At 35.1% G+C, this 54,341-nt stretch carries 73 protein-coding genes and 1 rRNA gene (1 of these 74 running past the window's edge); 36 read left to right on the top strand and 38 right to left on the bottom strand.

Going from position 1 to position 54,341, the window contains the following annotated elements:
* Both carB and Q0941_RS05560 read left to right on the top strand, forming a co-directional pair.
* Positions 1-1,974: the 3' portion of a carbamoyl-phosphate synthase (glutamine-hydrolyzing) large subunit gene (carB, locus tag Q0941_RS05565; RefSeq protein ID WP_299292110.1), read on the top strand. 1,269 nt of this gene lie to the left of the window's left edge; only the last 1,974 of its 3,243 coding nucleotides appear in the window; its start codon lies beyond the left edge, outside the window; its stop codon occupies positions 1,972-1,974.
* A gap of 39 nt (positions 1,975-2,013) precedes the next feature.
* A complete protein-coding gene (locus tag Q0941_RS05560) occupies positions 2,014-2,463 on the top strand; it encodes a hypothetical protein (protein WP_299292109.1) in 450 nt (149 codons plus the stop codon).
* A gap of 16 nt (positions 2,464-2,479) precedes the next feature.
* Here Q0941_RS05560 and Q0941_RS05555 read toward each other — a convergent pair whose 3' ends face one another.
* A complete protein-coding gene (locus Q0941_RS05555) occupies positions 2,480-3,229 on the bottom strand; it encodes a metallophosphoesterase (RefSeq protein WP_299292108.1) in 750 nt (249 codons plus the stop codon).
* 34 nt (positions 3,230-3,263) lie between these two features.
* On the opposite strand from Q0941_RS05555, the gene Q0941_RS05550 reads away from it, so the two are divergent.
* Positions 3,264-3,566, top strand: coding sequence for a hypothetical protein (locus Q0941_RS05550; protein WP_299292107.1), 303 nt, complete (start codon positions 3,264-3,266; stop codon positions 3,564-3,566).
* Positions 3,567-3,605: 39 nt separating this feature from the next.
* Entirely contained in the window at positions 3,606-3,857 is a 252-nt protein-coding gene (locus tag Q0941_RS05545) for a hypothetical protein (protein ID WP_299292106.1), read from the top strand.
* 2 nt (positions 3,858-3,859) lie between these two features.
* Here Q0941_RS05545 and Q0941_RS05540 read toward each other — a convergent pair whose 3' ends face one another.
* Positions 3,860-4,159, bottom strand: a complete 300-nt coding sequence (locus Q0941_RS05540; RefSeq protein WP_299292105.1) for a hypothetical protein — start codon at positions 4,157-4,159, stop codon at positions 3,860-3,862.
* Positions 4,160-4,246: 87 nt separating this feature from the next.
* Between Q0941_RS05540 and Q0941_RS05535 the strand changes: the two genes are divergently transcribed.
* The 3 genes from Q0941_RS05535 to lsrF are packed head-to-tail and all read left to right on the top strand — an operon-like array spanning position 4,247 to position 6,719.
* Positions 4,247-4,540 (top strand): V-type ATP synthase subunit F, encoded by a 294-nt coding sequence (locus Q0941_RS05535; RefSeq protein WP_299292104.1) that lies wholly within the window; start codon positions 4,247-4,249, stop codon positions 4,538-4,540.
* A gap of 38 nt (positions 4,541-4,578) precedes the next feature.
* Positions 4,579-5,607: a zinc-dependent dehydrogenase gene (locus tag Q0941_RS05530; protein WP_299292103.1), complete on the top strand. Its 1,029-nt coding sequence runs from the start codon at positions 4,579-4,581 to the stop codon at positions 5,605-5,607.
* A 44-nt stretch (positions 5,608-5,651) separates the two neighbouring features.
* Positions 5,652-6,719 (top strand): 3-hydroxy-5-phosphonooxypentane-2,4-dione thiolase, encoded by a 1,068-nt coding sequence (gene lsrF / locus Q0941_RS05525; protein ID WP_299292102.1) that lies wholly within the window; start codon positions 5,652-5,654, stop codon positions 6,717-6,719.
* Here lsrF and Q0941_RS05520 read toward each other — a convergent pair whose 3' ends face one another.
* Positions 6,720-7,124, bottom strand: a complete 405-nt coding sequence (locus Q0941_RS05520) for a nuclear transport factor 2 family protein (protein WP_299292101.1) — start codon at positions 7,122-7,124, stop codon at positions 6,720-6,722.
* Between the two features lie 229 nt (positions 7,125-7,353).
* Between Q0941_RS05520 and ilvB the strand changes: the two genes are divergently transcribed.
* Genes ilvB through Q0941_RS05495 form a run of 5 tightly spaced genes read left to right on the top strand, consistent with a single transcriptional unit; the run spans position 7,354 to position 12,983 of the window.
* Complete coding sequence (gene ilvB, locus Q0941_RS05515; RefSeq protein ID WP_299292100.1) at positions 7,354-9,063, top strand: biosynthetic-type acetolactate synthase large subunit; 1,710 nt, start codon at positions 7,354-7,356, stop codon at positions 9,061-9,063.
* Between the two features lie 10 nt (positions 9,064-9,073).
* The gene (gene ilvN / locus Q0941_RS05510) at positions 9,074-9,556 is read left to right on the top strand and encodes an acetolactate synthase small subunit (RefSeq protein WP_299292099.1); all 483 of its coding nucleotides are present in this window, start codon (positions 9,074-9,076) and stop codon (positions 9,554-9,556) included.
* On the top strand, positions 9,557-11,074 hold the full coding sequence (locus tag Q0941_RS05505) for a 2-isopropylmalate synthase (RefSeq protein WP_299292098.1): 1,518 nt from the start codon (positions 9,557-9,559) through the stop codon (positions 11,072-11,074).
* Between the two features lie 13 nt (positions 11,075-11,087).
* The gene (locus Q0941_RS05500; protein WP_299292097.1) at positions 11,088-11,924 is read left to right on the top strand and encodes a hypothetical protein; all 837 of its coding nucleotides are present in this window, start codon (positions 11,088-11,090) and stop codon (positions 11,922-11,924) included.
* A gap of 45 nt (positions 11,925-11,969) precedes the next feature.
* Positions 11,970-12,983: an isocitrate/isopropylmalate dehydrogenase family protein gene (locus Q0941_RS05495; protein ID WP_299292096.1), complete on the top strand. Its 1,014-nt coding sequence runs from the start codon at positions 11,970-11,972 to the stop codon at positions 12,981-12,983.
* A 252-nt stretch (positions 12,984-13,235) separates the two neighbouring features.
* Here the strand turns inward: Q0941_RS05495 and Q0941_RS05490 are convergent, their stop codons facing one another.
* Genes Q0941_RS05490 through Q0941_RS05475 form a run of 4 tightly spaced genes read right to left on the bottom strand, consistent with a single transcriptional unit; the run spans position 13,236 to position 15,470 of the window.
* Positions 13,236-14,237 (bottom strand): hypothetical protein, encoded by a 1,002-nt coding sequence (locus tag Q0941_RS05490; protein WP_299292095.1) that lies wholly within the window; start codon positions 14,235-14,237, stop codon positions 13,236-13,238.
* Entirely contained in the window at positions 14,234-14,635 is a 402-nt protein-coding gene (locus Q0941_RS05485; protein ID WP_299292094.1) for a hypothetical protein, read from the bottom strand. Before Q0941_RS05485 ends, Q0941_RS05490 begins: the two co-directional genes overlap by 4 nt.
* Positions 14,635-15,075, bottom strand: coding sequence for a CBS domain-containing protein (locus Q0941_RS05480; protein ID WP_299292093.1), 441 nt, complete (start codon positions 15,073-15,075; stop codon positions 14,635-14,637). The genes Q0941_RS05485 and Q0941_RS05480 overlap by 1 nt, the downstream gene beginning before the upstream one ends.
* Positions 15,072-15,470, bottom strand: a complete 399-nt coding sequence (locus Q0941_RS05475) for a hypothetical protein (protein ID WP_299292092.1) — start codon at positions 15,468-15,470, stop codon at positions 15,072-15,074. Before Q0941_RS05475 ends, Q0941_RS05480 begins: the two co-directional genes overlap by 4 nt.
* A 91-nt stretch (positions 15,471-15,561) precedes the next feature.
* Here Q0941_RS05475 and Q0941_RS05470 point away from each other — a divergent pair, with 91 nt between their 5' ends.
* On the top strand, positions 15,562-16,587 hold the full coding sequence (locus Q0941_RS05470) for a hypothetical protein (protein ID WP_299292091.1): 1,026 nt from the start codon (positions 15,562-15,564) through the stop codon (positions 16,585-16,587).
* Between the two features lie 61 nt (positions 16,588-16,648).
* On the opposite strand, the gene Q0941_RS05465 is transcribed toward Q0941_RS05470, so the two are convergent.
* The 6 genes from Q0941_RS05465 to Q0941_RS05440 form a co-directional block, all read right to left on the bottom strand.
* Positions 16,649-17,047 carry an HTH domain-containing protein gene (locus Q0941_RS05465; protein WP_299292156.1) on the bottom strand — a complete coding sequence of 133 codons (399 nt, stop codon included), beginning with the start codon at positions 17,045-17,047 and terminating at the stop codon, positions 16,649-16,651.
* Between the two features lie 139 nt (positions 17,048-17,186).
* Positions 17,187-17,327, bottom strand: a complete 141-nt coding sequence (locus Q0941_RS05460; protein WP_299292090.1) for a hypothetical protein — start codon at positions 17,325-17,327, stop codon at positions 17,187-17,189.
* A gap of 149 nt (positions 17,328-17,476) precedes the next feature.
* Positions 17,477-17,833: a hypothetical protein gene (locus Q0941_RS05455; protein ID WP_299292089.1), complete on the bottom strand. Its 357-nt coding sequence runs from the start codon at positions 17,831-17,833 to the stop codon at positions 17,477-17,479.
* Positions 17,834-18,047: 214 nt separating this feature from the next.
* Positions 18,048-18,296 (bottom strand): hypothetical protein, encoded by a 249-nt coding sequence (locus Q0941_RS05450; RefSeq protein ID WP_299292088.1) that lies wholly within the window; start codon positions 18,294-18,296, stop codon positions 18,048-18,050.
* Positions 18,297-18,350: 54 nt separating this feature from the next.
* Positions 18,351-19,637 (bottom strand): aspartate--tRNA(Asn) ligase, encoded by a 1,287-nt coding sequence (aspS, locus tag Q0941_RS05445; RefSeq protein ID WP_299292087.1) that lies wholly within the window; start codon positions 19,635-19,637, stop codon positions 18,351-18,353.
* Between the two features lie 9 nt (positions 19,638-19,646).
* Positions 19,647-20,159: a transcription elongation factor NusA gene (locus Q0941_RS05440; RefSeq protein ID WP_367277474.1), complete on the bottom strand. Its 513-nt coding sequence runs from the start codon at positions 20,157-20,159 to the stop codon at positions 19,647-19,649.
* Positions 20,160-20,238: 79 nt separating this feature from the next.
* On the opposite strand from Q0941_RS05440, the gene Q0941_RS05435 reads away from it, so the two are divergent.
* Entirely contained in the window at positions 20,239-21,168 is a 930-nt protein-coding gene (locus Q0941_RS05435) for an ABC transporter ATP-binding protein (RefSeq protein WP_299292085.1), read from the top strand.
* Here the strand turns inward: Q0941_RS05435 and Q0941_RS05430 are convergent, their stop codons facing one another.
* Both Q0941_RS05430 and Q0941_RS05425 read right to left on the bottom strand, forming a co-directional pair.
* Entirely contained in the window at positions 21,169-21,456 is a 288-nt protein-coding gene (locus tag Q0941_RS05430; protein ID WP_299292084.1) for a hypothetical protein, read from the bottom strand.
* 130 nt (positions 21,457-21,586) lie between these two features.
* Positions 21,587-21,964 (bottom strand): hypothetical protein, encoded by a 378-nt coding sequence (locus Q0941_RS05425; protein ID WP_299292083.1) that lies wholly within the window; start codon positions 21,962-21,964, stop codon positions 21,587-21,589.
* A 142-nt stretch (positions 21,965-22,106) separates the two neighbouring features.
* Here Q0941_RS05425 and Q0941_RS05420 point away from each other — a divergent pair, with 142 nt between their 5' ends.
* On the top strand, positions 22,107-23,633 hold the full coding sequence (locus tag Q0941_RS05420; RefSeq protein ID WP_299292082.1) for a porin PorA family protein: 1,527 nt from the start codon (positions 22,107-22,109) through the stop codon (positions 23,631-23,633).
* A 65-nt stretch (positions 23,634-23,698) separates the two neighbouring features.
* Complete coding sequence (locus tag Q0941_RS05415) at positions 23,699-24,343, top strand: VTT domain-containing protein (RefSeq protein WP_299292081.1); 645 nt, start codon at positions 23,699-23,701, stop codon at positions 24,341-24,343.
* Here the strand turns inward: Q0941_RS05415 and Q0941_RS05410 are convergent.
* The 4 genes from Q0941_RS05410 to Q0941_RS05395 form a co-directional block, all read right to left on the bottom strand.
* Entirely contained in the window at positions 24,340-24,897 is a 558-nt protein-coding gene (locus Q0941_RS05410) for a DNA-3-methyladenine glycosylase (protein ID WP_299292080.1), read from the bottom strand. The two genes, Q0941_RS05415 and Q0941_RS05410, sit on opposite strands and share 4 nt — an antisense overlap.
* Positions 24,881-25,471 carry a uracil-DNA glycosylase gene (locus Q0941_RS05405; protein ID WP_299292079.1) on the bottom strand — a complete coding sequence of 197 codons (591 nt, stop codon included), beginning with the start codon at positions 25,469-25,471 and terminating at the stop codon, positions 24,881-24,883. The genes Q0941_RS05410 and Q0941_RS05405 overlap by 17 nt, the downstream gene beginning before the upstream one ends.
* Complete coding sequence (locus tag Q0941_RS05400; RefSeq protein ID WP_299292078.1) at positions 25,471-26,892, bottom strand: TldD/PmbA family protein; 1,422 nt, start codon at positions 26,890-26,892, stop codon at positions 25,471-25,473. The genes Q0941_RS05405 and Q0941_RS05400 overlap by 1 nt, the downstream gene beginning before the upstream one ends.
* Positions 26,893-27,131: 239 nt before the next feature.
* Positions 27,132-29,018 carry a cell wall metabolism sensor histidine kinase WalK gene (locus tag Q0941_RS05395; RefSeq protein ID WP_299292077.1) on the bottom strand — a complete coding sequence of 629 codons (1,887 nt, stop codon included), beginning with the start codon at positions 29,016-29,018 and terminating at the stop codon, positions 27,132-27,134.
* 58 nt (positions 29,019-29,076) lie between these two features.
* Between Q0941_RS05395 and Q0941_RS05390 the strand changes: the two genes are divergently transcribed.
* The 3 genes from Q0941_RS05390 to Q0941_RS05380 are packed head-to-tail and all read left to right on the top strand — an operon-like array spanning position 29,077 to position 31,686.
* Complete coding sequence (locus tag Q0941_RS05390) at positions 29,077-29,436, top strand: Hpt domain-containing protein (RefSeq protein WP_299292076.1); 360 nt, start codon at positions 29,077-29,079, stop codon at positions 29,434-29,436.
* A 36-nt stretch (positions 29,437-29,472) separates the two neighbouring features.
* A complete protein-coding gene (locus Q0941_RS05385) occupies positions 29,473-29,835 on the top strand; it encodes a response regulator (RefSeq protein ID WP_299292075.1) in 363 nt (120 codons plus the stop codon).
* A gap of 30 nt (positions 29,836-29,865) precedes the next feature.
* A complete protein-coding gene (locus Q0941_RS05380) occupies positions 29,866-31,686 on the top strand; it encodes a PINc/VapC family ATPase (RefSeq protein WP_299292074.1) in 1,821 nt (606 codons plus the stop codon).
* Here the strand turns inward: Q0941_RS05380 and Q0941_RS05375 are convergent.
* Complete coding sequence (locus Q0941_RS05375) at positions 31,673-32,137, bottom strand: metal-dependent transcriptional regulator (protein WP_299292073.1); 465 nt, start codon at positions 32,135-32,137, stop codon at positions 31,673-31,675. The two genes, Q0941_RS05380 and Q0941_RS05375, sit on opposite strands and share 14 nt — an antisense overlap.
* Positions 32,138-32,272: 135 nt before the next feature.
* Here Q0941_RS05375 and Q0941_RS05370 point away from each other — a divergent pair, with 135 nt between their 5' ends.
* From Q0941_RS05370 to Q0941_RS05355, 4 genes are read left to right on the top strand one after another with little or no spacing between them, the layout of a single operon-like run.
* Positions 32,273-32,623, top strand: coding sequence for a hypothetical protein (locus Q0941_RS05370; RefSeq protein WP_299292072.1), 351 nt, complete (start codon positions 32,273-32,275; stop codon positions 32,621-32,623).
* Between the two features lie 38 nt (positions 32,624-32,661).
* Positions 32,662-33,153, top strand: a complete 492-nt coding sequence (locus Q0941_RS05365) for a DUF192 domain-containing protein (protein WP_299292071.1) — start codon at positions 32,662-32,664, stop codon at positions 33,151-33,153.
* A gap of 38 nt (positions 33,154-33,191) precedes the next feature.
* Positions 33,192-33,824: a hypothetical protein gene (locus Q0941_RS05360; protein ID WP_299292070.1), complete on the top strand. Its 633-nt coding sequence runs from the start codon at positions 33,192-33,194 to the stop codon at positions 33,822-33,824.
* Positions 33,825-33,863: 39 nt separating this feature from the next.
* The gene (locus tag Q0941_RS05355; protein ID WP_299292069.1) at positions 33,864-34,631 is read left to right on the top strand and encodes a sulfite exporter TauE/SafE family protein; all 768 of its coding nucleotides are present in this window, start codon (positions 33,864-33,866) and stop codon (positions 34,629-34,631) included.
* Positions 34,632-34,852: 221 nt separating this feature from the next.
* On the opposite strand, the gene Q0941_RS05350 is transcribed toward Q0941_RS05355, so the two are convergent.
* Positions 34,853-35,302, bottom strand: coding sequence for a hypothetical protein (locus Q0941_RS05350; protein ID WP_299292068.1), 450 nt, complete (start codon positions 35,300-35,302; stop codon positions 34,853-34,855).
* 2 nt (positions 35,303-35,304) lie between these two features.
* A complete protein-coding gene (locus Q0941_RS05345; protein WP_367277475.1) occupies positions 35,305-37,071 on the bottom strand; it encodes an SDR family NAD(P)-dependent oxidoreductase in 1,767 nt (588 codons plus the stop codon).
* Positions 37,072-37,171: 100 nt separating this feature from the next.
* Here Q0941_RS05345 and Q0941_RS05340 point away from each other — a divergent pair, with 100 nt between their 5' ends.
* On the top strand, positions 37,172-37,408 hold the full coding sequence (locus Q0941_RS05340; protein ID WP_299292066.1) for a hypothetical protein: 237 nt from the start codon (positions 37,172-37,174) through the stop codon (positions 37,406-37,408).
* 3 nt (positions 37,409-37,411) lie between these two features.
* Positions 37,412-37,789, top strand: coding sequence for a hypothetical protein (locus tag Q0941_RS05335; RefSeq protein ID WP_299292065.1), 378 nt, complete (start codon positions 37,412-37,414; stop codon positions 37,787-37,789).
* On the opposite strand, the gene endA is transcribed toward Q0941_RS05335, so the two are convergent.
* The 5 genes from endA to fbp form a co-directional block, all read right to left on the bottom strand.
* Positions 37,786-38,322: a tRNA-intron lyase gene (gene endA, locus Q0941_RS05330; protein ID WP_299292064.1), complete on the bottom strand. Its 537-nt coding sequence runs from the start codon at positions 38,320-38,322 to the stop codon at positions 37,786-37,788. The genes Q0941_RS05335 and endA overlap by 4 nt on opposite strands.
* Before the next feature lie 74 nt (positions 38,323-38,396).
* Positions 38,397-39,050, bottom strand: a complete 654-nt coding sequence (locus Q0941_RS05325) for a DUF47 domain-containing protein (RefSeq protein ID WP_299292063.1) — start codon at positions 39,048-39,050, stop codon at positions 38,397-38,399.
* 66 nt (positions 39,051-39,116) lie between these two features.
* Entirely contained in the window at positions 39,117-40,883 is a 1,767-nt protein-coding gene (locus Q0941_RS05320; protein WP_299292062.1) for an ATP-dependent DNA ligase, read from the bottom strand.
* Positions 40,884-40,920: 37 nt separating this feature from the next.
* On the bottom strand, positions 40,921-41,328 hold the full coding sequence (locus Q0941_RS05315; protein ID WP_299292061.1) for a hypothetical protein: 408 nt from the start codon (positions 41,326-41,328) through the stop codon (positions 40,921-40,923).
* A 68-nt stretch (positions 41,329-41,396) separates the two neighbouring features.
* A complete protein-coding gene (fbp, locus tag Q0941_RS05310; protein WP_299292060.1) occupies positions 41,397-42,533 on the bottom strand; it encodes a fructose-1,6-bisphosphate aldolase/phosphatase in 1,137 nt (378 codons plus the stop codon).
* A gap of 130 nt (positions 42,534-42,663) precedes the next feature.
* Here fbp and tuf point away from each other — a divergent pair, with 130 nt between their 5' ends.
* The 3 genes from tuf to Q0941_RS05295 are packed head-to-tail and all read left to right on the top strand — an operon-like array spanning position 42,664 to position 44,514.
* Positions 42,664-43,962, top strand: coding sequence for a translation elongation factor EF-1 subunit alpha (tuf, locus tag Q0941_RS05305; protein WP_299292059.1), 1,299 nt, complete (start codon positions 42,664-42,666; stop codon positions 43,960-43,962).
* A 10-nt stretch (positions 43,963-43,972) separates the two neighbouring features.
* Positions 43,973-44,281, top strand: coding sequence for a 30S ribosomal protein S10 (gene rpsJ, locus Q0941_RS05300; protein ID WP_012215416.1), 309 nt, complete (start codon positions 43,973-43,975; stop codon positions 44,279-44,281).
* Positions 44,282-44,310: 29 nt separating this feature from the next.
* Positions 44,311-44,514: an RNA polymerase Rbp10 gene (locus tag Q0941_RS05295; protein ID WP_367277473.1), complete on the top strand. Its 204-nt coding sequence runs from the start codon at positions 44,311-44,313 to the stop codon at positions 44,512-44,514.
* On the opposite strand, the gene Q0941_RS05290 is transcribed toward Q0941_RS05295, so the two are convergent.
* The 3 genes from Q0941_RS05290 to Q0941_RS05280 form a co-directional block, all read right to left on the bottom strand.
* Positions 44,515-44,712 carry a C2H2-type zinc finger protein gene (locus Q0941_RS05290; protein WP_299292057.1) on the bottom strand — a complete coding sequence of 66 codons (198 nt, stop codon included), beginning with the start codon at positions 44,710-44,712 and terminating at the stop codon, positions 44,515-44,517. It lies immediately after the preceding gene.
* Position 44,713: 1 nt separating this feature from the next.
* Positions 44,714-45,124: a hypothetical protein gene (locus tag Q0941_RS05285; protein ID WP_299292056.1), complete on the bottom strand. Its 411-nt coding sequence runs from the start codon at positions 45,122-45,124 to the stop codon at positions 44,714-44,716.
* 69 nt (positions 45,125-45,193) lie between these two features.
* The gene (locus tag Q0941_RS05280) at positions 45,194-45,316 is read right to left on the bottom strand and encodes a hypothetical protein (protein WP_299292055.1); all 123 of its coding nucleotides are present in this window, start codon (positions 45,314-45,316) and stop codon (positions 45,194-45,196) included.
* A gap of 75 nt (positions 45,317-45,391) precedes the next feature.
* Between Q0941_RS05280 and Q0941_RS05275 the strand changes: the two genes are divergently transcribed.
* Positions 45,392-45,898 (top strand): TIGR00725 family protein, encoded by a 507-nt coding sequence (locus Q0941_RS05275; protein ID WP_299292053.1) that lies wholly within the window; start codon positions 45,392-45,394, stop codon positions 45,896-45,898.
* On the opposite strand, the gene Q0941_RS05270 is transcribed toward Q0941_RS05275, so the two are convergent.
* The gene (locus tag Q0941_RS05270) at positions 45,895-46,113 is read right to left on the bottom strand and encodes a hypothetical protein (RefSeq protein ID WP_299292051.1); all 219 of its coding nucleotides are present in this window, start codon (positions 46,111-46,113) and stop codon (positions 45,895-45,897) included. The two genes, Q0941_RS05275 and Q0941_RS05270, sit on opposite strands and share 4 nt — an antisense overlap.
* 11 nt (positions 46,114-46,124) lie before the next feature.
* Complete coding sequence (locus Q0941_RS05265) at positions 46,125-47,264, bottom strand: 3-hydroxyacyl-CoA dehydrogenase (RefSeq protein WP_299292049.1); 1,140 nt, start codon at positions 47,262-47,264, stop codon at positions 46,125-46,127.
* A gap of 53 nt (positions 47,265-47,317) precedes the next feature.
* Here Q0941_RS05265 and Q0941_RS05260 point away from each other — a divergent pair, with 53 nt between their 5' ends.
* From Q0941_RS05260 to Q0941_RS05250, 3 genes are read left to right on the top strand one after another with little or no spacing between them, the layout of a single operon-like run.
* Entirely contained in the window at positions 47,318-47,482 is a 165-nt protein-coding gene (locus Q0941_RS05260; protein ID WP_299292047.1) for a hypothetical protein, read from the top strand.
* 1 nt (position 47,483) lies between these two features.
* Positions 47,484-47,762, top strand: coding sequence for a hypothetical protein (locus Q0941_RS05255; protein ID WP_299292045.1), 279 nt, complete (start codon positions 47,484-47,486; stop codon positions 47,760-47,762).
* A 34-nt stretch (positions 47,763-47,796) separates the two neighbouring features.
* On the top strand, positions 47,797-48,201 hold the full coding sequence (locus tag Q0941_RS05250) for an HIT family protein (RefSeq protein WP_299292044.1): 405 nt from the start codon (positions 47,797-47,799) through the stop codon (positions 48,199-48,201).
* A gap of 2 nt (positions 48,202-48,203) precedes the next feature.
* Here Q0941_RS05250 and Q0941_RS05245 read toward each other — a convergent pair whose 3' ends face one another.
* The 4 genes from Q0941_RS05245 to Q0941_RS05230 are packed head-to-tail and all read right to left on the bottom strand — an operon-like array spanning position 48,204 to position 50,114.
* Positions 48,204-48,875, bottom strand: a complete 672-nt coding sequence (locus Q0941_RS05245) for a DnaJ domain-containing protein (protein WP_299292043.1) — start codon at positions 48,873-48,875, stop codon at positions 48,204-48,206.
* A gap of 52 nt (positions 48,876-48,927) precedes the next feature.
* Entirely contained in the window at positions 48,928-49,290 is a 363-nt protein-coding gene (locus tag Q0941_RS05240) for a cupin domain-containing protein (protein WP_299292042.1), read from the bottom strand.
* Positions 49,291-49,292: 2 nt separating this feature from the next.
* A complete protein-coding gene (locus tag Q0941_RS05235; protein ID WP_299292041.1) occupies positions 49,293-49,748 on the bottom strand; it encodes a cupin domain-containing protein in 456 nt (151 codons plus the stop codon).
* Positions 49,749-50,114, bottom strand: a complete 366-nt coding sequence (locus Q0941_RS05230) for an SHOCT domain-containing protein (RefSeq protein WP_299292040.1) — start codon at positions 50,112-50,114, stop codon at positions 49,749-49,751.
* A gap of 80 nt (positions 50,115-50,194) precedes the next feature.
* Between Q0941_RS05230 and Q0941_RS05225 the strand changes: the two genes are divergently transcribed.
* Positions 50,195-50,902, top strand: a complete 708-nt coding sequence (locus Q0941_RS05225; RefSeq protein WP_299292039.1) for a hypothetical protein — start codon at positions 50,195-50,197, stop codon at positions 50,900-50,902.
* A gap of 6 nt (positions 50,903-50,908) precedes the next feature.
* On the opposite strand, the gene Q0941_RS05220 is transcribed toward Q0941_RS05225, so the two are convergent.
* Positions 50,909-51,730 (bottom strand): tetratricopeptide repeat protein, encoded by an 822-nt coding sequence (locus tag Q0941_RS05220; RefSeq protein ID WP_299292038.1) that lies wholly within the window; start codon positions 51,728-51,730, stop codon positions 50,909-50,911.
* 270 nt (positions 51,731-52,000) lie between these two features.
* Here Q0941_RS05220 and Q0941_RS05215 point away from each other — a divergent pair, with 270 nt between their 5' ends.
* Together Q0941_RS05215 and Q0941_RS05210 are read left to right on the top strand one after the other, a co-directional pair.
* Positions 52,001-52,168 (top strand): hypothetical protein, encoded by a 168-nt coding sequence (locus tag Q0941_RS05215; protein ID WP_299292037.1) that lies wholly within the window; start codon positions 52,001-52,003, stop codon positions 52,166-52,168.
* Positions 52,169-52,212: 44 nt separating this feature from the next.
* A complete protein-coding gene (locus Q0941_RS05210; RefSeq protein ID WP_299292036.1) occupies positions 52,213-52,410 on the top strand; it encodes a hypothetical protein in 198 nt (65 codons plus the stop codon).
* A 166-nt stretch (positions 52,411-52,576) separates the two neighbouring features.
* On the opposite strand, the gene Q0941_RS05205 is transcribed toward Q0941_RS05210, so the two are convergent.
* On the bottom strand, positions 52,577-53,869 hold the full coding sequence (locus Q0941_RS05205; RefSeq protein ID WP_299292035.1) for an aminotransferase class III-fold pyridoxal phosphate-dependent enzyme: 1,293 nt from the start codon (positions 53,867-53,869) through the stop codon (positions 52,577-52,579).
* A gap of 377 nt (positions 53,870-54,246) precedes the next feature.
* On the opposite strand from Q0941_RS05205, the gene Q0941_RS05200 reads away from it, so the two are divergent.
* Positions 54,247-54,341, top strand: a 16S ribosomal RNA gene (locus tag Q0941_RS05200); the annotation flags it as partial.

Here is a 54,341-nt window from a genome sequence, read left to right as displayed (position 1 = left end):
TTCAAGCTATCTCATCATGATGATGAGATTTTGTACAATGTCTCAATTGCTTTGAAAATGGGAATTTCAGTTGAAAAAATCTACAAACTTTCTGCAATTGATCCTTGGTTTATCGAAAAGATACAAAATATTGTAAATGCTGAGACAAAACTCAAGGAATCAGAATTAGACAAATCTCTAATGTGGGATATCAAGAAACTAGGCTTTTCAGACAAGCAGATTGCCCGTTCAAAGGACAAATCCCCTGATGACGTGCGTAAAATACGCAAGGAATTAGGCGTGGTTCCTGCAGTAAAGCAGATTGATACACTAGCAGCAGAATGGCCTGCAGTTACCAACTATCTCTATTTGACATATGGTGGATATTCTCATGATATCGAAGTTCCAAAAGATGACCCTGGAATTGTAGTAGTTGGTGCCGGTCCTTACAGAATCGGCAGTAGTGTAGAATTTGACTGGGGAACTGTCAACATGGTTTGGGGCTTGCAAGAAAATGGAGAAAAGAATGTTTCAGTTGTTAATTGTAATCCTGAAACAGTTTCAACTGATTATGATATCTGTACTCGATTGTACTTTGAAGAACTTACACAAGAAAGATTACTTGACATTGCTGACTTTGAGAATCCAAAAGGTGTCATAACATGTGTTGGTGGACAAACTGCAAACAATCTGACTCCTGGACTAGCTGAGCGTGGCATCAATATTTTGGGAACATCAGCCAAAGATGTTGATAGAGCCGAAGACCGTTCAAAGTTTAGTGCAGAACTAGACAAGCTACACATAGGTCAACCAAGATGGCAAGCATTCTCAAATCTTAATGAAGCAAAATCATTTGCACAAGAAGTAGGATTCCCAGTTATTGTTAGACCATCTTATGTTTTGTCCGGAGCTGCAATGAAAGTTGTCTGGTCGCAAGATGAACTCAAAACATATGTCAAAGAAGCAACAGATGTATCACCAGACCATCCAGTTGTAATTTCAAAGTTCATGCTAAACTCGTTAGAAGTTGATGTTGATGGAATTAGTAACGGCAAGGAAGTCATCATTGGAGCAATAGTTGAACATATTGACAGTGCAGGTGTTCACTCTGGTGATGCAATGATGTGTATTCCTCCTTGGAGATTAAGTAACAAAATCATTGAGACAATTACTGATTACACAAAAAGAATTGCTCTGACATTTAATGTCAAAGGACCATTCAATTTACAATTCCTGGTAAATGATGATCATGTCTATGTAATAGAACTGAATATTCGTGCATCACGCTCTATGCCATTTGTCTCAAAACTAGTCAAAACAAACCTAATTTCACTTGCTTCCAAGGCTATTTTGGACAAACCACTGCCTAAAATCCCTGAAAACAAGTGGCAGAAAATCCACAATTACGGCATCAAGGTTCCACAGTTTTCATTCATGCAACTTGATGGTGCAGACATTGCACTGGGTGTAGAGATGCAGTCAACTGGTGAAGCTGCATGCTTTGGAAATAGTTTCTATGATGCACTATCAAAGGGATTGACTTCAGTTGGATACAAACTGCCTGAGACTGGAACTGCTGTTGTAACTGTAGGGGGAACAGAAAACAAGGAGAAATTATTGTCTTCAATTGCAAAACTAAAACAATTAGGATTCAAGATTATGGCAACTGAACACACTGCTGAATTCTTTGAAGAAAAAGTAGGTGGAATTGAAATTGTCCACAAGATTTCTGAACCTAACAGACAACCAAACATTTCAGATATGCTTTATGAAAGAAAGATTGACTTTATCATAAACATTCCAAGTACATCAACTATTGAAAAATACGTTGGAATGCTTGAAGACGAATACCAAATTAGACGAAAGGCAATAGAGCTTGGAATTCCTGTACTAACTACAATTGAGCTTGCTGATTCATTTGTCAAGACTCTGGAGTGGCGCAAAAACAACAAAGCCACAACTGATCCAATTGAAGCATACGACAAGATAGAATAATTCTAAAAAACATAAACAATAGCAGTCTTATTCAAAATAATGGCAAAAAAGTTCTCTGATGATGAACTAGATGAGGTTCTAAGTAGGATTGATAAATTTGGCGCAGATGGAATGCGTTATCTTCATCTCAAAGATGGAGTAAAGAAAAATTTTATCAAAATCAAGATTGCTGAATTCAAACTCAAAGATATTCTTGTGTTCTTAGATGAGAATGGCCTTGTTCAGAGAATCCCCTTTGATGACAAGACAGGATTTCATGATATGACTTTGTATAGAATTTCTGAGAAAGGGCAGGAACTATTGGAGAAATTCACGCGTACTCCAGATGATGATTGGAAGAAAAACAGCTATCCTGTGACTGTAGTTTGTCAGAACTGTGGCTATTCTTATTCAGTTAGAGTTCCATATTCAGAAACTGTAACGACCTGGGCAAAATCTCAAAGATGTCCTAACTGTGCACAAAAAGGCACCTTTGTAACTTTACTGTGATTGTTAAAATTTTATTTTACAGAACTTGATCAATAATTGATTCGTTTCCAATTATAGTTCCATCAAGTGTTATGATTCTTGCATTTGAAATGGAATCTATTCTGTCAATGATTGGTGAGATTGATTTTTTGTATCTTTTTCTGTGAGTTGCGTAAAAGTACTTGTTAAAAGAAGGAACTATAGTAATTTCCAATTCTCCAGACTTGTTTGGAAAAATCTTTTCTTTTTCAGTCTTTATGGAGACCCAAACACGCTGGCCATTAACTACAGAATCTTCTTGAAAAAATACTGGATGCAAATGTCCCATGATAATTTTATCTACATGTGAAAAGTTTTCTGAAGGCATTGTATGTCCATGTGTTAGCAAAACATTTTCTTCAACCATTCCAGTTGAGCTAATCATTGAGATATTATCTGGCACCAATCTCTGAATGTTTGCATCATGGTTTCCTGGAATTAAAACAACATCGCACTTTTTTCTAATTTCTTCAAAGAATTTTGGAACCTCATCCCACTCACTTTTTCCGATACTTTTTACGCTTGATTTTACATCTCCTAGTAAAATTACAGAATCTGGATTCTCTGAATCAATAATTTCAGAAATCTCTGATATTGTCTCATTGATTGTGGAATTTTTTCCAATAAAGATTTCATTTGATGCCATGGTACTCTCAAAACCAATGTGAATGTCAGTTATGATGAGATTTTTCTTTTCTCCCTCTAGAATGAGGGCAGGTTTTGAAGGAACTATTCTTGTTTGCAGCATCAAAGTTATACTCTGGATATGAGATTAAACCGTTATGAACAAGGATCCTGATAGACTAGAAACCATAGTTTCAGAAAAGCGTGTTAAACTGCATGTTTTTGAGCCTACCGGAAGAAAAATTTGGACAGTCGTTGGAAAAGGTGAAGAGTACTGGGTAGATCCTAAAGCTAATTTTTGTTCTTGTCCTGCATTTTATTTTGGTCAATCAAATGGAAAGACCTCTTGTTACCATTTGGATTCAGCCGCACTTGCAATCAAAGAAGACAAATTTGAAACAATTACTTTTTCAGACGAAGAGTTTACTGATTTTCTTTCAGGTTTGATCTCTGATTTGTAATTAGAACTGGTTAATAACTAGAAATTCTATAATTATTACATGGATGATGCACAAAGAAACTCTGAAATTGAAAAGATTGCAAACCTAATGGTTCATGATGACATTTCACCTGATGAACAAGATGAATCAAAACTTTCTTCATATCGTGATCAAATCAAAACTGATTGTGGAGTTGATGATGAAGAAGCAATGAAGATTGTCTATGAGACATTGTTGTTTAGAAAAATGAAAAATTCTGATTCTAATGATTTCTTAGAAAAAGGAAACGAGTTTGGTGCTGGATTCAGCTAAGTTTATTCTAATGGAATAGACTCGATATCGTCTTTTGCAACACCTTTCCAAAGACCAATCATTCCTTCTGGTTCAACTTCTTCGACTTTGGTGATTTGTTGAATCTTGATATGATCTGGGTTTGGTGGCATCCACATCATTGCCATGTAATCGCCAACATTTCCTACTTTGTTTGGTAATGCCATGGTAACTTTGTCTGCTGCAAAACCTTTTGCAGTAAGTGCATTCATTGCTTTTTCTTTAAGATCCATTCTTCCATGGAGGAACAAATAGACATCTTTGCTAGTATCAATTTCAGCCATGAAATCACTGATTTTTTAAACTAAATCAACCTTCTGATCCGAATTTGCCCAAAAAGGGTTAAATTAGAATATGCAAAGATTTGGATTGTGAAGATCTTCACTGTCGGTAGCAAATCCTTTGTAACAAGCTTTCAACTAGCCGGAGTTCCAGGCAAAATCACTGATACTCCACAAAAAGCACTAGAGGAAATCAAGACATTAACTGATGATGAAGAAGTTGGATTGGTTCTAGTTAGTGACGATATTACTGAAGAAATCAATGATCAGCTAACAGCACTAAGGGCTGAAAAATCAACTTTGGTCTTTGCATTGCCTGCAGCTGGCAGCGAAAAATCTGAGGTCGATTACAGAGTTATGCTCAAGAAGATTCTCGGTGTATAGTTCAATATACTTATAGTACAAATTTCTAAAATCGTAACATGAAAACTGCATCTGTAAAAGAACCATCTGTAATTACAGTTGATGAAACTAAAAAGCCAACCTTAGAGTCTGGTGATATTTTAGTTCAGATGCATGCATGTGGAATTTGTGGTTCTGATTTGGAAAAAGTCTTTGGACAATATGGACAACCATCAATGAGATTAGGACACGAACCAGCTGGAATAGTTGTTGAGGTTGGCTCAGATGTAACTGAATTTGCTAAAGGTGACAGAGTCTTTACACATCACCATGTTCCATGTTATGATTGTCATTTGTGTAGTCACGGAAATGAAACAATGTGCAAAAAATATTCTGAAACAAATCTTTCTCCATGTGGATTATCTGAAGAGTATGTAGTTCCTGCATGGAATGTTGCACACGGTGGTGTCTTGAAAATTTCTGATTCACTTTCATTTGAAGAAGCTGCAATGATTGAACCATTGGCATGCTGTGTTAGAGCTTGGAACAAGTATTCCTACCAAGATGGTGACTCTGTTGCAATTTATGGTGTTGGTCCAACTGGCATGATGCATGTAATGTTGGCACAAACAAAAAAATTCTCTAAAATATTTTGCTTTGATGTAAATGATTTCAGATTAGACTTTGCAAAAAAATTCAACATTACTGATGCAATTCATTCATCTGATGAAAACAGAAAGCAAAAGATTCTAGATGAGACAGAAAACAAAGGCGTTGATGTTGCAATCGTGGCTACATCCAGCCTCAAAGCACTAGAGGATGCAATTGATATGGTCCGAAAAGGTGGTGCTGTAATGATGTTTGGCGTCCCAACAAAAGGAGCAACAATGAATCTTGATATGAGCAAAATATACTCTAAGGAAATCACTTTGGTTACAAGCTATGCAGCTTCTGATGCAGATACCAAAGAAGCACTAGAATTAATTGAATCAGGAAAATTAGAAGTCAAGAAACTCATCACTCACACATATCCTATTGATGATACTCAAAAGGCATTTGAACACGCCAAATCCGGTGATAATGCCATGAAGATAATCATTACAAAATAAGAAAGGCTTAAGAATAGCCTGAAATTTTTGCAATTCGAAGACAAATGGATTGGGGATTAAAAAACAGACTAGCACAAATTATCAAACCTCAAAATAATCGTGCACTAATGTTGGCAGTTGATCACGGATACTTTCTTGGTCCAACTGAAAAATTAGAAAATCCAAAAAAAGTAATTGCTCCACTTTTGAAACACTGTGACTCTTTGATGTTGACACGTGGTGTTCAAAGAACATCCGTTGATGCAAACACAGATATTCCTATGGTTTTACGAGTTTCAGGTGGTTCTAGTATTATCGGAGATGACTTATCTCAAGAAGACATTACAGTATCAATTCAAGATGCAATTAGACTAAACGCAAGCGCACTTGCAATGTCTATCTTTGTTGGTTCAAAATATGAATACCAAACAATTGTTAATCTTGGAAAATTAGTTTCTGAAGCAGAACAATATGGACTTCCTGTATTGGCAGTAACTGCAGTAGGAAAAGAACTTGGTAAAGATGCAAGATATCTTTCACTTGCATGCAGAGTAGCAGCAGAACAAGGCGCTCACATTGTCAAGACTTATTATTGTGATAATTTCGAAAAAGTAGTTCAATCATGCCCAGTTCCAATCATTGTTGCAGGCGGAAAGAAGATTCCTGAACGTGATGCAATGCAGTTAACATACAATGCAATCAAAGGCGGCGCAGTTGGAGTTGACATGGGTAGAAACATCTGGCAATCAGAGCATCCAGTTCCAATGATTAAAGCAGTCAAAGCAATCGTTCACCAAAATTACAATGTTGATCAAGCTTACAAACTATACCAAAAATTAATCTCACAAGAAAAGAAAAAACCACAAGGCAACAAACCACAACAAAAGAAAGGCAACAACCCAAACCAAAAGAAAGGCAACAACCCAAACCAAAAGAAAGGCAACAACCCAAACCAAAAGAAAGGCAACAAACCACAACAAAAGAAAGGCAACAAACCACAACAAAAGAAAGGCAACAAACCACAACAAAAGAAAGGAAATCCTAATCAGAAAAAAGGCAACAAACCAAACAATCAGAATAAATCAAACAAGCCTAACGGCAATCAACCAAAACCAAACAATCCTAAGAAATAATCAAACTTCTATCTTTGATAGATGAATGTGAGCAATCTTCCATGTTGGATGTTTTACTAGAACAAAAGTTGCTCTGCCATTAATGGTCATGTGCTCTCCAGTGAATGCTTTGTTATCTACGAGCATTCCTTTTTGAATCAACTCCATTGCAACAACAGCTGTATCTCCAAAGACACTGATCTTTGGATTTTTAATTTCATAAGAGTAATCTGAAATGCTGACAAAACGTAACTCTTCTAGTTCAATTGTTGTCTTGTAGTCTTTGAGATCATACGGTGGCAAGTCACTAAAGCTAGAAAATTTAGAGTCATCAAGATGAATCTCTTTGAGTTTAGTAAGATCTTTTGAGATTCCTGATTCAAAGAGTGTTTCAATTACGTTGATTATCTCTTCGTTATCTGACAAAACTATCCAACATGCAATGTGGAAATTATCAGTTTAAGTCTTCTGTAGTTTTGAGCCTATTCCAACGTTGAATATTCTGAAAATCCTTATATCTCAGATCTCAGTGATTTTTGTGATTTCAATGAACAAAAGATTAAACGAAAACATTGGCCAAATTTTGCCAGTTCTACTAGTACTGTAAGTACGTCCTAAAATTTAGACATTAAAATTATGGAGAGAGATTGAATTGATGAATAAGATGAACAAAAAATTGGACACCATGACTGGTGCAAAAGCCTTGATGACGGCTATGGAAAAAGAAGGCGTCAAACAAGTATTTGGCTTACCGGGAGGTGCAAATCTTCCAATGTATGATGAGTTTGCAAGATGCGACATTAGACACATCTTGGTAAGACATGAACAGTCTGCAGCTCATATGGCTGATGGCTTTGGTAGAGTTTCAAGAAAACCTGGTGTATGTTTTGCAACATCAGGACCTGGTGCTACTAACATTTTGACAGGTCTTGCAACTGCACAAGCAGATTCTGCACCAATGGTAGCAGTAACAGGACAAGTTCCAGTAAACATGATTGGACGTGATGCATTCCAAGAAAGTGATATTCTTGGAATGGCAAATCCTGCAATCAAATATGCATATCAACCAAGAACTGCAGCTGAAGTTCCTGATGCAGTCAAAAAAGGATTTTACATTGCTGAAACCGGAAGACCTGGTCCCGTTCTAATTGACATTCCAAAAGATGTACAGATTAACGAAGCTGAAATGGATTTCCCAGATGAGTTTAGAATTCCAGGATATCATCCATGGACTGATCCTGATGTTGTTGCAGTAAAAAAAGCAATTGAGATGTTATTACATGCAGAAAAACCAGTTATCTTAGCTGGTGGTGGTACAATCATTTCATCAGCATTTGCAGAATTGCAAGCAGTAGCTGAAACTTTGATGTTGCCAGTTGTAACTACTTTCAAAGGTAAGGGTGCTTTCCCTGAAACTCATCCATTATCATTAGGACCTATTGGAATGCATGGACATGCTGAAGCAAATAGAGTTATGGCCGAAGCTGACTGTGTATTGGCAATCGGTACAAGATTCTCAGACCGTTCTGTAGGAACATTTGAAGAATTTGAAAAGAGATTAAAGATTATCCACATGGATGTAGACCCTGCTGAAATTGGAAAGAACCAAACCACACAAGTTGCAGTTGTAGGTGATGTTAGAGCATCATTACGTATTATGGTAAAATTACTCTTGCAGCAAGCAGTAAAGAAAACTGAAGAGACTCCTTGGATTAAACACGTAAAGGAAACCAAAGCATACTGGAAAGAAAATCTCAAATTACATCCAGGAGAAATGGGCGCAGCTAAAATTTTACGTAAACTTAGAGAACTCTTACCTAAAGAATCTGTAATTACAACTGAAGTAGGACAACACCAAATGTGGGCTTCATTATTTTATGATGTAATTCAACCTGGTACTTTCTTTAGCTCAACTGGATTAGGTACAATGGGTTGGGGATTCCCAGCTGCAATTGGAGCTAAAGTTGCAAGACCTGATGTTCCTGTAGTTGACATTGCAGGTGATGGTAGTTTCAGTATGACTGAAAACTCTTTGGCAACAGCTGTGTTAGAAGACATTCCAGTTATTGTATTCTTGTTAAACAATTTCACATTGGGAATGGTAGCTCAATGGCAAAGAACCTTCTATGATAGAAGAATGATTGGAGTAGACCAAGGAAAATGTCCTGATTATGTTAAACTTGCACAATCATATGGTGCACAAGGAATCAGAGCTCAATCCATGGATGAATTAGACAAAGCAATCAAAGATGGATTGAGTAGTGACGTTGCAACTGTAATTGATATTCCAATTGATCCTGAAGAAGATGTATTGCCATTTGTAGCTCCTGGAACATCACTTTCTGATATGATCTTACCATCTTAGGAGTTCAATTATGTGGTCTATACTTTCTATCTTAGTTGAAAACAAGCCAGGTATCTTGTTTAAGATTACACATTTGTTTCGTTCAAGAAATTTCAATATTGATAGCATCTCAGTAGGAATTACAGAGAACCCTGATTATTCTAGAATGACTATTACAACCTATGGTGATCAGCACCAAGTAGAGCAAATAGTCAAGCAATTAGACAAAATGATTGATACCTTGGATGTTCAACTCTTAGATGAGCACAAAACCGTATTTCGAGAACTTAGTATTTTTAAGATAAAACTCAGTAATGCTAATGATAGTATGAAGATAAACGAATTGGCAAATGCATATGGAGGCAAAGTCCATGATGTCAAAAAAGAGTCTATCATGGTAGAATTGACTGCTACTCCTGACCAAATCAAAGCATTTGAAGAATTGGCAAAACCATTTGGCATTTTAGATGTTGCTAGAACCGGTGTTGCTGCTTTGCAAAGGAGTGGGGCCTAAATGCCAAATGTTAGAATTTTTGATACAACATTAAGAGATGGAGAGCAAACACTTGGTGTTTCATTATCTCCTGATCAAAAATTAGCAATTGCAAAAAAATTAGATGAATTGGGAGTTGATGCCATAGAAGCAGGCTTTCCAGTAATTTCAGAAGGTGAGTTGCAAGCAGTAAAGATGATAACTTCAGCTGGATTGCAATCAGAGATTTGTGGATTAACAAGAACTATCAAAAAAGACATTGATGCTGCAATTGATGCAGGATTAAACTATGTACATACTTTTATTGCGACATCAGACATTCACCTCGAACACAAACTCCAGATGACAAGAGAGCAAGCATTAGAAAAAGCAATTGAAGCAGTAGAGTATGGAAAATCACATGGCTTGCAAGTAGAGTTTTCAGCTGAAGATGCATCAAGAACTGATAGAGAATTTTTGAAAAAGGTTTTTGGTGAAGTTGCAAAAGCAGGTGCTGATAGAGTAAACATTCCTGATACTGTAGGATATTCAACTCCTGAATACATGGCACAAATTACTAAAGACACTATTGAAGCTACAAACTTGCCAGTTAGTGTTCACTGTCACAATGATTTTGGGTTAGCTGTTGCAAACGCACTTGCAGGAATACATGTTGGTGCAGCATGTGCACATGTTACAATTAATGGAATTGGAGAGCGTGCTGGTAATGCATCATTAGAAGAACTTTCCATGGCACTCAAATGTTTGCCATATGAGCAAAAGTATGAGACAAACATCAAATCTGAATTAATTTATGATGTATCTCGATTCATCTCTAAAACTGTAGGAATTATTGTTCAACCAAACAAGGCAATAGTTGGTGCAAACGCATTTGGTCACGAATCAGGTATTCACACTCATGGTGTACTCAATAATCCATTGACATACGAGCCAATCAGTCCTGAATTAGTTGGAAGAAAGAGATGGCTCAAAGTAGGAAAGCATGCAGGAGTTCACGGAATGAATGCAATGCTAGAAGAATATGGAGTAAAACCAACTGAAGAGCAAGCAAAACAAATCTTGGAAAAAGTCAAGGTGTTAGGTGACCAAGGAAAACAAATCACAGATGTTGAGTTGTTATCAATGGCAAGTGAAGTTTTAGGTGAAAAAGAACTCAAACGTATTGTACAGTTAACTGGATTCTCTGTTTCTACTGGAATTGGAACGATGCCTTATGCATTTGTAAAACTCAATGTAGATGGACAGGATCATATTGGAACTGACTATGGAGTAGGTCCAGTAGATGCAGCACTAAATGCAATTCAAAAAATTACTGGCAAGATTTCAGAGATTAGAATCAAAGACTATAGATTGGCATCAATTTCTGGTGGTTCAGGTGCATTATGTGAGGTTACAGTCAAAGTAGAAGATCCTGCAGGAAACAAGGTTTCAGCAAAATCTGTCGGTGAAGACATTGTAACTACTTCAGTTAAAGCAGTCATTGATGCAATTAACAGAATCATGCTCAAAAAGATGCTCCAAGAAAAACAAGTAAGTTAGAATAATTTTTGATATGGTACAAACAAAGTATCTTCTGTTTTTACCAATTTCGTATGTTGCAATAATTCCACTAGTTCTGTTTTTTCTTCCTAGTTTAACTCCAAATGATTTCTTTTCTAATATTCTAATCACTCTTGGATTTTTGTTGCTGATTTGGAATATTGTTGAATTCTACAAGGTATTTGTACAATTCAAGGGAACGATTCCAAAAATGTCTACAATTGTTGATTCTAAAAAAATAATAAAATCAATGCTAGTTATTTCCATTCTGATTTTGTCAAATGGAATAATCTTGGAATTTGAGAAATTTGGCCATCCTGTTACTGAGCAAAATATCGATACTTTGGGTACATTAGCCGTGATTCATTATGATTTTAAAACTGCAGCAATGTGGTCGTTTGTTTATTCTGCAATTCTCTTAATTGCACTGCAATTTTTCCCTCATTATAATTTTGGACAGATGATAATTCATTTTAAAATTGGATATTCGTCTTCGGAGAAAATTAAAAAATTAAAATTTTACAAAAAATCCTTGGAGATTTACAATAATTATCTTATCGAAGCTTTGAGGATTAGATTTAATCGACATCAAGAAATCGAATCTTATTTCTTTTCAGAAAACATATCTGTTGTTGACAAGTTGATTACTCATGCATTATCCGATACTTCTGATAGACTTCTTCCTGCACAGCGATTGAATGCGTTTTTGAGCATACCAAAAAAGCAAGCTTTTAGAAAAAACAAATTTTTTGAGAATTCAGCACTCTCTGCTAAAATTTTAGGAATAATTCTTGGCTTGGGTGGAATAATTGTCGCAATAAGTCTTCATTTCAATCCAAATTTTCTATGATATTCCTATCGATTAACTCATTAATGTAATCTCTTTGAAATAATTATGTACAAAATCTCATTAATTACTGGTGATGGAATTGGTCCTGAATTGTCAGATTCTGCAGTTTCAGTGTTAGAAACAATTCATGATAAATTAGATTTGAAATTTGATATTACAAAATTATCTGCAGGTGACAAAGCATTAGCTGAAACTGGCAAGGCTTTACCTGATGAAACAGTTGAAACTATCAAATCATCTGATGCATGCATGAAAGCACCAGTTGGAGAATCAGCTGCAGATGTCATCGTGGTATTGCGACGAATGCTTGATTTGTATGCAAACATTCGTCCTGCAAAATCCTATCCGCACATGCCTGCTTTACGTGATGATATTGATATGGTAATTGTTCGTGAGAATACTGAGGATCTTTACACTGGCAAAGAATTCAGCTTGGGTGATTCTTCAGTTGCTTTGAGAATAATTTCAGAGCAAGCTTCCAAAAGAATTGCAAAATATGCATTTGAAGCAGCAAAAATGAGAAATGACAAGAAAAAAGTAACCTGTGTTCACAAATCAAATGTGATGAGAGTTACAGATGGAATGTTTGCAAAAGCATGTACTGAAGTTTCTAAAGAGTATCCAGATATTTCATTTGAGCAAATGTATGTTGATGCATGTGCAATGAACTTGATTCGACAACCTCAAGAGTTTGATGTTGTTGTTACTACAAACTTGTTTGGTGATATCTTGTCTGATGAATCCTCTCAAGTAGTAGGCGGTTTGGGGATGGCACCAGCTGCTAACATTGGTGATAATTTTGCACTCTTTGAACCAGTACATGGTGCAGCATTTGATATTGCAGGAAAAAACATTGCAAATCCTTCATCATTTTTGTTATCTATCAAGATGATGCTTGATTGGCTTGGAACAAAGAACAATGATTCAAAATGCATTGAAGTTGGAGCAAAATTAGAATCAACAATCTTTGATTTGGTAAAATCAGGTGTGAAAACTAAGGATATTGGTGGGGAGAAATCTACTACTGAGTTTACCTCTAAAATTACAGACAATCTCTAATCTTTCTGAAACTTATCAAGTGTAACATATGGATTCACGCATATGTCCATTGAAGCCATTTTGAATACCAAACTTTAACACAACTGTTGCAGTCATAGAAGTATTATTGTCATGATGTTATTAAAAACAATATCTTTTAGTTCAGCTTCAAACCGTACACTGTTTGAAAATTTGAATTTTGCAATTTGGATATTTTAAAAGCTTTATTTTACGACTGACAATTTTTTGATTTTAGATCAAATTTCAAGAGATTCATTCTTCGCCAAAATTACTAATAATATCAACTACCGGTCTGTGAGTCCCGTCTGCATTTAGAACAAAGTTCCACCTGTCCCAGTCATCAGTGTATCCTGAGTATCCATAGCGCCACGGCATGCATGCAAAGTATCCAAGTCTCTTTGCGTTTTGCAAAAACGACTCTATGCATCTTCTCTGTAGTTCCGGTTTAACTTCTTCAGTACTTTGTCCGCACTCTCCAATCATGCAGTCCTTTGATAACTCCAAGTCATCAAGGGATGGAAGGCTTCCTGCATCATCATACCTGTGAAAGTCAAAAAAGTCAACTGCGTCTGAAATGTCGTCTCTGAATCTCTTGACATGCTTGCTTTCCTGAAATCCGCAGGAGACGCGGTGTCCGGTGTTTTGTCTTATCTGAAGACATGCGTCATTGATGTACTGGATAACCTGGTCCCAGTGAACGTTGGTTGCAACGCCCCTGTCTCCAAGAATCTTCTCGTGTTCTATTCCCTCTGGCTCGTTTAGCACGTCAACTGCCCAGACTGTCTCCTTTACTACTGAATCATTTAGAATCTCAAAGACTGCATTCAAAAACGACTGGCGCTTTGGAGGTGTCGTAATTATTCCGTTAATCATTGCAGCATAATGATCACGAAAATCTGCAACCCCTGAATCAGTTAGGGCCCATGTGTCCATCAAACAAAAATAAAATTTCACGTCGTATCTTTTTGCGATACTGCACATGTCGCGAAGATTGTGCCAAAAGTCAGTTGTTATCCCCAACACTTCTCCAGTAGGGCCAAATGATAACCCCTCAAATCTCTCAAAGAGCCAGAATCTTACCACCTTGACACCCATTCCAGAAATGTCAGAAATTATTTTCTCAGTCTCTGCCGAGTCATATGGTACTGCAATGTGGTTGCCGTTGTCATGGTCGCGTGTCATGTTTGTCCCAATGTCATGGTCATAGTCTCGTCCAATCCATGCAAGGTTCAGGCCTACTGTAAACTTGCTCATAGCACCATCACGTAAATCAACAGTCCGATCATAACTGCAAATATCACTACTCCTATCTGTGTGCTTTGTCTGTAGTGGTCCGAACCATATGCAAATGGATGGCCAAGAGTTACTGTTCCCTTGTGGGGCTCTACAATCTGGCGCCATTCTGCAATTATGAATCCAAACCCTGCACCAATCAGTGCAGACCAGACAATTGACAATTCAATTGAATACTCGTTTGCTACCCAAATCAGAATTATTCCAACGATAATCAATTCCATTCCGAAGTGATAGTGCTCGTGGTTTTTCAGAGCACCTTTCTCATACTTGTTGATTGAAGGCTTTACCCACCAAAAGGTATCCAAAAGAAATGCCGCAAATGCGCCAAGCACAAAAAATACCAGGTCAAACTGCATCAGTCTACAATCTCGTCAATGGCTTTTACTAGGTTGTCTTTGTTAATGACTCCGTAAAAATTACTGTTCTCATCTACCACAACTAAATTCTGCACTTTGTTTTCTACTACAAAATCTATTGCTTCTTTGATGGTACTGTCTGTTGTAATTGGTGTGTATTTGACTCTGGCAGCTACACTCTTTAGTGTTTTCTCAAATTCTTCTGTAGGATCCAATGAGATGCCCTTTGAGAGCAAATCTCTAATGTCTGATTCTGAAATTACTTGAACCACTTTTTTACTTGGATCAGTTAATGCCAATATCCCGTAATCATTATCCATATGTTTTCCTGCATCTTTAATTTTGATGTTGTATGGTGCAGTAAACTTATCAGATCCCTTTTCTATGATGTATTCTAACATCTTACCAACTTTGTTTTTTTCAAATTTTTCTAACTTCATTTCTTCCACGTGAATCTTTTTAGCAAACTGTCTTTTTCAGGAGTGTTTTCTGTCTTTGATGTGTACTGCGCAACCAATAATGGCCATGTAATCCCCAACACAAATGACTGGATTGGAATAAAGTTTGGAAGCTCCGGAATCTGAAAGACAGTTGCAACTGCTCCGCCAATCATGGAATAACCAAACGCACGGCCATACCCAATGTCCTGAAATTTTTTGTTGAAATTAAATTTGATAAATCCAAGCTTTGATGCAACCAAATATGCAGTAGACCCAACAATTCCCATAATGGAGGAACCGACTATTGCCGAAGCGTTGTTTGCGTTTTCTACAAGCCATCCGTTTATCAGCGACTCTGGAGTGGACTGTAAAAATATCCCTGACAGGAGCAGCATTGCATCAAATGACATATTGTTACTCTCTTACTTTCATATTTATTAAGAATTCTACAAAATTGTTTTAAGCGATTCCTACCACACCAATTTATTGCCTCCATTTCCAAAACCAAAAGACATTGATTTTGAGTGGAAGAACGCCACTGAACTCAAAGCAATAATTGACATGCAAGACAATGGCGATTACAAGCTTCCAAAACCAAAAGGCAACCAACTACTGTGTGCAACCTGGAACATTGCAAACTTTGACAGCCAAAAAAGAGATGCTAAAGCATATGAGCTGATTGCTGAAATCCTCAGGCCCTTTGATCTTGTGGCAGTTCAGGAAGTAAACTCTGATCTGAGCGGAATCTATGAGGTGATGGAATTTTTACCTGACCATGACTTGCTCTTTACAGACATTGCTGGAAACAAGGAGCGACTCTGCTATGTATACAATTACAAAAAATTGGGACTGACTCCACATGTGGGTGAGCTTGACATTCCGCCATCAGATAGAAGATTTTACAAAATGACATTTCATGATGAGAACTGTGATCCTTGCATCCACAGGTTCTCAGGCTTTGACAGAAATCCGTATGTTGCAAGCTGGGTCTTCAAGGATTTTGTCTTCTCTACATACAACTGCCACATCTATTTTGGTGATGAAAAAGAAGATGACATTTTAAAATTCAGAAGAAGGATTGTTGAAATCTATTCTCTTGTAAAGTGGGTCACATCCAAGACAAACCACAAGAACGGTTATGTCTTTTCCCCAAATGTTCTGATACTTGGAGACATGAATGTACCATCGATGAAAAAAGATGACGAAGTATTCAAGCAAATCAAAAACAAGACGTTCTCACCTGTAGACTATACTGACTATCTAACACCTTATTCTAACATCAAAAACGATATGACCTTTGATCAGCTTGTCATTGCAAAGCCATTTGCAGAGGAAATGTCCCTTGAGGGTTATGGCATTTTTTCATGGGATAATGCAGTTTTCAAGAAACTCTGGAAAGACTTGGAAGAAGAAGACAAGAAAAATGCCGCAAAGAGATTTCAGGCATATGCAAAGTGGGCAATCTCTGATCACAGACCACTGTGGTGTCTGTTTGAATTTCAAGATGACTAGTATCTTTTCAAAAATTAAAAAATGATAACACTGTTCTTGAAATTTAATTAATTTCTAGCCTTTAAGGCTTAAAGCCAATATGGTTTGGATGATTCTCGATACTCTTTATCTTATTCACGTTCTCCTCTACAAATTTATGAAATGATGTGACCATTGGTGCTTGGTCATGCAATTGAAATCTCTTGAAGGAGATATCTGCAATTGCTCGATTAATGGCAATGACCTCTGATGTCTTGGTTGCATTTTCTCTTTGTTCATACAAGCTGTGGATTAGATCATTTAGTCTGTCAAGCTCTGTCATGTGTTCAAAAAGATAGTCATTGTCTCCTGCCATATCTCTGATTCTTTCTTTCATCTCTACTTTGAGATGTTTGAAATCTCTCATTACAGTAGAACGTGAAATTTCTAGCTTCTTTGCAATCTCTGTTTTGGGCAATCCCATTAAGAGTAACCTGTAAATTTTTTCTCTTCTGATTTGTGTCTCATTTTTTGTGCCTATTATAATACACCCTGTGTCAAATTGAACGAACTTTGCTGAATTATTATTTAATATTCGTTATTTGAGATTCTTATTTCATTTTGAATTGAATGTGGATAAATCAAACATCTTGTCCTGTTACCATCCATTCTAATGCACGTAAAACACCCTGATAGTATTTCATAGCATCTTCAGATGGTGCATTTACCAATCTTTGTTCTATTTCTTTTCTATATTCTGCAACTTCTTGTTCTGTTTTCATTAATCTAGTTAGAAATTTTATTGATATATTTGTCGTGTAATTCTTTCTGATTTCTTACAATCCACAAAAACGTCTCATGATTTGCATCCATGGAATGAACTGAGAAATTTTTGTTAAACAACAAAGTGTGCAAAAAACTTGATTTTTAGCTATTTTCTCTTCTTTCGAGCATCAGACGTTGGTGGATTAAGTGACCAGAAAAACATCACAAAGCTCAGTGGAATCATTATCAGAACAGCTGCAACTATTGATATTGCATAAAATCCTGGATCCAATCCCGGAATCAATGGTCCTGGAAACACTGCATACAGCCACAAAAACCCAGCAAACACAAGAATCAACTTGTTTTTCTTTACTAGCTGCTGCCAAGACAGGCGACGTTTCTGAATATAGCATTCCTTACACCTAGTTCTGTCATCTACCATACAATTAGTGCAGACTGTTTTCTCACAAAAATAACAGATTCTCTCTCCAAATGCAGAACCGCAGTAATCACACTGGTGCACAATACAAGATCTGATTCTTTGAATTTATCTTTTATTCAAATTGTAAATTTATTAGCCACACAACTATCATTTCAATTAATGTCAAAGTGCTGCATCTGTAAACTAGTCGCGGGTACCCTAAAAATCAAAGACGGTAATCCAAAATACAAAGGAAAGCCTATCTGCAAAGAGTGCCAAGGTTACAGAAAACTATTGTTAGATACAAAATAACTTTCTATTCTGAATCATTACCCTTGTGTTTTGCTGCCCATTCTTCGTACATTTTGATTAATTCATCAACGTCTTTTCCGTCTTCTGAATAGGTAACAATTACACCAAAGTTCCCCTTTGTGTCATGACCTCTTGCAAAATATCCCCAAAAATTATCTGGCAATTTTGAAAAACTGTTTGAATCATGTGAGACTCCAATCAGATTATTTCCAATTACTTCGACTACTTTTTTTGCGTCTTCTTGCTCTATCACAAATTATTCCAAACTATTACACAATAAAAATTTGAATCTACTCTATCACAAAACTCAAGGTTTCAGTCTGTCTGGATCTCTTGGATATAACACAACTTCACGGACATTATCAATTCCAATTAATGTGGTCATCAGTCTATCTAATCCCATTCCCCAACCTGAATGTGGTGGCATTCCCCAATCAAAGGTCTTTAGATGATCTTGGAACTGTGCAGGGTCTAAATCTTGTTCTTTTAGACGTGCTTTGAGAGTATCAGGATTGTGTAGTCTGGTTCCACCAGATGACAACTCCAAATATCCAAACTGCAAGTCAAATGAGCGTGATAGCTCTGGGTCTTCGTCTTTTTCTCTAATGTAAAATGGTTTGAGTTTCATTGGCCAGTCAGTTAAGAAGAAGAATCCTGGGTGATTATCCCCAATAATTCTGAGGTGTGAATCTAACAAATCATCACCAAATTCAATTTTCTCACCAGCACTTTTCAATTCTTCAACACATTGAGAGTATGTTACTCTGTCAAATGGTGATTTTGGAACTTCTATGGTATGACCGATTACTTCTTGCTCTGCTTTGTAGTTTTCTGAAGTATCCTTGTAGACATTCAAGACAAGTGATTCTAGCACATCCATGACATCATTGTAGTCCATGAATGCTGCTTCAATGTCAATACTGGTAAATTCAGACAAGTGTCTTCCTGTGTGGGAATTCTCAGCACGATAAAAGTTTGAAATCTCAAAGACTCGCTCCAATCCAATTGTCATCTGTTCTTTGTACAATTGTGGAGATTGTGCCAAGTATGCAGTCTGTCCAAAGTATTCCAATGAAAACAGATTGGCGCCACCTTCACTAGCTGAGCCAATAATCTTTGGAGTTGTAATTTCGATAAATTTTTTCTCAGCCAAAGTTTTTCTTAGTGATTGTAAAACATGATGACGTAACTTGAAGATAGAAGCTGTTTTCTGGTTTCTCATGTCTAGTGCACGATGATTCAATCGAGTATCGATATTGCTTTCAACTCTACCGATAGGATCAACTGGCAATGGATGAACTGCTTTACCTAACACATCAATTTCGTCTGCTTTAATCTCAAAAGCAAAATCACGTGCTTTGGTTTCTTGAACTACTCCTTTAACAGCTACAACACTTTGACGATTTATCTCACCCAAGTTGTCATTGAGTTCCCCCTTTACAATTACTTGAGAGATTCCTGTAACATCACGTAAAGTGATAAATGACATTTTACCTAGTTTTCTAAAATCTTCTACCCATCCACCAAGAACAACTTGATTTCCAATCAAGTCAGCTGTTAGTTCATTGATATCGTGAGTCTTTACAAAAACCATAACAATCCCCTATTTCTTATCCTCAAATTCTATCTCAATGTCAAGGTTTCGGGCATTTTTAACAATGGCAACTACTTTTTCAGTATCAATTGGAAATCTCGGAGTCCATTTACCTGAAACTACTGCTTTAGTTTTCTGAACTCCTCCAGGGGCCCAAACTGAATTAATTGATAGTATTTTGGTTGGGAAAAACAAGTCCTCGATGAATCGCTTGTCAGTTTCATCAGCCTCTACTAGCCATATTTTGCCCTTGAATTGCTCCTGTAGCAGTCTGTACAAAGTTCTACTTTGGCGTATAGTCAAAATATCGTTTTTGGCCAAAGACAGAACATAGTTTCCATCAAATTCCTTGCAAGAGTATAAAGTAAAATCTTTAATCTCATTTGTGGTCTTTGCAATATTTGCAAGAGTAATTGATGCATCAACGTCTGCCTGTGTTAGAATTCCTTCCTCGACCTTTTTCTCACACATTGGACACAGACTAGCATTCTTTGCACAAAAGCCACAAATTGGTAAATCCATAATCGACTTTAGATATTCTCAATATGTTGTTTATATCCCTTAGTGCAAAACAAAAATTCTAGTCTATTCCAACAAAACTATGGATTTTCTTACAGTCAAAGGACTATCTGCAAAGTACAACTCTACAAATGGTCCTGTATATGCAGTTGATGATGTTGATTTTACTCTAAAAGAAGGTCAATCAATTGGAATTGCAGGAGAGAGTGCATGTGGTAAGAGTACTTTGGGACTATCAATAATCAGAATGCTTTCAGGAGGAACAGCCACTGGTGAGATCTCAATTGAAGGTGAATCAATCCTTGACATGGATGAATCAAAGTTTGATGATGAATACAGATGGAAGAAAATATCTATGGTATTTCAAGGTGCAATGAATTCACTGGACCCAGTATTTACAATACAAGAACAATTCGAAGAGATTCTAAAACAACACAATTTCTCAGGTGATTCAAAAAAAGTAATAGCTGATGCAATGGATTCAGTTAGCTTGGATGCTATAGTTCTCAAAAAATATCCTCATGAGCTAAGTGGCGGAATGAAACAGCGTGTAATTATTGCAATGGCACTTTTACTAAAACCAAAGTTTGTCATTGCTGATGAGCCAACAACTGCACTTGATGTCTTGATTCAAGCTCAAATAATCAATTTGCTAAAAAAACTCAAAAAAGATGGCATGTCTTTTATGCTAATTACGCACGATTTGGCAGTATTATCTGAAATTTCAGACGTTGTTGGAATAATGTATGGGGGAGAAATTGTAGAGCTTGGATCATCTGAAGAAGTTTACAAAAACCCAAAGCATCCATACACCCAAGGATTACTTGAATCAATCCCAACTCTAAAGGGAAACACACCAAAGTACATCAAAGGGATTCCACCAAGTTTACTAGAAGAGCCAACACAATGCCGATTTATTGATAGATGTCCTCAAGCAATTGAAAAATGTAAACAACTTCCACCTAAATTTAAAACTGAAACTGGATATGTTAGATGCTGGCTGTATGAATAATTATTTCAGATATTCTTTGTCTATCTTTTTCAAATAAATTTCTTGAATTTCTGCAATCTCTCTTTGTGTAGTGTTTGAACAAATCATCTTTGCATACTGTGTAATCTCTGGATTATGTTCTGATTTTTCAAACTCTTCAATTTTCTTAAATGATTCTTGTTCAAACTTCATCACATCTTGTAGTTCTCTACTAATGTCTTCAATCTTCATGTTTTGATAGTCTTTGGAATTTGATTTTCTAAAACTAATCTCATCAATTAATTTTTGAATTTCATCTGGCTCTTCCAATGTCTATTATCGATAATGGTTTCTAAAAAAAGTTAATTCTGATTTTCTTTTTTATGTTCTAGTACATGTTTTAGACCATCAGTCATGGATAGCGAATCCAAATCAATGTCACAGTATGGGCATTTCAAAATTATTCAGAAAATTCTTTGACTACAGGCAAACATGCATCAATGATACGTAGCATTTCAGATCTGATTACTTTTTTATCAATTGAAATCCAGACTCTGGATTTTCCAATTGCAAATGAGATGGTCTGAACCTTTTTGCGCTCTTCCCAGACAAATTCGATTTCTCCAAGATTTTTATCAAAAAATCCTTCCAAATCTGTTTTTATTGCAATATGTGAGAATTGATACTTTGTATTTTTTTCATCTAGTAATGGAACCAAATCTGCTCTTCTCTTGTATGCAAGCAAATCTCCGGTCTCTCCAACTACACCTACAAATCTAATGTAAGGGCTAATTGCAGAAATTTTCTCACAAATCTCTTCCATGTTTGCATTTGTCATGCCTAGACTCTGAAAATATGATATTTTAATGATAGTGTCTTTTTTCTGCCCAAAAACTAGTCTCAGATCTAAAAATTATGGCCAGATGTGTAATCAAATGTTACAAATAACTAGTTTTAAGCAAAATTAAGAGAATTTTAGCATGGGAAAGGCGACATTAGCGTCAGTTATTGGTGGAGGTACTGTAGTAATGTTGCTGTGGCTTTTAGTTATAGTTCCAGAAGTTACTAACGCTCCTGAAATCATTGAAGTTTCTGATGAAAATTTTGGATATATTCAGATAGCTGAAAATGTTGGCGATCCACTTTCTGAGCCCATTAAAATGGTGTTCATTTGGACTTCAAAGGTAAAAGAAACAAATGGTAATTATGCTCTAATGCATACAAAATATGATTACAAAGATCTTCTAACTGAAGAATCTCTTTGGGTTACCGAATTTGATGAGCCCGTAAATAAAGTCACAAGAGAATATTTGGATAAACCTGGACATTTCATGTTCCCTACAAACCTTGAACAAAAAAATTATGAAGTTTATGATGTTGGTGGAGCCGTAATGAATTATAATTTTGTAGGTGTCACTGAGATTGATGGATTAGAAGTTTACGAATTTTATGGAGAAACCACGTTTGACATATCTGATGTATATCCTGATATTGGGCATACAATTTATGAAGATTATTCTGCAACAAACTTTATTGAACCAGTAACTGGCATTGAAGTTTCATTTAATGAAAAATTTACTGACTATGCAATAATTGATGGGGAAAAAGTAGTTATTTTAGATGCATATGATAGCCCTACAGATTTTTCTCAAACCATTCATGTTCAAAAAGCAACTAGTTTCAAATCTCTCTTTAATATCTATTATAACATTATTCCAATTATAATTGGTGTAATTACTGCAAGTATTGCAACAACACTCTTAATTCAATCTAAAGTATCAAAATCAAAACAAGAAGTTGTTGAATTACTAGAAACTGGTGATAAGAAAAACGAACTAGTTTCCATGATTAATCATGAAATTAAAAATCCACTTGGTGTAGTTTCTAACTTGACTGATATTCTCTTGATGGAAGATGAGAAAAATCCATTAACGGATCATCAAAGAAAAAGAATTCAACAAATTCGAACTACTAGTCACCAAATTGACGACTTGTTATCTGATTTTGCTGATATCAACAAGATTGATCTCAACAAAATCCACATTTCTAAAACCACCTTTGATATCAAAAAATATCTTGAAAATGCTATGGAGAGTGTCAGACCATTTACAGGTGAGAAAAATGTTCAATTGCGTTTACGCCTAACTGATACTTGGACAGTTTCAGCTGATCAAAAGCGTCTCTCACAAGTTCTATCTAATTTGGTGAAAAATTCTATTGATTTTGTATCTGAATCAGATGGTGAAATTGTTGTTTCTGCAAAACATGAGAATTCTGAAACTATAATCTCTGTTGAGGACAATGGAGTTGGAATCCCAATTGAGGAATCTGAAAAAATCTTTGATTCATTCCAACAACTAAAGACACCTGATCACGTAAAACATTCAGTAACTGGGCTAGGATTGTCTGTTTGTAAAGGAATTGTTGAGGCTCATGGTGGAAAAATCTGGCTTGATAAAGAATTCAAGAAGGGTTCCAAATTTAATTTCTCAATTCCAGATGAATAATTTTCTAAAAATTCCAGCCTGTAAAAATTCATTTTAATTAAATAAAGCCAGAAAATAGTTTTCTTGTGGATTTTGCTGACCTATTTCCATTTGCCCCGGAAGTGGGCTATCTTAGTCTAGCACTTGTGAACTTTTTTGGTTCTCTAGTTCCTTTTGTCCCATTACCAGGATTCTTACTTTTAGCTACAATGTCAGTTGGTGACAAGTTTGACTTGCATGTGTTAGCAATTTTATCAGCAGTATCTGCAACTATTGCAAAACAAATAATCTTCTTTGTTAGTTATGGGGGACGAAAAATCATTAATGAAAAGACAAGAAAAAGAATGAGACCTTTTGAAAGACTTGTAAAGAGATATGGTGCAGGAGCAGCATTCTTTGCAGCAGCAACTCCAATTCCAGATGATTTGGTTTATGTTCCATTAGGATTGGCAAAGTATAATCCAAAAAGATTTTTCATTGCAACATTAACTGGAAAATTTGTTCTAAGTTATACTATTGTCTTTGTATCTCACTATCTTGGTTTATCCTTGGTAGAACCATTTATTGAAAACATTGATGATGCAACACCAATTTACATTGGAATTATAGTATTTGGCGCATCAATGACTGCAGTTGTAGTCTTACTTTTGAGGCTAGATTGGCAAAGAATCTTGGGAAGGTTTGCCCCTTGGACTCTGGATGAAAACAATCCTGATGACAAGGACGATTAAATTTCTATTTTAAAATTCCACAACTTGTCTGTTGCTTCTTTAATTCCAATTCTAGGTGATGAAATAATTTTCTTTTTGTCAATTCCTTCTGTAATGTATAATTTTGAATCATTTGTTAAGTCCAAACCATATTGTTCTTTTGTAATTTGTAATGCTTGAGTAAGTTTAGCAGGACCGTTTGTTAGATTTTTCAAATTATCTTGCTTTCTATTTTTTTGCATTGTCTTGAGTCCTTTTTCAGGATGAATTGCACGAATCAAAACTGCCCCTGCTTTAGTTTTCTTGTTTTTAGCTACAACATTAAAGCAATAATACATTCCATATGTGAAATAGACATAAGAAATTCCAACTTCTCCAAACATTACCTTGTTTCTCTCAGTAATGCTTCTATGAGCATGACTTGCAGGATCATCTTTGTGTCTATAGGCTTCAGTTTCAGTAATTATTCCTGAAATCTCTGTTCTTCCAATCTTTCTAATGATTCTTTTACCTAGTAGTTTTTTTGCTACCGTTACTGTATCTTTGAGATAAAATTCCCTAGGAAGAGTATTCAATGTCTACAGTTACTTTTTTTCCTTCTTTTAGTTGTGCTATGGTGTAGAATAGCTTGGCAATATCTCCATTTAGCACTTTGATTAATTCTTGATTGTAAATGGTAGCTGCTGGGTGAACTGTCAGAAAATACAATTGATTGTCTTTTCTTACAACTTTGCCCCTATACTTTGTAATCTCTGAGCCTCCTAAAATTGAATTAAATGCTGTATTTCCTAGAATACAGATTATTTCAGGCTCAATTATTGCAATTTCTTGGTTTAGATAGTCAACACAGGTGCTTCTCTCAGTAGTATTTGGAACTCTGTTGTTAGGTGGTCTGCACTTTACAACATTTGTAATGTATACTGAATCTCGTGTAACTCCTATTTCTTCTAGTGCAGATGATAATCTTTTTCCTGCAGCTCCCACAAATGGCTCTCCATTTTTATCTTCATTTCGTCCTGGAGCTTCTCCCACAAAGATTACATCTGATTTGAAATTTCCTTTACCTGGAACAGAATTTGTTCTAGTTTTGCAAAGATCACACTTTGTACATTCTACTACTTGTTGTTTGATTTTTTCTAATTTACTCATTAGTTCACACTCTTGACTGTTGCAACTCCTCTTATTGTTGGCCCACCATTTCCCATTATCATTGATTGCATTGGATCTCCTTTTCCACAGTTTGTAATTGGTCTGACAGTAAAGTCCTTTCCACATGCATCAATTGATTCAAAAAATTCTGGGGCAACTCCTGTAACAATGATATCTCTTTTCAAATCTGTCAATTCCCCGTTTTCAATTTTTTGTGCATATTGCGCAGATATACTCCAGTTGAATCTTTTCATATCAATTGAAGGGATTTTCATGTTTGAGATATAGTATCCGTCTTTGACATCTTTAATCATCTCTTCAGGATTGTATTTCCCTGGTGCAATACATGTGCAAGCCATCCTGATTAGAGGCATGAATCTGTAACTAGTTGCCCTCATGTTTCCGGTAGGAATTGAATCAAAAATCTCTGCAGTCTCTCTATTTTGCATATGCTCTTTGAGATATCCATTCTCAACTAGGGTAGTTTTCTTTGTTCTTACTCCTTCATCGTCATACTGATACCACCCAAGACTTTGCTCAATTGTAGGATCATCAAAAACTGTTAGATGTTCTGAGCCTATTTTCTCTCCTCTTTTTCCTTTCCACCATGCACCTCCAGCCCATGCCATCTCTTTTCCTAAAACTCGGTCAGCTTCAGATGGGTGTCCTAAAATCTCATGAGTTAACAATGCAACAAAATCTGGATTCATTACTACTGTGGTTTTTTCTTCTTTAGCAGGTTTTGCATCAATTAGCTGTGATGCTTTCTGAGAAATCTCTTTTGCAACCGTTTGAATTTTGTTATTTTCTGTGATTTGTTCTATTCCTCCTCTTCCTCCTTCCGTAATGTTTACTGATTGCGTTAATCCTGATTCATGTGATATTGCATTCATATCCATTACGACATCTGTAAAGTTTTGCAAAATTTTTGCACCTTCTGTATTTACAAAATATTTTGAGCTTTTCATAAACCAAGGATGAATTATTGATTTGATTATTCTAGGTGTGTCTGAAATAATTTTACTGCATTCGAATCCTAATTTTGTAATCTCTTCTAAATTTGGCTCATTTATCACTGGATAGTCTATTGTAATTTTATCTGAATTGTTTGGTGAAAGTCTAATTTTGTTTTGTTTATTTTCTCCATAATGCTGTGCATTTTTTACAGTTTCAGAAATTTTATCTTTAACTTGTTCCCATGATTCAGGATTTGTAATTGAACAAAATGCCCATGCCCCATTTTTTATCAGTTTGATTCCTAATCCAACATCATTTGATTCTCTAGTATGTTCAACTGATTGGTTTTCAATTAGTACTGATTTTAGAGTTTGATCTTCTGCTCTGACATCACAATACTGAACCCCTAAATCTTGAGCAAATTGTATTGTTTTATCAGCATAGTCTAAAATTGAATTATCCACAAATAGTAGAAAATTATCACATTCCTAAATCTTCTGGCCTACTGACTTGAGATTGCAGGCATTGTAAAGTAGTATTCATCCTCAAATTCATAGTCCGTACTACCTTTTTTCCTTAGAAATTCAAAGTATTCTGAGCAATTTTGGTAAAATTCCTCGTTTTTGTGCTGCATAATCTCTCATCTCAATAACCCCATTTTTCTTCTAGAGTGAGAAATTTTAGTTCTGAGAGTTTGTTTTCTTTAAGCAGAACCTACTGGGCTGCCTGTAGAGGTGCTAGGATTTTTTGGAATTGTAAATGTGAATGTGGCCCCTTGATTTGGCACACTGTCCACTGAAATTTCTCCCAAGTGATTATCGATAATACCTTTACAGATTGCTAGACCTAATCCACTTCCTCCTCTTTCTCTAGTTAGTGTTGCATCTACCTGGTAGAATTTCTTAAACAAGTCTGTTTGTTTTTCAGATGGAATTCCTACACCATTATCTTTGACACTAATTTTTACTTCAGTTGGAGAATCTTCCATGAGTACTTCTACCTTTCCTGTTTCTGGTTCTACTGCAATCAAACTATTTTTAATTAAATTAGTAATCACTTGAGCGATTCTATCTGCGTCATGATCAATTGTAACATCTATGGCATTTGATGAAATTTGAATATTTGATTTTGCGGCTTCAGGAATTAGCGTTTGAATTGCCTTATCAATTGTCTCTTTGATATTTTTATTTTCTTTTTTCATCTTTAATTGTCCTAATTCTAATTTTTGTGCATCAAGCAAATCTGAAATAATTGCAAGCAATGTTTCAGAACTGGTTTTGATGATTCCGATTCTTTCTCTTTGTTTGTCTGTTAGTTTTCCTAAATGCTCACCAAGTAAAATGTCTGAATATCCTTGAATTGGAACAAGAGGTGTTTTTAGTTCGTGTGTAATCATTGCAAGAAATTCATCTTTTGCAATATCTGTTTTCTTTGCCTCTTCCTCTTTCTCTTTAATTGTGTTTGACATTACGTTAAAGTCGTTAACTAATTGTCCTACTTCGTCAGTTCCAGTGTATTCGATTTTCTCACCGTAAACTCCTTCCCTAACTCTTGCAATTGCTTGAATAATTGAGCCTAAAGGAGTCAAAGATTGTCTAATTACAAACAATACCAAGAAGAATACTGCAATATCTACAACAAGAATAATCTGAATGATTGTTTGTTCTTCTGAACCTTGTTTTGAAATTTCTTGTGTCCAATCTTGGATGATGGTATCAATATCTGCATAGAAGATTTCTTTTTGTTGGATCATCTTGTCATTTGCTGAATCGTATTCAGAAGAAAATAATCCCTTTTCTTCTAAAATTTGCACTTTCACACTCATGGATTCCCATAATGGATCAATCTGTCTCAGTGCACTGGAATTCTCACGTGATAATTCGATTAATTCTTCATGCTCCATTCCTACGCTTGCTACATCCAAGTCATTAGTTGGAACTTGTAATAATTTTCTTATACTAATTTCAAATTGTAACCTCTTTTCTCCTAGTTTTTCTTGAACTGCTTGTTCGTTTCCACTAGAAAGCAGAAGAGTCTGCTCTCCAATTGCTTTGGCGCATTCTACCAAGTCAATTGAAATTTGTTTATGTCGGTTGTATTCTCTTCCCAAGTTTTCAAACTCTCTTTCCATGTTTACTGTAAGGATGATTAACTCACTGTTTTTATCTAAAACATCTAACTGTGCTTTTTCAGCTTCAGGATCTAAAAGCAATGTTGTTTCAACTTCATTTGCTGCATCTCTATATGCTTCCCATGAATTTGATAAATTACGATGATCATCTACTAAGGAATCTGGGATTCTTTCTAATGTCAAGTCATTGAATGTTCCACCTGTTTTGATTATTCCAATCATCGTTTCTACATCTGTAATTTTTTCATCAAGAATTGTTTTGTCTTGTTCATTTCCACTTGCAACTGATGTAGCTAGTGATGAAATTGATTCAGCTGATACTTTAACGTCGCCAACTCTGATGATTGAATATGATTGGGTTGTCTGTGAATTACTATCTGTATAAAATAACAAAAGATTGACTGCTGCAGCTCCAATAAGTATAGCTATCAGTAGGTATGCCTTACTCAGGAGCTTCATATCAAAATGACTGAACAAGGATATAAAAATAATAGTGATTTTTGTAAAGTCAATCATTATGTCAGAAGAATTTGTCAAACTTGCTACTGATGAAATCAATCAAGCAATTGCAGAAATGGAAACAACTTTTTCTTCGTGCACAGATGATGAGGCTACACTTTCTAAATCAAATTTATTTCAAAAAGAATCTCACAAAATAAAGGGATTGGCTCCAATGATGGGACAAGAAGAACTAGGTGCATTTGCCGCAATTTTGGATTCTGTCCTCAAAAGACTCTCAGATGGCAAAACAACTCCTGATGCAAAAAATCTAATTGAAACTTCAATCTCTTCAATGAAACAATGTATGGATGAGCCTGCCACTGATTTGAGTGAGCTAAAAACTAAAACTTCCCAAATTTTGGAATCTCTCAATTAGTTAATATTTTTAATATGCTTTATCTGCTGATAAAATATGGCCCGAATGATGATAGCTGATGATTCAGATGCTATTCGTCTGGTTCTAAAAGACATTTTGTCAATTGGAGAACATGAAATTGTTGTAGAAGCTACAGATGGAGCTGAGGCAGTCAAATTTTACCAAGAACATAATCCTGATATCTTACTTTTAGATTTAGCAATGCCAAAAAAAGATGGACTTACAGTAGTCAAAGAAGTAATTGCAGCAGATCCTAATGCAAAAATTATTTTGATTACTGCAAGTGATGATCAAAAAACCATTAACCAATGTTTGGAACAAGGAGCTACTTCGTACATCTCAAAACCATTTGATTTCAATGGTGTCTTAAAAGCAATTTCTGATATTTTAGAAAAGTAATTAGGGCGTACTCCTAACTTTACAGTGAATTTGTCTAAAATTGTAGTAGATACTAGTGTGATAATTAATGGGCAACTGATTTCTCAAATTGAATCTGGTACCATTAGAAATATTGAGATAATCATTCCCCAAGCCGTTTTTGATGAATTACAATCACAAGCATCAACAAAAAAAGAACAAGGCTTTGTTGGTTTAGAGAAAATTAAAACTCTGAAAAAAATTTCTCAAGAATTTGGATTAACAGTATCTGTGTTGGGAACTCATCCTTCAAATGATGATATTCAATATGCTCACAAAGGAAGAATTGACGCAATTATTACTGATTTAGCAAAACAAAATGATGCTATTTTGTACACTTCTGATAATGTGCAACATCTAGTTGCTCAAGCAGAAGGAGTTGATACCGTCTATCTAAAATCTGAAATCAAAAAAGAAGATTTGGAATTCTTAAAGTTCTTTGACTCTGAAACGATGAGTGTTCATCTTAAGGAAAATCAACAACCCCTAGGCAAGAAAGGCATGCCTGGAACCTTTACTTTGACTACGTTATCTGACGAGATATTGACACGTGATTATCTGGAAATGATTTCTTCACAAATTTTAGATGCAGCAAATGCTTCGGATGATAACACTATAGAGATTTCAAAGACAGGCGCATCAGTAATCCAACAAGGAGATTATAGAATTGCTATAACTCATCCTCCTTTCTCAGAGTCTTTCGAAATTACAATTGTACATCCTATAGTCAAATTATCTTTGAGTGATTATGAGATTTCTGAAGAATTGATGGCAAGATTTTCTGATAGGGCAGAAGGAATTGTAATTTCTGGTTCCCCTGGTTCAGGAAAAAGTACACTGGCATCAGGTCTTGCAAATTATTATCACAGTCAAGGAAAAATTGTAAAAACATTCGAGTCACCAAGAGACTTGCAAGTTGATTCTGGAATAACTCAATACAGCAAACTTGATGGAAGTTTTGATAACACTGCAGATATTTTGCTACTAGTACGTCCAGATTATACTATCTTTGATGAAGTTAGAAGACGAGAAGATTTTAGAACATTTGCTGATCTTCGATTAACTGGAGTTGGAATGGTAGGAGTTGTTCATGCAAACTCTCCTCTAGATGCAATTCAAAGATTCATTGGAAAAATCGAACTAGGCATTATCCCAAATGTTTTGGATACAGTAGTGTTTGTGAAGAATGGTAAAATCGAAAAAGTATATGATTTGGAATTAAAAGTCAAAGTTCCTTCTGGAATGACTGAATCAGACCTTGCACGTCCTGTAATTGAGATTAGAAATTTTGAAGATAATGCATTAGAGCATGAAATCTATACATTTGGAGAAGAAAATGTCATAGTTCCTGTAGGTAAAAAGACTGAAAAAATTGGAATTGAGAAACTTGCTGAAGACAAAGTTCGTGAGACATTCAAACGATATGATCCTCAAGCCCAAGTTGAAATTCAATCAGAAAATCGTGTAAAAGTAATGGTCGATGAACAATACATTCCATCTATTATTGGGAGAGGTGGTTCTAACATCAATGAAATAGAAAAATCACTCAAAGTTCACATCGACGTTGTACCAAAAGACTACCATGAATCATCTGGCATAACAAATGATTTACCATTTACATTTTCAGAATCAAAAACTTCGTTACTACTAACTGTAAGCAGAGAATACACCTCAATGCATGCTGATATCTATGTTAATGACAAGTATGTTACATCAGTTAGAATTGGAAAGAAAGGTCAAATCAAGATTCCAAAACGTTCAGAGACAGCTAGAACATTGATGAAATTAGCTTCTTCTCAAAACGAGATTCAAATTTTTCTCAAAGATTTTTAAAATTATCAATTATCTTTGGATTAGCTTTTAGAAATGTAATGAATTTTCTTAATTGTTTGATTGTTTTTGGATTTAGATGATGTTCCATTCCTTCAATGTCTTCATTTGCAGTATCATACCCAATCCCTAAAATCTCAAAGAACTCTAACAAAATTCCGTGTTTTTGTCTAATTCCTTCTGCAATCTGTGAACCTTTCTCAGTTAGGTTGATGCCGTGATATTTTTCATATTCTAAAAATCCACTTTCATCTAATCTTTGAAGCATCTTTGTAACACTTGGTGCACTAACATTCATGTATCTAGAAATATCTAGTGTTGTGGCATATCCTTTGAGTTCTACTAATTCAGAAATAATCTCCAAATAATCCTCCATTCTAGAACTAGACCTAGTTCTTTCTGATTCATGTGCTGCTTTAATTGAGTCTAGTCGCTTGGTGGTTTTTGACTTCATCTAATCTTTGTATCTAAATCAAAGCTAGTATAATTGAGTGTCTTTTTGCCAAAATTTTGTTACTCTTTGTTGACTTGGAAGTGATTGTTATTGATCATTGAATCTTAACTATTTTTTCCTAAATACTAGGCTGGAATGGTTGACCCCTTAAAGGAACGACTCGATAAATTAAAGAAATTCTCTGAATCTGCCAAGCGCAGAGCCAATCTGTATAGTGATGTTGCTGGAATAGATGGAAAACACACTGCTAATTCTTTGAGTGCCTTACAAAAAGCACCTGCTCCTGGCAAGAAATTACAGAAAATTGGATTTTTGATGTTGTGGGTCCCAGAGCCAACTGGAGTAACCTGTGCAGTAGGAGGACCTATGATTGTTGCAGGAAGATACTTGGAGAAAAAATACAACAGTGCTACCATTCACGATATTGGTCATGCAACAAAAAACACAATGTCTTCAATTCATGATTTCAAACAATCCGTAATGTAACTACCTTAGTTTTTAAAAGGATAGGACTAACAAATTTTGTGACTACTAGAACTCAGGCCCTAGTTCCAATCATTATTGCAGCAGTTATTGTAGGTGTGATTGGTTTAATGTCAATTCCAAGTGAAAGCAAACTAGAGTCTGTAGAATTTCCTCGAGGAACAATCAAAGTTGACGATGTACCGTTGGAAGTGCAAATAGCTGATACTGAACCAAGACGTGTTCGTGGTTTAATGTTCCAAGATCAATTGCCACCTGATCAGGGAATGATCTTTGTTTTTGATGAACCCGGTCTTTACTCATTGTGGATGCTTAACATGCAATTTCATCTTGATATGATTTGGTTTGATGAAAATGGCAAAGTAGTTCATATTGAAAAAGATGTTCCACCGTGTAAAACTGCTTTAGAGATCACAACATGTCAAAGTGTGGTTCCCGAAGGAGATGCAAAATATGTACTAGAGGTAACTGCTGGTTTTATTGACACAAATAATATTACAAAAAATTCGATTTTAACAATAATTTCAATCTAATTGCAAAACCTTATCTTTGAACAAAAAATCTGTATCTTGTGAATAAGTTAGTTATCATTCCAATTGTAGTTGGAGTAATTGTAGCAATTTCTGTATCTGCAGTGTTTATGGGGGATTTCAAATCAGAACCAGAATCAATTCCAATCTATGAATCAGGATTTACATATTATGATATTGAATTAGTTCAAACAGCATTGGCAGAGCATGACATTATTGTATCCTCTCCTACTGCCATAACTGATGATACCATTGATCAATATTGTGTGTATTTTGACAAAGGACTTCCAAGATCTGTAAGTTACTGTACAACAACTGCAGTTCATGATTCTTCAGGAAATACAATTGGCAACATCAATCTAGGTGGTGATGTGAAATCTCCAATCTTAGCCATAGTGAACCTTGAAACCACTACTTTGGATGCTAATCGAGATGAAGTCCATACCATTTTTGAGCGTACCATAGAATCTTTAGTTTGTGATTGTTGGGAAGAACAACAAGAAGAAGATTTTCCAACTCCTACGTCCTGGTTTGAGGCTGTAGAAAAATTCTATCTTGATTCAGATAGACGTAATGTCAAATCACAAATTGAAAATTTAGAAAATACTGAAATCTTTTTGGAGATTACCTCTAAAGAAAATTCTGTCTTACGCACGTTACTAATTCTAAAGTAGTCTAATTATATAATAGAAAATTCTCTGATTGACATTACAATGATTGATCAATTGTGGTTGATACCACTTGGATTCGCAGCAGGAATATTGGGTTCGATGATTGGACTTGGTGGTGGAATAATTGTTGTTCCAGTTTTAACATTTCTTGGTTTTTCTCCAACTGCAGCTGCTAGTAATAGTTTGTTTGCAGCACTAAGTAATGCCATAGCATCTACAATCTCTTATTCTAAACAAAAAAGAATAGAATTTTCATTAGGAATTAAACTTGGTTTACTTTCAATTCCTGGAACTGTTTTAGGTGCACTAATTTCTTCAGATGTTACTCCCGGAATCTTTCAAATATTATTTGGTTTGGTGTTAATTGCATCAGCAGTTTACATATTCTTGAGAAGAAAATTAGAATCAAAGGAAAAAAAATTATCTATACAAATGATAATTTTTGCAGTGGGTGCAAGTTTCTTTGCAGGAATTATTTCTTCTTTCTTTGGAATTGGTGGAGGAATCGTCTTTGTTCCATTAATGGTAGTTGGAATGGGAATGGCAATGAAAAGAGCTGCCCCTACATCTCAATTAATTTTGTTGTTTGCATCCTTATCTGGTGTTATAACTCACAGTTTACTTGGACATCCTGATTTTACACAAGCAGGATTTTTAGCAATTGGTTCATTTGCAGGTGGACTAGTTGGCGCAAGGTTATCCATTGAAATCAAAGAACGTTACTTGCAGATTCTAGTTTCAGTAGTAATTTTGATTGCAGCTGGAAAATTGTTTTTTGATTCCATCGTAGAAGGTGGATTGATTTTTTAGCCATGATTTTTGTTTGCGCTTTTATAGTAATTTTGTGATGTATAGTGTTCGTTAGGTCTTTGACCTAAGGGCGGGGGAGACTAGTCGGCTCTCCTGTTTACTTTTCAATAGTATAATTTCTACGAGTCTGTTAAATACAAAATTCACAAAATCATTTCATGACAGTAATTTACATTCCAGTAAGACCTTCAAGAAGAAATGATGATGAACTAGAAGATTAGTTATCTTGGTGGCTCTTTTTTAATTCTGTAAATGTTCTTTTTTGATAGAACTATGGTTTCACCATCTTGGTTCAGTCCTTCAAAATCAATTGCAATTTTGCCAAATTCTTCATCAATGTCTTCTTTTCCAGATACCGTGAACTTTAATCTTAGAACTTGATCTGTTGTTAATGGTTTTAGAAATCGTGTGTTTCTGTTTTCCCATTCCGGATCTCCGTCTGTTCCAATAAAGACAATATGGTTTCCATAAATCTGACTTAATCTTGTAAATTCTCCTTCCATTCTTGATAAAATTGCCCTACCTGAAACCATTGATTCGCCTTTTTTCATTTCATCCAAGAATGAATTTCTTACTCTAGAGAAGCTAAGATACTCTTCAAGTTCTTTATCTGAAATACTGCATGTGGATTGAAATGTATCTCCTACACGAAATTCTTTGAATTTTTTCATTCTTATCTTGATTCGTCAACACAGAAAGTTACTTCAGATGATGAAGCAGCATTCTCTGATACAAGGAAGTTAAATGCATCTGCAATTTTTTGATTGTCTGGTTCAGAACCTGTAACAGAACCAGGAAATACTGTAAACATTCTGATGTTTGATTTTAGAACATCACTTAGTTCTTGGTTTACTGTAGTTGTAAATGGTCTAAGGGCTCCTCTGAAAACTTCTACTTGAGCTCTCTGAGTTCCTGAAACTTTACGTCCTACTGGTAAGTCTGGACCAATGATCATAATGGAACCTGTTTTATCTTTGAACAGTCTTGGGTCTTTACCGCCACCTGGAACAAAATGTTCTAGTGTTCTTTGAGCAACAATTGCTGGTGTGGTGATGAATTTAGCAACTAGTTCTTCCCAGCCTGCTCTGTTTAGTTCTGTTAATTTGCCTACCTCTGGAAGTTTTCCAGTAACGTGAATTACGCCTAAAATGTCTCCAAGGTTTGTCTTTGCAGTGTTTAGCCATCTCTGGACTTCTTCAGGATTTGAAATATCTACTGCATGTGAGTGGAATTTACTACTAATTGATTCTTGAACATCATTTGGTGTTGTTTTTGAAATAAAGCATGCAACTTTACCTCCATTCTTTTCAACATGTTGTGCCAAAAATTCTACTCTCTCAGCATCTGCTTTGTCTGTTCCATCAACTGTAAAGACTACTGCTTTTCCTGTGAAGTCTGGTTGATGAACACCTGGAGTTGTTGTTCCGATGTGTGGTTTAACTGGATAGAAAACTCTGTCACCTGGAATTACTTTACCATTGAGAATTTGTACAATTTGCTCATCACACAAATTAAGAACCATTTCTGAAACTTGTGATTGTGCCAAAAATTCTTGGTTTGCAATCATATGTGATGTGTTGTTTTGAACTTTTTCTGCAATTGTTTTGATTTTTGTTAATAAGTTTGTATAAGTTTCAGTTAATTTTGCAACGTCTCTACCGTTTGCTAATTTTTCTGCAACTTTGGCAATACCTTCTTTGTCAATTCCATCAGCTAAAATACATTCTAGCAAATCATCTCTTGCTTCTTCAACTTGGACTGGAGTTAAATCTTCAAATCCACTAACTCTCATAAATTCTGCTGCAGCTTTTGGATAAACTGTTTTGTAAATTCTATCAGAGTGCACTGGTCCTGGATTTGTTGCAATAGAAACAATTCCTTTTTCAGTTAACTCCCATGACATACATTCAGCTAGTCTATTCTTTGCACCTTGTGATGCAGTATATGGACTTCTGAATCTGTATGGTCTTTGTTCTAATGGTCTTTCTTCAGTAAAGAATGTAGAAATTGTAATTATTTTTCCTCCTTCTTTCATTACTTTTAGTGCTTGAACTGAGCCCCAGAAAGTACCTGTAAGGTGAATTCCAATTGTACTCTTAAACTCATCAACTGGTGAGTTTGCAAAGCAAGTTACAGGACCTGAAACTCCTGCGTTGTTAATTATGTAATCAACAGTAACATTATCATTTTTCAAAGTATCAAACATGTTATTCATTGCAGATTCGTCAGCAACATCAACTCCTGCAAAAATTCTAACTGTAGAGTTTGTTCCCTGAGGAATTTTTGCTTCTAATTCTTTTGATGCTTCCTCAAGTGGCTCTTTTCTTCTTCCAAGAATAATTACACTGGCTCCTTCTTCAATAAATTTAGTGGCAATGGCTTTACCAATTCCAGTTCCACTTCCTGTTACTAGAGCGACTTTATTTTGGAATTTCATGATTAGATAAAATCTCCAATCTTTTGTGATATTTATTTGGATTGATCTCTGAGGCAAAAATTTTCTTGATATCTTTATTTGTGGGTATGATTCATGATTTTTGATGCATGATTCAGAGCCAGATACATTTGTCTATCAAACATGGCCCGAAAAATTTAGTGATATGCTAAAAGAGATCGGTGTAGATTCTGAATCTAAAGAAATTGGAACCGATGATGTTGAACAAGGTGATTATTACAGTAGATATTTTGCTCATACAGCTAGAATGATTACAAATCGTGGATGTCTTGATGTAAAGAACTCCAATATTGACGTCGTCCAAATTGTACAGAAGGGATAACAAATGCAAGATACAAATCCACTCCCTTGGGGCGCACTAGACAGATATCAAGCACACTTTATCGTAAGAAAGAGTGTAGGTGCTGATGCTGGAAACTTTGTTGCAAAAACAGTTCTAAATACAAAGGGACATTTTGCTTCAAAAGAAGTGGTTTCTGTTTCTTGGAACGGTCCAGGCAGTGTTGCAACAAAACTAAATGATGATTCTGAACTTAATGAAATGATTGCAAAGCAATCAGTAAAAGATGCAACTATCTATGTAGAACCAACTGATGGCGCTGTAAGAATTAGAGGTAAATGGGACAATCATTTGTCATTTGGAATTACAAAAGAACTTTTTGAGATTTATGACCGAATTGCAGGTCATATCAAATCTGTTTAAGCCTTCCACCAATCTAAGGCTAGAAAATCAACTTTGTCTTTTCCCTTGGGGATTGCTAGGATGAATTGTTTTCTAACTGTAGTTGCTAATCTTCCCGCAAGGACTATTCCTGTTGATGTTATTGGTTCGTTTCTGATATACACTTGAATCAAGTATGGTGCATGATCAATACCTGGTCCTTTTTCATACACTGCAAAATCACAACCAAATTTTATTCCGGGATTAATTATGTATCCTTTGTCTCTAAAATTTTTGTAAACAAGATATTTTTTATCAAAATCATGATATTCTTTTTTACAAATATCTGTCATTTCATCTACTGTTACTTTTTGTTTTGATTTTGTTATTGTGATCTTTTTGTTTTCTAAAAGATACAAACCTTCTATCAAATCTAAAATTAATGGTGCATCAATTTCTTCTGGGTTTGGCTTTGGAATTCCTATTGGTTTGCCGTAGTAACCTTTACTGAAAAGCTTTTTTGAGTCTTCGATATTCCAAACAATGATTCTATTTTCAATTAACTCACTTTTCATAATTTTAGATTATTTGATATGTATATGAATTCTCTTAGTATGAAAAATAAAGTAAAAATTGAATGATGTGTTCGTTAGAGGCTTAATGCTAACAATATGAAAGAATCTGAAACTCTTTGGCACTTGTCTGCCATCTCTTCAATTCCTTCAATAACATCTTTCATGAGCATCAATTCTTTTGTGTTTGTAACTTCTGTGAGAAGTTTCAATGTTGCTTGTCTGTATTTGATGTCGATTTCACGCTCAATTGTCTGTGTTTCTTGTGCTAATTCAATAGCATTTGCAGTGTTTGTGTTTAGACTTCTAATGATCTCATTTAGTTTGTAAACTTCGTCAACAACTAATTCGATTAGTTTTGTAATGTCTTTGTCTAGTTTTGCACTTTTCAATGTTGTTGGTTTTACATTTGAGAGTTTGAATGAAATTCCTGTAATGTATCCTGCAATCTCATCCATTGTGTATGCTGTGTTGAGAAGATTTTCTCTATTCATGATTAAACCACCTACGTCTGCAACTTCTCGAGTGATCTTTCTTCTCAAGTTTTCAACTTCTTCTTCAATTGTTGAAATTTGTTCTAGAGCGTTTTTGATTCCTGTCTTGTCTTTTTTCATCATTAGATCAGGAAGTGTTGCAAGTTCTCTAGCAGCATTTAGAATTCTGTTAATCTCGTCTTGTAAAACTGCGATAGCCTTTCTTTTTGCTTGAACTTCAAGCTCTCCGCTATACATAACAGAAATCAAGAATTCCTATGGTAATTTAAATCCTCTACGATTTTCGTGAAAAATTGAGCACGATTAAATCAAACTTTTGTCGTGGGCTACTTTTTTCTGTCCTTTGTAAAGTGAAATAACTTCTTCATTTGTTGATGCATCTTCGGCCATTTTCTCTGTTCTGATTTTTCCTGTAAATTTAGGGAATCTTAATGCTAGTCCTGCATCTTTTCTTACTTGGTCCCTTGCAGCTTTGTGAATTGGACTGAGTGTGATTTCTGATGCAACAACTTCGATTACTAGTTCTGGTTCAAACCAAACATCTGCTTCCATTTCACTTTCAATTCTTGGATTTTTTTTGATTGTAACTTTAGGTTGTAGGATTTGGTATAGTTGATCCAAGTCTTCATCTGAAAATCCTGTGCCTACTTTGCATATACTAGTAAACATATCCACGTCTTCATCGTATGTTGCAAGAAGAAGTGTTCCATAGCTTCCTGTTCTTCTTCCTTTTCCAAAAAATCCTCCAATGACAACAAGATCTAAACTGTCCCCTAACTCATTTTGATATTCTCGTTTAAGTTTTAACCAGTAACTTCCTCTGGAACCAGCTTGATATGGTTTGTCTAACATTTTGAGCATTAACCCTTCACTTCCTGCATTGATACTGTTTTCAAGGAATTCCTCAACATCATTTTCATTGTTTACAATAGCCATAGGAATGTGTTTTGCATATTCGTCTTCTTTGACTATTTTTTCTAGTTTCTCTCTTCTCTCTTTGTAACTTAGATCTAAACAGCTTTTGTCATTACAAAATAAAATATCAAAAAAGTTTACTGTAATTGGGTATTGTGTAACTGCTTTTTCTATTTTGTATTTTCTTCTTCTATGCATTAACTCTTGAAATGGTAAAAATTCTCCAGTGTTTTCATTTATTGCAACTGCTTCAGCTTCTAAGATTGCATTATCAGCTTGAATTGATTTTGGAATTTTCTCTATAATGTCTGGATAATAACTAGAAATATTTTCTAAACTTCTAGAGTAAAGAACAACTTTGTCTCCTTCAACATGTAATTGAACTCTTTCCCCATCTAGTTTGTATTCTGCTGCAAAATTATTTCCTAATCTTTCCACTGATTCTTCTTGACTTTTTACTCTGTCTGCAAGCATTGGTCTTACTGGATTAAACAAAATCACTTCAAATTTTTCAACACCTTCTATTCCTTTTTCAGAAATTGTTTCGGCAACTTTTCCTAAATCGCTTGAAACGTTATACGCGTGTTCCAAAACTTTTCTATTCTCTTTGTTTCCTGAAAATGCAATTGCTAATGCATCCATAACTGTATTTTCTGCAACTCCTAGCCTCAATGTTCCAAGTAATATTTTCAAAATGAAACTTGCCTCAAGTGGATTTGCATCATTTAGCAAGCTGGAGATGTATTTCATCTTCATGTCCTGTGATCTAGCTCCTTCTAGTTTTGCAATTTTGAATAGCGTTTCATAAACCCGCTCAACAGTAATATCTTCAACAAGAAAAGTTGTTTGTGTTTTTTGTTCTAAAATTACTGAAGCTGCATGACCCAAGTCTCCTCCTATTCTATATTCCTCTTCAATTTTTTTGATAGGAATCCCTGATGATTTTGAAATAGCTCTTATTGCAAGTTTTTCAGCAACACCAAGCTCAACTCCTTCAAAATCTGGTCTTAGTTTTCCTTGAAGCAAATAAACAATTCTTGCTATAACTTCTTGTGGTGTCTTTTCAAATAATTCTACCAAATATTGTGTTAATTCTAATCTCTTTCTAGTTGACTCCATTTTGTTAAATGCATCAGCTAAAATGGCAAAGTCCATTCTATTTCTCTATTCAATCATGAATAAAAATCTGAATCTAGATGTATCTGAAGATTGTAGGTTTGTCTGATTTTGGAAGATCAGAAACTAGTGCAAAATTGTACAAAGGATATTGTTTTTTGTATTGTTTCATAAAACTCCATGCTACATCATGTGTTTTGAATTCTGTTCTAATTCCGTCAATCTCACTTTTTTTACCATATACATCAAAAACTACTACCGAGTATTTCTTTGGACGATTGTGAGGCTTTGCCTTTAGTAGCCATGCTAGTGCAAATATGAATACTGAACCTAGAATTACATATTCGCCTGCAATCTTGAAAAAGTCTAATACGATATTTGGGATGGTCTGACCAAATAACACTGCTACAAAATTTGAAAATGAAATGACTGCTAGTGCTGTAAAGATGTATGTTTTCCAATCAAATAATTTTTGAAAACTCATTACAGACCGCTTTTACTAAAGTCTGTTTTCTTTTAACTATTTCCTATGATTGGCAAGATTAGAAATTACTAATCTGGATCTTCGTAGTTTTCTTTTTTGGCTCCGCTAGAAGTATTTTCTTCCATTGGTTTCATTTTGCTTTCAAGAACATCCATTCTTGCCCTGTAACCTTCTGCGTATTCCAATTCAGATGGAACTAATGTTGCAGGATGGATGAATCCTTGACTTCTAATGGCCATTGCTTTCTCTGTAGCTTTTTCTCTGATTAGATCCCAATCAGGTGTTGAGAATCCGTCAAATGGACCTGTGAATTTTCCATTGTGCATACTAAAGACTAGTGCTTCTACAATTGGAATACAAAAGTTGATTGTTGCTGCAGAGTTTAGTTTTACAGGCATTAATGGCATATTGTGACTTCCTCTAGTGTTTCCTGCAACATAGTGTGGATTGTTAAATACACTTCCTACTTCTTCAGTTGCTGGGAATCTCTTTTGTGTTCTTACAAGGCAAATTGGATCGTCTTTACCAACATATGTTCCAGCAATGTTGTGCAGTCTATCTGTAGATGCTGCAAGAATTGGCTCTCCATCTTTAGTTGTAACGGAGTCAACAACATATCTTCCTGGGTACATTAGTGCTGCTTCAATTGTTGGTTTGTCTTGCCATAGTTCCAATTCTGCAATCTGTGCTTTTTCTACATCCATGATGTTGATCTTAACACCTTCTGCAAGATTCTTGTTTACAATTAGTCCTGTATTACTTAATGCATCTACAAACATTCTGTAAATTGGATAGTTGAATGCACCTGGTTCTGTTTTATCTGCTGCAAAAACTGTAAATGCTTCGTTTGGTCTTTCTTCGAATTCCATTTCTGCAACTCCTGGACCCATTCCTTTTACGTTTCCAGAAAATGAATCTCTAAGCAAGTCTTGTCCTGCTCCGTAAAGTCCTTCATCTTTTGCAACTTGAGTTCCTGCCATAAATGCGTCCCAAGCTAGCTTGTGAATTTTTTCATTATCTACTCCATGAGTATGAGACATTACAATGTGAGTGTCATCTCCACAATAGCCAATGTAATAATCGATTAGCAAATCTGCTGAGTTTTTGATGGTATTTCTAATTGCGTCTAATAGTCCATCACTTGGTTTTGTATGACCGCCAACTCCTCCGACGTCGGCTTTGATAACTGATACAGTAATTTTCATAATTTCCAATTTTCTCCCTTTGATTTATGTGTAATTTCCAAAGTCTTCTGATCTAAAAATAATTGAAAAAAATTGAAGATTTTTTCAAAAATTCATAACAGTAATAAATAACATCCAATAGGCCTTTGATATGGCAGATAAACCACACTTGAACCTGATTGTTACAGGTCATATTGATAATGGAAAATCAACAACTATGGGTCATTTCTTGATGGATCTTGGTGTTGTAGATGAAAGAACAATTGCAGCACATGCATCCGAATCCGAGAAGACCGGAAAAGGTGATACTTTCAAGTATGCATGGGTTATGGATAACATTAAGGATGAAAGAGAGAGAGGTATTACAATCGATCTTGCATTCCAAAAGTTTGAGTCACCAAAGTACTTCTTTACTTTGATTGACGCTCCTGGTCACAGGGACTTTATTAAAAACATGATTACTGGTGCTTCTGAAGCAGATGCAGCAGTCTTAGTACTTTCAGCAAAAGAAGGTGAAACCGACACAGCAATTGCTGCTGGTGGTCAAGCAAGAGAACATGCTTTCTTGTTAAAAACACTCGGTGTTAACCAACTAATCGTTGCTATCAACAAAATGGATGACAGCAACTATTCTGAAGACGCATTCAAACTTGCCAAAGAAAAAGGTGAGAAATTAGTAAAATCTGTAGGTTACAAACTAGAAAATGTACCATTCATTCCAGTTTCTGGATGGAAAGGTGACAACTTAGTTAAAAAATCTGAAAACATGGGTTGGTATTCTGGTAAAACACTACTTGAAGCATTTGATGACTTTACAGTAGCAGAAAAACCAGTAGGAAAACCACTTCGTGTTCCAATCCAAGACGTTTACACTATCACAGGTGTTGGTACTGTTCCAGTAGGAAGAGTTGAGACAGGAACTATGAAAGCAGGTGACAAAATTGTTGTAATGCCTTCTGGTGCTCCTGGTGAAATCAAATCTATTGAAACTCACCATACTGAAATGCCATCTGCAGAAGCAGGTGATAACATTGGTTTCAACCTTAGAGGTGTTGAAAAGAAAGACATCAAGAGAGGAGATGTTCTCGGAACTCCTGATGCTCCACCAAATGTAGCAAAAGAATTCAAAGCTCAAATTATTGTAATTCACCACCCAACAGCAATTGCTCCTGGTTACACTCCAGTAATGCACGCACACACTGCACAAGTTGCAGCAACTGTTACTGAGTTCTTGCAAAAGATCAACCCAGCAACTGGTGCTGTTGAGGAAGAAAATCCAAAATTCCTCAAAGTTGGTGACTCTGCAATTGTCAAAATTAGACCGGTGAGACCAACTCCAATTGAAACATTCCAGGAATTCCCTGAAATGGGTAGATTTGCACTAAGAGATATGGGTGCAACTATCGCAGCTGGAATCGTTAAGGAAATTACCGAAGAGTACAAACCATAGGCGGATTTTCATGACACAAACCGCCCGTGTAAAACTCACCTCAACCAGTTTACCAAAATTAGATGGTGTTTGTGGTGAAATCATGGGTATAGGAAAAAAAACCGGTGTCAAAGTTAAAGGCCCAACTCCACTTCCTGTTAAACGACTACATGTTGCAACTAGAAAATCACCATGTGGAAATGGAACGGAAACTTATGAGAAATGGGAAATGAAAATGCATAGAAGAATAATTAACATTAACGCTGATGATAAGGCAATTAGACAACTAATGAGACTAAAAATTCCTGATGATGTCTACATTGAATTATCTCTAACATAATCTGGTATCCTTAAATTATAGAAATTTTGATGATAAACATGGCTGAAGAAACTTTTGATTCAATGGAAGAAAACACCACTGAAACTTTTGAAGTGCACTATGCATGCCTTAGATGTGGAACTATAGTTTCCAACACTGAATTATCCAGACTTCCAGAAATCAAATGTATTTGTGGATTTAGAGTCTTTACCAAAGTAAGACCACCAGTTGTAAAAACTGTAAAAGCTATCTAGTTATCTGTCTTTTTTGTAACTGTGCTCTCTTTGTAAATGCGTTCTCATATCTTCCATATTTGAAAAATATTTGTTGCATTCTTTACAATCATACTTCAAATCTTTTCCATGAACAATTTGTTTATGATTCATCAGTTCTTCTTCTTTTGAAAATTTCTTTTCACAAATTTCACATTTGATTTTTTTTAAAAATCCCAATTTATCCAAATTCTGCTTTTTTCTCATCCCAGCAGTTTCTGCATAACTGTCCTTCTATTTTCCAATGACCTTTCGGATTGTATCTGATTAATCCCATTTTACCACCGCATAATGCACAAAAATTTTTCTTTTTACCATGGGTTTCTTCTTTTTTGTCAAAACATTCCTTGCACAATAGACCTTCCATATCCCACTGCCATCTTGGTTCCCAAAGATCAGTAATTTTTTTGGTTGTTCCACATACTACACATGGTTGCCTTACTTTTCCTTCGTAGAATTCTTTTTGTTTGTCAAAATGACAATCTCCGCATAAAGGACCTTTGATGTTCCATTCTCTTTTTGGTTTATGCTTGTGAGTAAGTTCTTTGTTGCATATTGTGCAAATTGCAGGTTTTTTACTAAACAGTCCCATTGTTGATCTCCTATAGATTGATTATTCTATAAATGTAAACAAAATAAAAATGAAAATAACAAAAAGTGATTACTCTTTTAGGATTTTCTCAAGAGCTTGGCTTGCGTTGAGCATACCGTTTCTCTTGGCAAATTCTTCGATCATTTTGTATTGTTCTTGTGTAAAACATACTGGCATTGAACGTCTTTCCATGTGAATAGTTGTGATGCTTTCCTAATATCCTTTACTCTGGGAAACCTATTTCAAACCAATCTCTTAATCAAACTTGTGGCAAAAAAACGACAAATTTTGGTAATTGGAAATAATACAAATGGTTGCACTCCAGAACATGAAAAAATTGCTTATGAAATTGGATCTGAAATTGCAAAATCGGGCTCTGTTTTGATCACAGGTGGATTAGGTGGAATAATGACTGCTGCTTCCCATGGATCTCATGATGCAAATGGATTGAGTATTGGTATAATCCCTCAAGATGATGCAACTTTGGCAAATGAATATTGTGATATTGTAATTCCTACTGGAATGGGGTTGACAAGAGATTTTCTAAATGCATTGAGTGCTGATGGTATAATTATAGTTGGAGGAGGTTCTGGAACTCTATCTGAAACATGTGCAGCATACATGCACAAGAAACCTATGGTTGCAATGAGAAATCTTGGAGGTTCTGTTGAACAATACATTGATGGTTATCTTGATCATCGAGAAAATGTCAAAATCCTTGGAGCAGATACTCCTAAAGAAGCTGTAGAAAAAATTTTAGAATTAATTTCTTAAGACTCTAGTTCTCTAAAAATACTATCTCGCTTTTTCTGTAAATTTCTAATATTTCGCACTAGTCTACTCTTTGTTTCATTAATCCAATCTTCATCAGTTTTATTATCTCTGAGTAGTTTGTTGATTATATCTTTATGATCTTCTAGTTTTTTTATACGGAATTCCGTCTCTGTTAATGCTATTTTTAGCGCTTCAATATCTTTTTCAAAATCCAAACCACTAATTCCTATTGCATTGATATGAGAAGTGGGTCTGGTTTGTAAAATTCACCGTGTTCTGCAGCCAGTTTGTTTAATTCATTTACAATATTTTTAATTCCAATCTTTTTTGCAGTTTCAAATAGAGGTTTTTTCAATCCTAATCCTAACTGTGCTGCCTTTTCAATTTCTTCAATATCGCTTGCACCGTTACTTACAAGCCATGCAGCATTGTTAATGATATTTGCAACAAGTTGTATTGGATTACATTTTTCTGCTAATTCTTCAGACAGCGTAACTCTTTCATATTTGTCATCTGAATATTTGTAATATCCTTCACCTGATTTTTGCCCAAGTTTCTTTTCATCGAACATTTTTTCAACAAGTGAATGTGGATTGATGACTTTTTTGTCTCGCAGATGCATTTCTACTGTTGCCTTGTGAATTACATCCATTCCAGTAAAGTCGGCTAATTCAAAAATTCCCATTGGAAAACCTAGTTTGAATTTTACAGCTGAATCTATTTCCTCAAGTGATGCACCTGTTCTATCTTTAACAAAACATGCTTCGTGAACCATTGGTATGAAAAGTCTGTTAATGATAAATCCTGGAACATCTTTTCTACAGAGAACTGCCTGTTTGTTTACTGATTTAACATATTCTTGAGTTAGTTCTGTAATCTCAGAAGATGTTTTTTCTCCTGGAATAACTTCTACTAGTTTCATTAATTGTGGTGGATTGAAGAAATGAATTCCAATAAATTTTTCTGGACGTGATGTTGTGTTTGCAATTTCTGTGATTGGTAATGTGCTTGTGTTTGATGCAAAGATTACTTTAGGATCTGCTACTTTATCTAACTCAGCATACACTTTTTTCTTTAAATCCATAATTTCTGGAACTACTTCAATTACTAATTCTGCATCTTTTACTGCTTCACTCAAATCAACAATTGGAGTGATTCTTCCAAAAATTGCATCTCCTTCTTCTTTGGAAATCTTTTCTTTTGTGACTAGCTTATCTAAACTCCATCTAATTTTCTCCATTGCTTTATCCAAAAACCCTTGTTCGATATCTCTGAGAACTACGTTGTAGCCTGCTGTTGCAGAAACCTGAGCAATACCGTGACCCATGACTCCTGAACCTAAAACTGTGATATTCTTAATTGACATATTTTCGAAATCCCTAGTATCCTTTATAATGTATTTCAAATTTTTAGCAAAATATGGGTTTGTTCAAACGTAAGGACAAAGAAAATCAAACCAAATGTGAAACATGTGGTACTGAACTACATGATCCTGAAAGACTAAAGCGTCATATGAAAAAAGCCCATGGAAATGTTCCTGCAAAGAAACTTGATCCTAATGCTGGTGATGGGGGAACATGGTAACATGGAACTAACCTCTGGTCAAAAAGGTGGTCTGATATTTGGTGGTGCAATTGTGATTGCAGGTATTGTACTTTCTACACTTGTGTTCCCATTTTGGAATTTAATCCGTGAGGATGTCTATGAGGAAGTAACAATTTTAGCAAATCAAGATGGAATTTGTTATGTTGAAACAGAAGATAATGTTCCTAAAACAATTGAAGATTGTACAAAAAATGTTGGTGACATTGTAACAATCAAGTTTGGACGTGATTTAGCATGGGCAACTATTGTTGAACCATGAAATAATTTATTATCGTAAAAATTCTCAATAAATTATGGAAACTGTATTTTCTAAAATCATTGCTGGTGATATTCCTGCAAAAATTCTCAAAGAAACAGAACACTCTTTAGCTTTTCTTGATGCTTTTCCTCTTACAAAGGGGCACACTCTTGTTATCCCAAAGAATCCTCGAGAAAAAATCCAAGACTTGACAGATGAAGAAAACAAGGACTTGTTTTCACTTGTTCATATCATGGCCTCAAAGATTGATTCTATTTCAGGTGCTACTCTGATTGCAATTCATAACGGAAAAGAAGCAGGACAAGAAATTCCACATGTACATGTACATATAATTCCTAGAAGTTCTAGTGATGGAGCTGGTCCAATCCATAGTATGTTTAATTCTTCTAAACTATCTGAATTGGAAATTGAAGAAATTTACAACAAACTAAAAGACTAGTTTCAATAAGGGTATAGTCTTTCTTTGGAATCTGTATCTTCTACAATTATTGCTTTAGTTGGACATGTTTCTGCGGCGTTCATGATTTTATTTACTCCTGCTCCTTTTTGATTAATTACAGATGATTTTGGATTAAATTTTCCTTCCTTGTCAATCTGAAATACTTCTGGTGCAATTATTTCACAACTACAGCACCCAATGCATAAACTCTTGTCAACATCTACGAAAAGATTTGGTTGTCTCTTTGGTTCTTTTGCTTTATCAAATTCTCCATTTTTTCCATCAGCTCTTATTCTTGCATTGTAATCTTCCCAAAACTTTTTTTCATATTCTTTCCAAAAATCAGGATCTCCTTCTTCAAATTCTCTGGTATATTTTCCCCAATCTTGCTCAGGGATCTTTTCATCTTCAGGTGCTCCCCATTGTGGCTTTCGCTTAAAATTGGTTTTTGTCTTGGATTCAGTATTGGTGTAAGTTTGGGGTTCTTTCTGATTTTTGTTATCTTTTAGAAAATTGTAAGCCTCGGTAATTTTTTTAAATTCTTCATCTTTACTTTTATCCTTGGTTTTATCTGGGTGAACTTCTAGGGCTAATTTTCTGTACGCTGCTTTGATCTCATTTTGTGATGAATTTGGACTCACATTCAAAACACGTTGAGCTTGGTATTTGTTCACAAAATTTACTATCTTTCATATTTTAAAAATAATTGCATATCTTGTAGGTGGTTTATTCTAGGATTTTTTCACAATCTTGAGTCCATGCAGGTTCTACAATACACAAGAATTTCAATAGTTCAGAACCTGTATTCTTAATTTTTTGCTCCGCATTAGGGGACACATAAACTGAATCATCTTTTTTAATTTCAAATTCTTCCTTGTCCATGACAAATGTCCCATTTCCTTCTAGAATGTAATAGATTTCTGATGATGTCAATTTATGTAATTTTGTTTCTTTATTTGATTCAAGTGAGAAATGGGCAATACTGTATGAAATCCCGTTAAGTGTGTTATGTGGGTGAAAATATTGCTTGACGGTAGTTCCTTCGTATCCTTCAACTGTTTGAATTTCAGAATTTCTTAGAAGTGTCATGTTTAGATTAATTCTGAAACCTTTGATTTAAAATCAGACTCATACCATGCAGTTTTGTATTCTGCATTCTTTTTTGGTAGTATGTTGATTGCAATATGTGCAAATTCCTTCTTTTTGTCAATAGAGCCATGTGTGTGAAGAACCTTGGCTGGAATGTGTACGATGTCTCCTTCTTTAAGAGTGATTTTTTTAGTTCTTTTAATTTTGAAGTCTTTTTTCTTACTACCAAACCGTCTAAAAATTTCCAAACTCCCAATACCTTTTGTTGCAATGAGAACTTGATTTCCATTATGGGAATGAAGTTTTGTTCTGGAACCTTTTTCAAAATGAACATGGTAAATGTCTTGATCTTTTGATTTAATTTTCTCAGATAATACTTTCATCCATGTTTTGCCTGTAAACCAATTTGGATTTACTTTTCTTTGATCTCCTTTACCGATAATGTTTGTTTTTTCCATTTAGATTCTTCCTAAAATTTTCTTTTTCTTTGCTTGAAATTCTTTTTCAGTAATTACACCTGATTTTCTCAGCTTTCCTAATTTTTCTAATGTTGCTAAATCTTCATCAACATTTGATGTGATTTTTTTTGCAGCAGTAATACTCTCATTGATTTTCTTTGTTCCTCTTTTTTGTAATGCCATTCTTTCTTTCTTTGCTTGACTACGTAATTCTTTACTGGTCTTTGCTGCTTGTTTTGCAGTCATTTCGCCAAATTCAACTGCGTCATCTAAAACTTCGTCTGCTTTTTTTACGCCATCTTGAATTGCTTTGTCTGCGCGTTTGAGGAATTTGTCAATATATCCTCCTTTTCTTGGTACTGCCATATTTTGTAATTTTTTTCAAATCTATTATTTCTTTCCTACTGAATTGGTTTAATAGCAAGAAATGTGTATTTTGTTTAGTTTTGAAAGAGTCAAAATATGATATTAAAACAATTGTTCTCAGAAAAAATATTGATGAAAATGAAGCAATGGAGATTATTGAACAAAAGAAAACTACTCCCTTCAAATCTCTCCTATCAAGACCAAAAAAAGAACAAGTTCACATTCACTCTCTAAAATTGTATCATGAATGCATTTTGGCAGTTTCTGGAAAATATGTGGCAGATTACTATAGGAAAGCAACACATACCATTTCTGTAGGATATAATATCAAAGACGTAGTTTTGGGAGGTGGAATTTTCCCTGTTCGCTCAAAATCTGGATTTGCAAAATCTTTGGCAGGAAAACGTGGAAAAAATAAGATTGACATAAAATTAGAGGAACATGTTTTTGTTGAAGAAGAAGATGAAATCTTTTTCGATCATCATGGACGAGAAATAAAATTCCCTTTCAAAATTAATTCCAAGACAATAGAGAATTATCCAAAAAAAATTCTTGAACAAAATAGCCAAAATGTCAAAAAACCTGAAATTACCATTGATGCTGCTTTGGGGAAACTCCAATCTCAATTAAAAAAACCTCTAGAAACCGATGTTCGTGATTTATCTGACGAATTTATCTTACGAGAGATTTCAGAAATCTATGTTCCAATTTTTGAGGCAAGATTGATTGGCCCAAAAAAGAAGGTAGGAATTATTCGAATAGATTCTGTTAGAAAGAAGATTTTGTAATTTTAATTATAATCGAACAATTTTTCTGAATTCATCATTAGAGTGCAGTTTATCAAAAATAGGTTCTTCTTTTGCCCATGCTCTAATTACTTTACCATTTTTTGACACTGCTTGCTTTAGTAATTCCAACGCTTGTGGATATTGCTCTAATGCTGCTTTGCTTCTTGATTTTGCATAGATGATGTTTACATTGTCTTTGTGTTTTTCTAAGATTTTATCAAATATTTCAATGGCTTTTTCATGCCTTTCTAATTCTGCTAATTCTATCCCTTTATGGAAAAATGCGTCCAGATTACTGGGTTGTTTTTTGTATACATTTTCAAAACAATTTAGTGCTTCCTCGTGTTTTTTCATCTTCCCTAAAACAATTCCTTTGTAAAATAATGCATTAGATTTTTTAGAATCCATTGAAATTGCCTTGTCCAAAAATTCTATGGCTTCTTCTCTGTCTTGTAATTTATCTAAAAGAACCCCTTTGTTGAAATAGGATGCTGCATGCTTTGGGTCATATTCAATTGCCTTGTCATAACACTCATTTGCATCTTGAATGTTCCCCATTTCTGCTAGTGCAATTCCTTTGTTGTTAAATGCCTGTGCATCATTTGGTTTGATTTCTAATAATCTATCAAAAGTGGTAACAGCGTCACTGTACTTTTTAATTTGATTTTGGGCTAATCCTTTTTTGTATAGAGCTTCTGTGTTTTCTGGTTCTTGTTTGAGAACTTTGTTAAATAATGAAATGGCTGCTTTGGGCTGATTTTTTTCTATCATACCCATTGCATGATACATCAAATCTTCTGGTTTTTCTTTAGAACCAAATAATCCCATATTCTCACCAAAATTGCATATCTAATGAAAGTTTAGGTTTCTACAAAGATTTGAATTTCTTGATTGCTTCTTTTGCTAATTCTTCTTGCTCTTCTGCTGATGTGTCTGTTGGATCATCAGTTGCATAGGCTTCTTTTTCTTCTTTCTTTTCCATATCTGTATCAAAGTGTAATTTTATAAAAATCTGATTTTTTCCAAATAGGATCCTTATTTGGGCTCATTTTTCCGTGATTTCTATAAGCACAAATCCCTAACACCTTGTGAAGTCAAATGAATTACTGTAATGATAGACATGAACATAAGTACGAAATCACATACAAACCAGCAAAAACTGGAGCACATTCACCAAAATGGATGGTTTGTAATTGGTGCTATGAACAAAAAGACTACTTTGGAAATCCTGATGAAATAGAATCAATTGCTCAACTTGCATCTTGAGATTCAAAGATACGCTTAATTTCGTTAAGAAATGGGTTTGATTGTTGACTGATTCTGAGATTCAATTTCAAGCCGAAAAGGTCTTTGTTCATAGATGGCCTCATGATCCTCCCCTGTGGGGTGAAACAACCAAACAAGAGATGGATGAATCAATTAACAAAAATCCTGAAATGAAAAATATTCTTGTTTCTGAAAAATCAATAAAAATCCAAAATACTGTTTTTACAAATTTAAAAAAATAGGAATCTCTGTGCCCTTCTTTAAACCCGAATGCCGAATAATCTTTGAATCTCAATTTGGTGAATTTTTTGCCCATGTCCATATCACCCTAAAATCTGAAATTTACCTTGATGTTTTTAACAAAATGATAGAATGGCGAAAAATCAATTTTCCAGAAAATTCACAAAATTAGAAATTCTCTGATGCTAGGACAATTTTTTTGATATCTGCCTTTGAATGTGCATCTGAGATTGCTCCTAGTTTTCCTGGCAAAAAGAATATTCCATCATGAGCAATCATCTTAAAGTGATATTTTTGCAACATCTGAGTGTCACATTTTGAGACCTGAGTGGAATTGATAATTTCTGAAATTCCATTTTGAAGAAAATGCGTCATAAATAATGACCCTTTACCAGTAACTGCCACTTTGCCATCAAATGCCCTTGTGATTTCTTTTCTGGCCAAGTCTCCCAATGAATTAATTTTTGAGTAAATTGATTTTTTTGATTTTAAGGAATTCAGAGTGGCATATCCTGTCACCATTGAGGCTGGATTTGCTGAAAATGTTCCTCCTCCAACATATGACCTCTCAGATTTTTTCTTCCCTGTGGTATCTGCAAATTCCATGATTTCTTTTTTACCACACATCACTCCAATTGCCATTCCGCCTCCTACAATTTTTCCTAGAGTTACAATATCTGGGTCTAGTTTCATTGTGGGGTATAGACATCCATATCTGAATCTGAATCCTGTCACAATTTCATCAAGTATGAATAATGCATTATTTTTGTGAACAAATTCTTGTATCCCTTTAAGATAATCTGGCTTTGCCGGAATACATCCGCCTCCGCCCAGTACTGGTTCAATAATAACTCCGGCCAAATTCTTTGCATGTTTTTTCAGAATTTTCAAAGAGCCTTCTAAATCATTGTAAGGAATTGAGATAATTTTCTCCTCATTTACAACTCCACTGCTTTCTGATTCTGAAAACGGCCAGTTGACACTCTTCAAAAGATCAGATGTATATCCGTGCCATCCCCCATCGATTTTTGCAATAATTTTTTTTCCTGTTACAGAACGGGCCAGTCTAACAGCATACATTGTGGCTTCAGTCCCAGATGTGACATAACGAATTTTTTCAGCAACTGGAACAGCTTTAGAAATCATTTCAGAGAGTTTTACTGTTTGCTCATTCACAGTTCCATACATCCAGCTTTTCTCAATTTGTTTTTTCAAAGAATCTTTTACAACTTTTGGACCATGTCCCAAAATCAAACTCCAGTGACCCATCCAATAATCAGTATACTTGTTGTTATCAACATCAATCAAATTTTTTCCAAGTGATGATTTTACAACAAATGGATAAGGTTCATAAAATCTTATGTTATGACTTACCCCATTTACATGAAGCTTCGCAGACTTTGCAAAAATTTTTGCAGATGTCTTTGTCTTTTTCTTGTACTCTGAAATGAATTTGCTCAAAAGTAATTTTTCAAACAAATTCTACAATTTTAACTATCAAAATACTTGGAAAATTCAAGTATTTGGATGATTTTACTCTCAAATTTCCTTGGTTGAAAAAACTTGTAATTTTTACAAATTTTCTCTCGATCAGGCATAATTTCACGTATGGTTTATATGGATTCTACAATCTTCGGCTTCTGCATACGTAACGCAATAGGCGGCGCTTGTGATGAAGTGTGGCAATATGCCATTTTGTGATTCATGGGCCTCCAGTTACGCATACAAAAATGAGGATTTGATCAAGTGATCAATATCTGAGATGTGAAGATTATGTGCATCCGTCAATTCCAATATTAAGTACAAAAGTACTTCAATAATCAAAATCAAAATTTCAGAATCCGGTTGATCCTGCCGGACCTGACTGCTATCGGATTGATACTAAGCCATGCGAGTCATTGTAGTAATACAAGGCAGACGGCTCAGTAACGCG

Source organism: Candidatus Nitrosopumilus sp. (assembly GCF_028278985.1).
Taxonomy (GTDB): Archaea; Thermoproteota; Nitrososphaeria; order Nitrososphaerales; family Nitrosopumilaceae; genus Nitrosopumilus.
Note: the sequence above shows the minus strand (reverse complement) of the source record. Positions and strands in the feature narration are given on the sequence as shown.

What these genes read in the sequence shown, in the direction of transcription:
- Q0941_RS05420 (WP_299292082.1), top strand. Translation starts at nt 22,107, where the DNA reads ATGGGAAAGGCGACATTAGCGTCAGTTATTGGTGGAGGTACTGTAGTA.
- Q0941_RS05220 (WP_299292038.1), bottom strand. Translation starts at nt 51,730, where the DNA reads ATGGGATTATTTGGTTCTAAAGAAAAACCAGAAGATTTGATGTATCAT.
- Q0941_RS05385 (WP_299292075.1), top strand. Translation starts at nt 29,473, where the DNA reads ATGGCCCGAATGATGATAGCTGATGATTCAGATGCTATTCGTCTGGTT.
- Q0941_RS05215 (WP_299292037.1), top strand. Translation starts at nt 52,001, where the DNA reads ATGAATTACTGTAATGATAGACATGAACATAAGTACGAAATCACATAC.
- Q0941_RS05355 (WP_299292069.1), top strand. Translation starts at nt 33,864, where the DNA reads ATGATTGATCAATTGTGGTTGATACCACTTGGATTCGCAGCAGGAATA.
- tuf (WP_299292059.1), top strand. Translation starts at nt 42,664, where the DNA reads ATGGCAGATAAACCACACTTGAACCTGATTGTTACAGGTCATATTGAT.
- Q0941_RS05390 (WP_299292076.1), top strand. Translation starts at nt 29,077, where the DNA reads ATGTCAGAAGAATTTGTCAAACTTGCTACTGATGAAATCAATCAAGCA.
- Q0941_RS05375 (WP_299292073.1), bottom strand. Translation starts at nt 32,137, where the DNA reads ATGAAGTCAAAAACCACCAAGCGACTAGACTCAATTAAAGCAGCACAT.
- Q0941_RS05370 (WP_299292072.1), top strand. Translation starts at nt 32,273, where the DNA reads ATGGTTGACCCCTTAAAGGAACGACTCGATAAATTAAAGAAATTCTCT.
- Q0941_RS05250 (WP_299292044.1), top strand. Translation starts at nt 47,797, where the DNA reads ATGGAAACTGTATTTTCTAAAATCATTGCTGGTGATATTCCTGCAAAA.
- Q0941_RS05325 (WP_299292063.1), bottom strand. Translation starts at nt 39,050, where the DNA reads ATGTATAGCGGAGAGCTTGAAGTTCAAGCAAAAAGAAAGGCTATCGCA.
- Q0941_RS05260 (WP_299292047.1), top strand. Translation starts at nt 47,318, where the DNA reads ATGGGTTTGTTCAAACGTAAGGACAAAGAAAATCAAACCAAATGTGAA.
- Q0941_RS05395 (WP_299292077.1), bottom strand. Translation starts at nt 29,018, where the DNA reads ATGAAGCTCCTGAGTAAGGCATACCTACTGATAGCTATACTTATTGGA.
- Q0941_RS05255 (WP_299292045.1), top strand. Translation starts at nt 47,484, where the DNA reads ATGGAACTAACCTCTGGTCAAAAAGGTGGTCTGATATTTGGTGGTGCA.
- Q0941_RS05530 (WP_299292103.1), top strand. Translation starts at nt 4,579, where the DNA reads ATGAAAACTGCATCTGTAAAAGAACCATCTGTAATTACAGTTGATGAA.
- Q0941_RS05440 (WP_367277474.1), bottom strand. Translation starts at nt 20,159, where the DNA reads ATGGATTTACCAATTTGTGGCTTTTGTGCAAAGAATGCTAGTCTGTGT.
- Q0941_RS05435 (WP_299292085.1), top strand. Translation starts at nt 20,239, where the DNA reads ATGGATTTTCTTACAGTCAAAGGACTATCTGCAAAGTACAACTCTACA.
- Q0941_RS05340 (WP_299292066.1), top strand. Translation starts at nt 37,172, where the DNA reads ATGCATGATTCAGAGCCAGATACATTTGTCTATCAAACATGGCCCGAA.
- Q0941_RS05280 (WP_299292055.1), bottom strand. Translation starts at nt 45,316, where the DNA reads ATGGAAAGACGTTCAATGCCAGTATGTTTTACACAAGAACAATACAAA.
- Q0941_RS05235 (WP_299292041.1), bottom strand. Translation starts at nt 49,748, where the DNA reads ATGGAAAAAACAAACATTATCGGTAAAGGAGATCAAAGAAAAGTAAAT.
- Q0941_RS05500 (WP_299292097.1), top strand. Translation starts at nt 11,088, where the DNA reads ATGGTACAAACAAAGTATCTTCTGTTTTTACCAATTTCGTATGTTGCA.
- Q0941_RS05405 (WP_299292079.1), bottom strand. Translation starts at nt 25,471, where the DNA reads ATGAGTAAATTAGAAAAAATCAAACAACAAGTAGTAGAATGTACAAAG.
- Q0941_RS05485 (WP_299292094.1), bottom strand. Translation starts at nt 14,635, where the DNA reads ATGCAGTTTGACCTGGTATTTTTTGTGCTTGGCGCATTTGCGGCATTT.
- Q0941_RS05425 (WP_299292083.1), bottom strand. Translation starts at nt 21,964, where the DNA reads ATGACAAATGCAAACATGGAAGAGATTTGTGAGAAAATTTCTGCAATT.
- Q0941_RS05295 (WP_367277473.1), top strand. Translation starts at nt 44,311, where the DNA reads ATGATAAACATGGCTGAAGAAACTTTTGATTCAATGGAAGAAAACACC.
- Q0941_RS05555 (WP_299292108.1), bottom strand. Translation starts at nt 3,229, where the DNA reads ATGCTGCAAACAAGAATAGTTCCTTCAAAACCTGCCCTCATTCTAGAG.
- Q0941_RS05230 (WP_299292040.1), bottom strand. Translation starts at nt 50,114, where the DNA reads ATGGCAGTACCAAGAAAAGGAGGATATATTGACAAATTCCTCAAACGC.
- Q0941_RS05495 (WP_299292096.1), top strand. Translation starts at nt 11,970, where the DNA reads ATGTACAAAATCTCATTAATTACTGGTGATGGAATTGGTCCTGAATTG.
- Q0941_RS05505 (WP_299292098.1), top strand. Translation starts at nt 9,557, where the DNA reads ATGCCAAATGTTAGAATTTTTGATACAACATTAAGAGATGGAGAGCAA.
- rpsJ (WP_012215416.1), top strand. Translation starts at nt 43,973, where the DNA reads ATGACACAAACCGCCCGTGTAAAACTCACCTCAACCAGTTTACCAAAA.
- Q0941_RS05480 (WP_299292093.1), bottom strand. Translation starts at nt 15,075, where the DNA reads ATGAAGTTAGAAAAATTTGAAAAAAACAAAGTTGGTAAGATGTTAGAA.
- Q0941_RS05540 (WP_299292105.1), bottom strand. Translation starts at nt 4,159, where the DNA reads ATGGCTGAAATTGATACTAGCAAAGATGTCTATTTGTTCCTCCATGGA.
- Q0941_RS05350 (WP_299292068.1), bottom strand. Translation starts at nt 35,302, where the DNA reads ATGAAAAAATTCAAAGAATTTCGTGTAGGAGATACATTTCAATCCACA.
- Q0941_RS05490 (WP_299292095.1), bottom strand. Translation starts at nt 14,237, where the DNA reads ATGAGCAAGTTTACAGTAGGCCTGAACCTTGCATGGATTGGACGAGAC.
- Q0941_RS05545 (WP_299292106.1), top strand. Translation starts at nt 3,606, where the DNA reads ATGGATGATGCACAAAGAAACTCTGAAATTGAAAAGATTGCAAACCTA.
- Q0941_RS05265 (WP_299292049.1), bottom strand. Translation starts at nt 47,264, where the DNA reads ATGTCAATTAAGAATATCACAGTTTTAGGTTCAGGAGTCATGGGTCAC.
- Q0941_RS05240 (WP_299292042.1), bottom strand. Translation starts at nt 49,290, where the DNA reads ATGACACTTCTAAGAAATTCTGAAATTCAAACAGTTGAAGGATACGAA.
- ilvN (WP_299292099.1), top strand. Translation starts at nt 9,074, where the DNA reads ATGTGGTCTATACTTTCTATCTTAGTTGAAAACAAGCCAGGTATCTTG.
- aspS (WP_299292087.1), bottom strand. Translation starts at nt 19,637, where the DNA reads ATGGTTTTTGTAAAGACTCACGATATCAATGAACTAACAGCTGACTTG.
- endA (WP_299292064.1), bottom strand. Translation starts at nt 38,322, where the DNA reads ATGAAAAGTGAGTTAATTGAAAATAGAATCATTGTTTGGAATATCGAA.
- Q0941_RS05460 (WP_299292090.1), bottom strand. Translation starts at nt 17,327, where the DNA reads ATGAAAACAGAACAAGAAGTTGCAGAATATAGAAAAGAAATAGAACAA.
- Q0941_RS05335 (WP_299292065.1), top strand. Translation starts at nt 37,412, where the DNA reads ATGCAAGATACAAATCCACTCCCTTGGGGCGCACTAGACAGATATCAA.
- Q0941_RS05315 (WP_299292061.1), bottom strand. Translation starts at nt 41,328, where the DNA reads ATGAGTTTTCAAAAATTATTTGATTGGAAAACATACATCTTTACAGCA.
- ilvB (WP_299292100.1), top strand. Translation starts at nt 7,354, where the DNA reads ATGAATAAGATGAACAAAAAATTGGACACCATGACTGGTGCAAAAGCC.
- Q0941_RS05475 (WP_299292092.1), bottom strand. Translation starts at nt 15,470, where the DNA reads ATGCTGCTCCTGTCAGGGATATTTTTACAGTCCACTCCAGAGTCGCTG.
- lsrF (WP_299292102.1), top strand. Translation starts at nt 5,652, where the DNA reads ATGGATTGGGGATTAAAAAACAGACTAGCACAAATTATCAAACCTCAA.
- Q0941_RS05550 (WP_299292107.1), top strand. Translation starts at nt 3,264, where the DNA reads ATGAACAAGGATCCTGATAGACTAGAAACCATAGTTTCAGAAAAGCGT.
- Q0941_RS05285 (WP_299292056.1), bottom strand. Translation starts at nt 45,124, where the DNA reads ATGGGACTGTTTAGTAAAAAACCTGCAATTTGCACAATATGCAACAAA.
- fbp (WP_299292060.1), bottom strand. Translation starts at nt 42,533, where the DNA reads ATGAAAATTACTGTATCAGTTATCAAAGCCGACGTCGGAGGAGTTGGC.
- Q0941_RS05320 (WP_299292062.1), bottom strand. Translation starts at nt 40,883, where the DNA reads ATGGACTTTGCCATTTTAGCTGATGCATTTAACAAAATGGAGTCAACT.
- Q0941_RS05560 (WP_299292109.1), top strand. Translation starts at nt 2,014, where the DNA reads ATGGCAAAAAAGTTCTCTGATGATGAACTAGATGAGGTTCTAAGTAGG.